At 64.5% G+C, this 45,103-nt stretch carries 37 protein-coding genes and 1 pseudogene; 21 read left to right on the top strand and 17 right to left on the bottom strand.

The window, feature by feature from the left end:
• Positions 1-164: 164 nt before the first annotated feature.
• Positions 165-479 (top strand): HigA family addiction module antitoxin, encoded by a 315-nt coding sequence (locus tag OP497_RS15340; RefSeq protein WP_280549954.1) that lies wholly within the window; start codon positions 165-167, stop codon positions 477-479.
• Positions 480-636: 157 nt separating this feature from the next.
• Here the strand turns inward: OP497_RS15340 and OP497_RS15335 are convergent.
• Positions 637-783 (bottom strand): annotated as a pseudogene (locus tag OP497_RS15335) (dihydrodipicolinate synthase family protein); the annotation flags it as partial.
• A 123-nt stretch (positions 784-906) separates the two neighbouring features.
• On the opposite strand from OP497_RS15335, the gene OP497_RS15330 reads away from it, so the two are divergent.
• Entirely contained in the window at positions 907-1,254 is a 348-nt protein-coding gene (locus OP497_RS15330) for a hypothetical protein (RefSeq protein WP_280549952.1), read from the top strand.
• A 31-nt stretch (positions 1,255-1,285) separates the two neighbouring features.
• On the opposite strand, the gene OP497_RS15325 is transcribed toward OP497_RS15330, so the two are convergent.
• The 3 genes from OP497_RS15325 to OP497_RS15315 all read right to left on the bottom strand — a co-directional run bounded on the left by OP497_RS15325 (position 1,286) and on the right by OP497_RS15315 (position 3,342).
• Entirely contained in the window at positions 1,286-2,545 is a 1,260-nt protein-coding gene (locus OP497_RS15325) for a type II toxin-antitoxin system HipA family toxin (RefSeq protein WP_280549951.1), read from the bottom strand.
• Positions 2,532-2,870, bottom strand: coding sequence for a helix-turn-helix transcriptional regulator (locus OP497_RS15320; RefSeq protein ID WP_280549949.1), 339 nt, complete (start codon positions 2,868-2,870; stop codon positions 2,532-2,534). Before OP497_RS15320 ends, OP497_RS15325 begins: the two co-directional genes overlap by 14 nt.
• A 184-nt stretch (positions 2,871-3,054) precedes the next feature.
• Positions 3,055-3,342: a coiled coil domain-containing protein gene (locus OP497_RS15315; protein WP_280549947.1), complete on the bottom strand. Its 288-nt coding sequence runs from the start codon at positions 3,340-3,342 to the stop codon at positions 3,055-3,057.
• A gap of 256 nt (positions 3,343-3,598) precedes the next feature.
• On the opposite strand from OP497_RS15315, the gene OP497_RS15310 reads away from it, so the two are divergent.
• The 10 genes from OP497_RS15310 to OP497_RS15265 all read left to right on the top strand — a co-directional run bounded on the left by OP497_RS15310 (position 3,599) and on the right by OP497_RS15265 (position 16,529).
• Positions 3,599-4,531: a GAF domain-containing protein gene (locus tag OP497_RS15310; RefSeq protein ID WP_280549945.1), complete on the top strand. Its 933-nt coding sequence runs from the start codon at positions 3,599-3,601 to the stop codon at positions 4,529-4,531.
• Positions 4,532-4,777: 246 nt separating this feature from the next.
• On the top strand, positions 4,778-7,582 hold the full coding sequence (locus OP497_RS15305; RefSeq protein ID WP_280549941.1) for a DEAD/DEAH box helicase family protein: 2,805 nt from the start codon (positions 4,778-4,780) through the stop codon (positions 7,580-7,582).
• Complete coding sequence (locus OP497_RS15300; protein ID WP_280549939.1) at positions 7,582-9,054, top strand: restriction endonuclease subunit S; 1,473 nt, start codon at positions 7,582-7,584, stop codon at positions 9,052-9,054. Before OP497_RS15305 ends, OP497_RS15300 begins: the two co-directional genes overlap by 1 nt.
• Positions 9,051-10,985, top strand: coding sequence for an ATP-binding protein (locus OP497_RS15295; protein ID WP_280549937.1), 1,935 nt, complete (start codon positions 9,051-9,053; stop codon positions 10,983-10,985). Before OP497_RS15300 ends, OP497_RS15295 begins: the two co-directional genes overlap by 4 nt.
• The gene (locus tag OP497_RS15290) at positions 10,982-12,496 is read left to right on the top strand and encodes a class I SAM-dependent DNA methyltransferase (protein WP_280549935.1); all 1,515 of its coding nucleotides are present in this window, start codon (positions 10,982-10,984) and stop codon (positions 12,494-12,496) included. Before OP497_RS15295 ends, OP497_RS15290 begins: the two co-directional genes overlap by 4 nt.
• A gap of 267 nt (positions 12,497-12,763) precedes the next feature.
• Entirely contained in the window at positions 12,764-13,063 is a 300-nt protein-coding gene (locus OP497_RS15285) for a hypothetical protein (RefSeq protein ID WP_280549933.1), read from the top strand.
• A 253-nt stretch (positions 13,064-13,316) separates the two neighbouring features.
• Positions 13,317-13,658, top strand: a complete 342-nt coding sequence (locus OP497_RS15280) for a DUF427 domain-containing protein (protein ID WP_280549931.1) — start codon at positions 13,317-13,319, stop codon at positions 13,656-13,658.
• Positions 13,659-13,899: 241 nt separating this feature from the next.
• On the top strand, positions 13,900-15,261 hold the full coding sequence (locus tag OP497_RS15275; protein ID WP_280549929.1) for a CBASS cGAMP synthase: 1,362 nt from the start codon (positions 13,900-13,902) through the stop codon (positions 15,259-15,261).
• A gap of 2 nt (positions 15,262-15,263) precedes the next feature.
• Positions 15,264-15,920: a hypothetical protein gene (locus OP497_RS15270; protein ID WP_280549927.1), complete on the top strand. Its 657-nt coding sequence runs from the start codon at positions 15,264-15,266 to the stop codon at positions 15,918-15,920.
• Positions 15,921-15,989: 69 nt separating this feature from the next.
• Positions 15,990-16,529, top strand: a complete 540-nt coding sequence (locus OP497_RS15265) for a hypothetical protein (protein WP_280549926.1) — start codon at positions 15,990-15,992, stop codon at positions 16,527-16,529.
• A gap of 180 nt (positions 16,530-16,709) precedes the next feature.
• Here OP497_RS15265 and OP497_RS15260 read toward each other — a convergent pair whose 3' ends face one another.
• The gene (locus tag OP497_RS15260) at positions 16,710-17,282 is read right to left on the bottom strand and encodes a tyrosine-type recombinase/integrase (RefSeq protein ID WP_280549924.1); all 573 of its coding nucleotides are present in this window, start codon (positions 17,280-17,282) and stop codon (positions 16,710-16,712) included.
• A gap of 132 nt (positions 17,283-17,414) precedes the next feature.
• On the opposite strand from OP497_RS15260, the gene OP497_RS15255 reads away from it, so the two are divergent.
• Positions 17,415-17,792 (top strand): hypothetical protein, encoded by a 378-nt coding sequence (locus OP497_RS15255; protein ID WP_280549922.1) that lies wholly within the window; start codon positions 17,415-17,417, stop codon positions 17,790-17,792.
• Between the two features lie 129 nt (positions 17,793-17,921).
• Positions 17,922-18,464 carry a hypothetical protein gene (locus OP497_RS15250; protein WP_280549920.1) on the top strand — a complete coding sequence of 181 codons (543 nt, stop codon included), beginning with the start codon at positions 17,922-17,924 and terminating at the stop codon, positions 18,462-18,464.
• 135 nt (positions 18,465-18,599) lie between these two features.
• Here the strand turns inward: OP497_RS15250 and recD are convergent, their stop codons facing one another.
• From recD to recC, 3 genes are read right to left on the bottom strand one after another with little or no spacing between them, the layout of a single operon-like run.
• Positions 18,600-20,969: an exodeoxyribonuclease V subunit alpha gene (gene recD, locus OP497_RS15245; RefSeq protein WP_280549918.1), complete on the bottom strand. Its 2,370-nt coding sequence runs from the start codon at positions 20,967-20,969 to the stop codon at positions 18,600-18,602.
• A complete protein-coding gene (locus OP497_RS15240) occupies positions 20,962-24,924 on the bottom strand; it encodes a UvrD-helicase domain-containing protein (RefSeq protein WP_280549916.1) in 3,963 nt (1,320 codons plus the stop codon). The genes recD and OP497_RS15240 overlap by 8 nt, the downstream gene beginning before the upstream one ends.
• On the bottom strand, positions 24,921-28,646 hold the full coding sequence (recC, locus tag OP497_RS15235; protein ID WP_280549915.1) for an exodeoxyribonuclease V subunit gamma: 3,726 nt from the start codon (positions 28,644-28,646) through the stop codon (positions 24,921-24,923). Before recC ends, OP497_RS15240 begins: the two co-directional genes overlap by 4 nt.
• Before the next feature lie 141 nt (positions 28,647-28,787).
• On the opposite strand from recC, the gene OP497_RS15230 reads away from it, so the two are divergent.
• Entirely contained in the window at positions 28,788-30,104 is a 1,317-nt protein-coding gene (locus OP497_RS15230; RefSeq protein WP_280549913.1) for a DUF2252 family protein, read from the top strand.
• Complete coding sequence (locus tag OP497_RS15225) at positions 30,101-30,751, top strand: flavin reductase family protein (protein ID WP_280549911.1); 651 nt, start codon at positions 30,101-30,103, stop codon at positions 30,749-30,751. The genes OP497_RS15230 and OP497_RS15225 overlap by 4 nt, the downstream gene beginning before the upstream one ends.
• 214 nt (positions 30,752-30,965) lie before the next feature.
• Here the strand turns inward: OP497_RS15225 and OP497_RS15220 are convergent, their stop codons facing one another.
• The 7 genes from OP497_RS15220 to dctP all read right to left on the bottom strand — a co-directional run bounded on the left by OP497_RS15220 (position 30,966) and on the right by dctP (position 38,156).
• Positions 30,966-31,727 (bottom strand): haloacid dehalogenase type II, encoded by a 762-nt coding sequence (locus OP497_RS15220; protein WP_280549908.1) that lies wholly within the window; start codon positions 31,725-31,727, stop codon positions 30,966-30,968.
• Complete coding sequence (locus tag OP497_RS15215) at positions 31,727-32,326, bottom strand: 2-hydroxychromene-2-carboxylate isomerase (protein ID WP_280549906.1); 600 nt, start codon at positions 32,324-32,326, stop codon at positions 31,727-31,729. Before OP497_RS15215 ends, OP497_RS15220 begins: the two co-directional genes overlap by 1 nt.
• A 9-nt stretch (positions 32,327-32,335) precedes the next feature.
• Positions 32,336-33,853: a malonyl-CoA synthase gene (locus tag OP497_RS15210; RefSeq protein WP_280549904.1), complete on the bottom strand. Its 1,518-nt coding sequence runs from the start codon at positions 33,851-33,853 to the stop codon at positions 32,336-32,338.
• Positions 33,850-35,205 carry a malonyl-CoA decarboxylase gene (locus tag OP497_RS15205; protein ID WP_280549902.1) on the bottom strand — a complete coding sequence of 452 codons (1,356 nt, stop codon included), beginning with the start codon at positions 35,203-35,205 and terminating at the stop codon, positions 33,850-33,852. Before OP497_RS15205 ends, OP497_RS15210 begins: the two co-directional genes overlap by 4 nt.
• Before the next feature lie 13 nt (positions 35,206-35,218).
• Positions 35,219-36,547: a TRAP transporter large permease gene (locus OP497_RS15200; RefSeq protein ID WP_280549900.1), complete on the bottom strand. Its 1,329-nt coding sequence runs from the start codon at positions 36,545-36,547 to the stop codon at positions 35,219-35,221.
• Positions 36,548-37,069, bottom strand: coding sequence for a TRAP transporter small permease (locus OP497_RS15195; RefSeq protein WP_280549899.1), 522 nt, complete (start codon positions 37,067-37,069; stop codon positions 36,548-36,550). It abuts the gene before it with no gap.
• 91 nt (positions 37,070-37,160) lie between these two features.
• A complete protein-coding gene (gene dctP, locus OP497_RS15190) occupies positions 37,161-38,156 on the bottom strand; it encodes a TRAP transporter substrate-binding protein DctP (protein ID WP_280549898.1) in 996 nt (331 codons plus the stop codon).
• A 202-nt stretch (positions 38,157-38,358) separates the two neighbouring features.
• On the opposite strand from dctP, the gene OP497_RS15185 reads away from it, so the two are divergent.
• On the top strand, positions 38,359-39,033 hold the full coding sequence (locus OP497_RS15185) for a GntR family transcriptional regulator (protein ID WP_280549956.1): 675 nt from the start codon (positions 38,359-38,361) through the stop codon (positions 39,031-39,033).
• Between the two features lie 51 nt (positions 39,034-39,084).
• On the opposite strand, the gene OP497_RS15180 is transcribed toward OP497_RS15185, so the two are convergent.
• Together OP497_RS15180 and OP497_RS15175 are read right to left on the bottom strand one after the other, a co-directional pair.
• Positions 39,085-39,591, bottom strand: a complete 507-nt coding sequence (locus OP497_RS15180) for a methylated-DNA--[protein]-cysteine S-methyltransferase (RefSeq protein ID WP_280549897.1) — start codon at positions 39,589-39,591, stop codon at positions 39,085-39,087.
• Positions 39,592-39,691: 100 nt separating this feature from the next.
• Positions 39,692-40,576, bottom strand: a complete 885-nt coding sequence (locus tag OP497_RS15175) for a DMT family transporter (RefSeq protein ID WP_280549895.1) — start codon at positions 40,574-40,576, stop codon at positions 39,692-39,694.
• A gap of 107 nt (positions 40,577-40,683) precedes the next feature.
• On the opposite strand from OP497_RS15175, the gene OP497_RS15170 reads away from it, so the two are divergent.
• The 4 genes from OP497_RS15170 to OP497_RS15155 all read left to right on the top strand — a co-directional run bounded on the left by OP497_RS15170 (position 40,684) and on the right by OP497_RS15155 (position 44,997).
• Complete coding sequence (locus OP497_RS15170) at positions 40,684-41,556, top strand: LysR substrate-binding domain-containing protein (protein WP_280549893.1); 873 nt, start codon at positions 40,684-40,686, stop codon at positions 41,554-41,556.
• A 97-nt stretch (positions 41,557-41,653) separates the two neighbouring features.
• Positions 41,654-43,150: a protein adenylyltransferase SelO gene (locus OP497_RS15165; RefSeq protein WP_280549891.1), complete on the top strand. Its 1,497-nt coding sequence runs from the start codon at positions 41,654-41,656 to the stop codon at positions 43,148-43,150.
• A 300-nt stretch (positions 43,151-43,450) separates the two neighbouring features.
• Entirely contained in the window at positions 43,451-44,308 is an 858-nt protein-coding gene (locus OP497_RS15160) for an ABC transporter substrate-binding protein (protein WP_280549889.1), read from the top strand.
• Between the two features lie 62 nt (positions 44,309-44,370).
• Positions 44,371-44,997, top strand: coding sequence for an amino acid ABC transporter permease (locus tag OP497_RS15155; RefSeq protein ID WP_280549887.1), 627 nt, complete (start codon positions 44,371-44,373; stop codon positions 44,995-44,997).
• The last annotated feature ends 106 nt before the right edge of the window (positions 44,998-45,103 follow it).

Here is a 45,103-nt window from a genome sequence, read left to right as displayed (position 1 = left end):
CGGATGACACCGCTTGCCTACCAGGGGAGGGAGCATAAAAAGGAGCAGGGCCGCGACACCGATTTCTCATCCAGATTGTCGCTGGCTTCTCATACAGATTGACGCGCTACAGTGATGCTTACGATGTCGAAGTCTGCGATTACCACTGACATCAGGAGGTGAAGATGGCCATCGAAAACACGGGCGGTATGCAGCGCAGGCCCACGCATCCCGGTGAAATGTTGCGTGAGGACTTCCTGCCGGATTATGGCTTGACCGTCGCAGGTCTTGCCGAAGCGTTGGGGGTATCACGCCAGTCCATCAATGAACTGCTACGCGAACGTCGAGCGGTCAGCCCCGAGATGGCGCTTAGGCTCGGTCGCCTATTCGGCAACTCGCCGGAGTTCTGGCTGAACGCACAGCGAGCCGTTGACCTCTGGGTAGCTGCCGAGGCCATCAAGGACGATATGGAACGGATCAAGCCGCTCGACGCCGCGTGATATCTTGCATGACGCTCTTTTTCGGCACGATACGATACAGAGCGCTGTAAAGCATCACGCTTCCATCAGGTCACTTGAGCTCCTCCAGCAGCGCGCCAAGCGCCTGTCGCTGCTGCCCCTCCAGCGTCCTCAGGGGCAGCGGCAGGCTGGGCGGTGCATAGGCATAGTTGCCCGTCGAGCCGAGGGCGCCAATGGAATCAACACCCGCGGTGACCAGTCTCTCGACCAGCCGTACGAAGGCCACCTCGTCGATGGCATTCTCGTTCATGGGCGTCATGGGGAAGGCACTCAGGCCGGTGAACATGCGCTGTCTCCTTGTTCTATTCTGGCGGCGGACTTGCTCGGGAGTATGCCACGGCGGAGACTCGGCACAGCGCATCCGAGCTGTGAGCCGGAGGTTTATCGCCAACCCCAGGAGGGTGATTGAATGGTGAGCCAAGCTGACCCCGACCTGGCCCCGCGCCTGCGTGAGCTGCTGATGGGCTTGCCCGACGAAGCCGTGCCGATCACCTACCAGCAGGCCGCCGAGGCGCTGGGCCTCACGCCACCTCGCACCATCCAGCGCGTCGCCCTGGCGCTGGAGGCGCTGATGCGCGAGGACGTCGCCGCCGGCCGCCCGATGGTCGCCACCCTGGTGGTCAGCCGCCGTGACGACCTGCCCCGGCAGGGCTTCTTCGAGCTGGCCGTGGCGCTCGGGCGCTTTTCTGCCGATCCGGCTCAGCACGAGGCGGCTTATCGGGAGGAGCTTGACTGTGTCATGGCGCTTCGCGGGTGAGACGCTCCACCTCGCGAATGGGCGCGCTCACTCATGACGCCGTATAGCCTTCCAGCGCGAACGGATTGAGAAACTGCCTGCCCCACAAGAAGTTGCGATCTACCGTGCTCAGAGCGGCTTCGTCGCACACGGCCTCCCATTGTTCCCGGATCGTGGCAAGTTGGTGGTCGATTATCTCCCTGGCTTGCCCCAAGCTCAGGCCGAGTCGCTCCGCGGCCGCCAGGCAGTGGACGAGCTGGCTGCGCCGCTCCTGGCCACTCATCAGCATAGCCTGGGTGGCTTCGCCACCGGTTCGGGATTGTGGGCAGATGTCATAGGCCGGCGTCAGTCGATACGATTCGCCATCCCAGAAGGCGGCATGATTGCGCGCATGGTCGTCGGTGTTGCCGCAAAGCACGTTGAAGACGATGCGGCCGAACAGCTCGAGCAGCGACTGCTCGGGCTGGTAGAACTCTGCCCGGATGCGATGGCCGAGGTCCTCATAACTGGCATAGCGAGCCGTCATCTCATCCAGGCCCAGCAGGGTGAGGGCCGACAGCACCATCCTTCTGGACCAACCGCCGGGCGCTCTCATCCTGTCGAAGCGCTCCACCAGCAGCACGTCCTTGCCCAGCGATCGGGTCATCTCGACGGGAGCGATATCGAGCCCCACGAGCCTGGCGAGTCGCATGGCAGCGAATTCCGCCTTCACTATGCTGTAGAGGTCAGTGCTGGAAGAAAACTTTGCAACCAGCTTGCGATCCCGATCGTCCAGCAGGGCCTTGGGGCGGGCGCCGCCGATGCTGCTGCCGTGTTGAATGGCTTGCTCCAGGGGGGGGGGGAGCGGCTCCCCTGCTTCCACATACGCCGAGGCCTCCTGCAATGCCGCCAGGGTGGCGTCCTGAGGCTCTCGAGGTCGGTATTCACTGGCGGAGAGCTGGAAATCCAGCGCGCCGATCCTGTCCGATCCGGACTCCAGCAGGTAGACCAGCTCGTTGAACTCGACCTCATCGGCAGCATCGCCCTTCCTGCCCGTTAGCCGATTGATGATGACGCGACGCCCCCAGGCGTCGGGAGCGGCATCGCGCAGGCAGGAGGGCAGTGCGCCGTCTGCTTGCTCCTGGCTACCTGGCTGCAGGGGAAGCTCATGGGGATAAAGACTGATGGCATCTTTCCGCGCGAGATAGCGACGACCATAGGTAAAGCGGTAGTGGTCCTGGTCATCGCGCTCGACGAGACCGGCCACCACGGGGGATGTCTGACCGGGCAACCAGGCCCAGACGTAGGCGCGTCGGCTGCTAGAAGTCATCATCGATGGGCTCTTGTGGCTGACGGCGAGCGCGCTTGGGGAGCAGCGTCAGCCGTTCCCGCTGGGTAGCATGCTCGCGTTTCAGCGTGTCCAGGTCATCGGTGAACAGCAACACGCCGACCAGCGCCGCCGCTTCGAAATAGGTGCCGATGGCCACGCGGGGAGAGCCCTTGGCAACCTGACGAATGGTGACCACGCCGACGCCAACCCGCTCGGCGAGTTCGTCTCGGGTCCACCCCTTGCGCAGCCGCCCCTCCTCGATCATACCGGCGAACAGGCGTAGCGAGAGGGAGGCTTGGGGGCTGAGGGTGACGTGACGTGTTTTCATACCGATAGTATAGTGTCGATTAGTAGCGTTATCGATATTTTAATGCCACTACCCGCCCACTCAACGTCAGGCGCTGGCGATTCCGCAATGAAGTCGCCCTGATGCTGCCAGCGTCAAAGCTCCAACAGGCCTTCGGCGAACGCCTCGACGGGGCCGACGCCGGTCATGAAGGGGGCGTGCCCGGTCACTTGAAGCGTGAGCGGGCCGACTTGATCGCTTCGCTCAGGGAGTCCCAGGCGCGCTCCGCGCCGGCCCGGATGTCGTCCCAGGCGTCGTCGCTGGAGTGGCGCAGCTCCTCGAGCTTCTTGCGCATCTCTTCGCGCTTCGCCTCGAGCCGGTCGATCTCCTCTTCCCGGTCGATGCGTGCATCGGCCTCGGCACTCCGGGCGCGGGCCTTCAGCTTGTCCACCTCGGCCTGCAGCTCATCGAGCTTGGCGCGCAGCTTCTGTTCGTAGGCTTCCCTGTTGCTCATGGGGCGCTCCTTTCCGTTTCCGGTTCATGGAACCTTGAAGATAGCCTGTCCGCGAGCGGACAGGGCGTTTGTTCAAGGGTGGCATACTTGGCATCCCAGCCGCGATCAGCCAAGCTGTCGAGGACTCCTTGACTTACAGGATGCTTACACTGTGTCAGGTCAACCAGCGCGCCCTCCGGATCTGGCCTCGGCCGCCCCTGTCCTGATCGATACCGCGGACTGCCTGGCGGCGCTCAGCCGAGGTGGCAGCACCCTGATGAGGGCGGACCATTGGGCAGAGGGCGTCGACCGGTTACTGGCGGAGATTGGTCCCGTCACCGGGGCGAGCCGTGTCTGGATCTTCCAGCTTCTGGAGGTGCAGTCCGATACCGTGGTCCAGGACTATGTCTTTGAGTGGGCGCCATCGGAGCACTATCGACAGCTCAACCAAAACCGGTTTCGCTTCTTTTCCTCATCGCTCGAGGATCCCGTCTATCGTCGTCTGGTCGAGGAGCGCCAGGCGGGGGTGTCTCATGACTTCTGTATCCCTGTCATGCCACCGGGACCGTTGCGGAGTGATCTCGAGGGCCAGGCGATTCAGTCCATGGCCACGGTGCCCATCTTCGTCAACGGTCATTGGTGGGGCACCCTGGGCATCGATGACTGTGAGCGTCCCGTCAGTTGGCGGGGGCCGGGTCTCGACCTCCTCGAGGCCGCCGGCCAGCTGATCGCGGCGGCCCTTTACCGCTACGAACTGAACCATCGCTCCCGCCAGATCGAACTGTTCCACAAGGTGGCCGACTGTGGCGTCTGGGAAATCAGCCTTCGCAACGGGCGGGTCTGGTGTTCCCAGGCGTTCAAGACGGTACTGGGCTACCCCGAGACGTATCCGCGGGTGCCCTTGCGACGCCTGCTCGCTCGTCTACACCCCGACGATCGCGCTGCGTTGCGGACTTGCTTGAGGGCCCTTTGGCGCGTCGCCGCGGAACCCTTCCTGGTGGAAAGGATGGAAGACGAGCCGCCGCTGAGAGTAACGATGTCGGTCAGCCTCGGGGTCGCCCGCCAGGGCGACGACGCTAGCCAGGCGCCGAACCAGCTGATGGCCCAGGCCGACCAGGCGCTCTATGCCGCAAAGCACGCCGGCCGCAACTGCGCGCTTTTGTATCGCGAGGCGACCGAGCCCGGCGCTGTGAATCTCGATGCCGAATAGACCCGACTGCTTCGGGGGGACCGATCGCCTCCGAGCCAGAGCTGACCCCTCGATCCAACCGCTTATGGGACCCATTATCCTTTGGTGCTAGGCTGAATCGAACAATATAACCACGCAGCCCATACGCAAAGGACGACCCCATGGCGACGGACTCTGCCGACTCCCCCCATTATCCCATCTCGCATTCTCGACAGGGGCAGGCGGTTATCGGACCGCCTGGCAGCGATTGCCATGGTGGGATACCCCATGGGTAACAATCAGAATCCCGAACAGCGCGCCCGCGATCGCATCGATGACCAGCTCCGGTCTTCCGGCTGGCTCGTACAGAGCCTGGCAGAGCTGAATCCGTCGGCGGCGCGGGGTGTGGCAGTGCGGGAGTATCCCACTGACACTGGACCCATGGACTATCTCCTGCTGGTGGACGGCGTGCCGGTGGGCCTGATCGAAGCCAAGCGCGAGGAGGAAGGCCATCGCATCAGCAAGGTGGAGGAGCAGTCGGCCCGCTATGCCGAGGCCGAGCTGAAGCATATCGGCAAGGTGGATCTGCGCTTCGTCTATGAAGCCACCGGCGAGATCACTCGTTTCACCGACCGCCACGATCCGGCGCCCCGCGCCCGCGAAGTGTTCCAGTTCCATCGCCCGGAGACCCTGGCAGAGTGGCGCTCGCAGACCGCCCCCTTCCGGGCCCGGCTTCAGGCGCTGCCGGTGCTGCAGCCGGACGGCCTGCGCGACTGCCAGTTCCGCGCCATCGGCAACCTGGAAACCTCGCTGAAGGAAAACCGCCTCAGGGCGTTGATCCAGATGGCCACTGGCGCGGGCAAGACCTTTACCGCCATCACCAGCATCTACCGCCTGCTCAAGCACGCCGGCGCCAAGCGCGTGCTGTTCCTGGTGGACACCCGCAACCTGGGCGTACAGGCGGAGAACGAGTTCCACCAGTATCTGCCCCAGGACGACAACCGCAAGTTCTCCGAGCTCTACACCGTCCAGCGCCTGCGCTCGCCCCATGTGCCCCGCGACGGCCAGGTCTGCATCAGCACCATCCAGCGGCTCTACTCCATCCTCAAGGGTGAGCCATTGCCCGAAGAGGCCGAAGACGAACCGGCCGGGCTCGATGCCCTGCGCAAGGAACCGTTGCCGGTGGTGTACAACGCCAAGGTGCCGCCGGAGTTCTTCGATGTCATCGTCATCGACGAGTGCCACCGCTCCATCTACAACCTCTGGCGGCAGGTGATCGAGTATTTCGACAGTTTCCTGGTGGGGCTCACCGCCACGCCGGACAACCGGACCTACGGCTTCTTCCACCAGAACGTGGTCAGCGAATACCCGCTGGAGCAATCCGTGGTGGACGGCGTGAACGTCGATCACTTCATCTGGCGCATCGATACCCGGCTGACCCGCGAAGGCGCGAAGATCGAGGCGGAGGAGACCGTCGAACACCGCGACCGCCTGACTCGCGAACAGCGCTGGTCGCAACTCGACGAGGATCTGGAATATGCGGGCAGCCAGCTCGACCGCAGTGTGGTCAACCCCAACCAGATCCGCACCGTCATCCGCGCCTTCCGCGACGCCCTGCCGCGGATGTTCCCGCAGCGTCGCCTGTCGGAAGGCGAGGGCGGCCCCGGCATCAACGCTGGCGGCATCGAGGTGCCCAAGACCCTGATCTTCGCCAAGACAGACAGCCACGCCGACGACATCATCAGCATCGTCCGCGAGGAGTTCGCCGCCGGCAACGACTTCTGCAAGAAGATCACCTACCGCATCGACGAGGACCCCCAGGGCCTGCTCAACAGCTTCCGCAACGACTACCACCCGCGCATCGCCGTCACCGTGGACATGATCGCCACCGGCACCGACGTGAAGCCCCTCGAGTGCCTGCTGTTCATGCGCGACGTAAAGAGCCGCAACTACTACATGCAGATGGTCGGCCGCGGCACCCGCAGCCTGGACGCCGACGGCCTGCGCCAGGTCAACCGCTCCGCCAGTGGCCCGAAGGAACACTTCGTGCTGGTCGACGCCGTGGGGGTGAGCGAGTCGAAAAAGATGGAAACCGGCACCCTGGAGCGCAAGCCCAGCGTGCCCATGAAGGCGCTCATGCAGGGCGTGACCATGGGCGTGCGCGACCCGGACACCCTGACCAGTCTGGCCGGCCGCCTGGCCCGCTTCAGCAAGCGACTCGACGACGAGCAGCACCAGAACGTGCGCAGGATCACCGGCGGCCCGGACCTCAACACCATCGCCGCCGAATTGCTGGCCACCGACGACCCGGACGCCCTGCGCCGCGCCGCCCGCGAGGCCCACCAGCTGCCCGAATCCGCCGAACCCAGCCCGGCGCAGATCGAGACGGTGCGCGAGCAGCGAGCCAAGGCCGCCACCGCCGCCATCACCGGCCCGCTGACCACCTACCTCGAAGAGGTCCGCCAGCGCCAGGAGCAGCTGGTGGATGAGATCAACCCGGACGAGGTCACCACCAGCGACTGGGAGACCGACGCCGACACCCACCGCGAGAACCTGCGCCAGGCATTTCGCGAGTGGCTGGAGGCCCACCGGGACGACATCGACGCCCTGACCATTTACTATCACCAGCCGCACCGGCGCCGCGAGATCACCGCCCGGGCCATTCGCGAGCTGCGCGACGCGCTCAAGCGCGAGAAGCCGCAGCTCGCCCCGGCCCGGGTGTGGGACGCCTACGCCCGCCTGGATCAGGTGCCAGCGCGCCGGCCGGAATCGGAACTGGCGCAGATCATCGCCCTGGTGCGCCGGGTCAGCGGCTGGGACGACAAGCTCACGCCCTACGCCGACACCGTGCGCGCCAACTTCAAGCGCTGGGTCTTCGGCCGGCACTCCGGCAACCAGCCCAAATTCAACGAGGCACAGATGGCCTGGCTCGAAAAGATCCGCGACCACATCACCGCCAGCTTCCACATCGGCGTGGAAGACCTGGACTACGCCCCCTTCGACGCCGAAGGCGGCCGCGGGCGCATGTGGCAACTGTTCGGCGAAGATATGGAGAGCGTGTTGGATCAGATAAATGACGAGATGGCGGCGTGATGTTTGATTGTAAGCGAGCATCAAATTGGGTGCGTTGTAAACTAGGAGATGCGCTCTCATTCGAGTATGGAAAAGCGCTGAAAAAGGAAAATCGTAATGAAGCTGGTCCCTTTAATGTCTACGGCTCAAGCGGAATAGTTGGAAAGCATGACGAACCATTAGTCGATGGCCCTGCCGTTGTCGTCGGTCGAAAGGGCTCCGTTGGGTCTGTCTTTTATTCTGAGAGTGGCTTTTGGCCAATCGATACAACGTATTATGTGAACCCGCCTGAATATTTTGACGCGAAATTCGTAGCTCACTATCTTGGTTTTTTGCGCCTTTCAGAGCTGGACACATCAACAGCAGTCCCAGGCTTAAATCGTGACGATGCCTATAGGGTGCAAGTCGGGATTCCTCCTATCAACGAACAACGCCGCATCGTCGCCAAAGTCGAAGAGCTCTTCTCCGAGCTGGACAAGGGCGTGGAAAGCCTGAAAACCGCCCGCGCCCAGCTCAAGACCTACCGCCAGTCCCTGCTCAAGGCCGCCTTCGAAGGTCGCCTCACCGAGCAGTGGCGCCGCGACAACGCCGACCAACTCGAAACCGCCGATCAGCTTCTCCAGCGTATTCGCGAAGAACGCGAAGCCCGCTACCAGAAGCAGCTGGAGGATTGGAAAGCCGCCGTGGCTGAGTGGGAGATGAGTGGGCAGTTAGGTAGAAAACCAAGAAAACCGAGAGCTAACAAAATGGTCGGAATTGACCTTGGAGACTCTCTGGAGAACGTTGATGGCTGGCTGTGGAAACCGCTTGAAGAAATTTCGGGGATCATTGTTGATGGTGCTCACAAGACACCACGATATGTTGATGCTGGTATTCCATTTATATCAGCTAAGGACATCAAAGACCTCCGGGTAGATTTCTCTGGAACTCGATTCATATCGCAAGAGGAGCATGAGGCTCTTATAAGAAGATGCCATCCATCTGAAGGTGATGTTCTTGTTACAAAAAGTGGCACTATTGGGCGTGTGGCTGTGGTGGAAACCGATGAGCAATTTTCTCTTTTTGAGAGTGTAGCCTTAGTGCCGGTTCCAAAGTGTATGGATTCAAGGTTCGTGGCCTATGCATGTTATTTTTATATCAACAATGGCTATGCTGAAAAGAAACAAAAAGGAGTAGCTGTTCGTCATCTTCACTTAGAAGACCTTCGTCAGCTTCCAATTCCTGTGCCACCGATTCAAGAACAGGAACGCTTGGTTCGAGTCATTGAGGTCCATATAACGTCCACACGGGAAGTTGAGAAGGGTATTGAGCGAGAACTGGTTCGCGCTGAGCATCTCCACCAATCCATCCTCAAACGCGCCTTCGAAGGCAAGCTCGTCCCCCAGGACCCCGACGACGAACCCGCAGGCGTGCTGCTGGAACGCATCCGCCAGGAACAGGCGGATACGCCCAAGCCCGGGCGGCGCAGGCGCAAGGCCGAGGCCTCGGCATGAATACGTTCACGGCCCGTGCGCTGCTCGACCAGCTCCGGCAGCTCGATGAGTCCGATCGCATCGAGGCCAAGCGGGCCTCGGCCATCGGCAAGTCGGTCATGGAGACGGTCTGCGCCCTGGCCAATGAGCCGGGGCTGGGCGGTGGCTGGTTGCTGCTGGGGGTGGAAAAGGCATCAAGCCAGCCGGGTGACTACCGGGTGGTGGGCATCGAGGACCCCGACAAGCTTCTCGGTGACCTGCATTCGCAGTGCGCCAATGCCTTCAATGTGCCGGTGCGGATTCAGGCTCGGGCAGAGGCGCTGGAGGAGGGCACGGTCATCGTGGTGGAGGTGTCGGAGGCCGATCCGGCGTCCCGTCCCATCCACTTCGCCAACAAGCCCCTGCCGCGCTCGGCGTGGCGCCGTGGTCCCAGCGGCGACTACCGCTGCAACCAGGACGACCTGGCGGCGCTGTATCTGGGGCGGGCCGGCCAGAGCTTTGACGCCTCGGTCGTCTCCGGCGCCAGCCTGGAAGACCTGGACGCGGACGCCATCGAGCACTACCGCGATGCCCGCCGCGCGGTGAATCCGGCGGCAGAAGAGCTGACCTTTTCCGACCCGGAGTTGCTGGAGGCGCTGGGCGCCGTGGTCCGCAAGTCGGGCCAGCTGCACCCGACGGTGGCCGGCGTGCTGCTGTTCGGCCGCCGGGGGGCCCTGCGCCGGCTGTTCCCCGCCAACCGCGTGGACTACATCCGCATTCCCGGCAAGGAGTGGATCGAGGACCCCCACGAGCGTTTCACCACCCTGGACCTGCGCGATACGCTGCCCCGGCTGATACAACGGGCCACCGCGGCGGTGCTGGATGACCTGCCGCGGGCCTTTCAGCTGCCGGAGGGCGAGATCCGGCGGGACGAGAAGACGGTGCTGCCGGACAAGGTGGTCCGGGAGGCGGTGGTGAACGCGGTGATGCATCGCAACTACCAGCGTCAGCAGCCCGTCCAGCTGCTGCGCTACAGCAACCGGCTGGAAGTGCAGAACCCGGGCTACTCCCTCAAGGCACTGGAGAATCTGGGCGAGCCTGGCTCGCAATGGCGTAACCCGGTGATCGCCTCGGTGCTGCACGAGATGGGGCTGGCGGAGACCAAGGGCAGCGGCATCCGCGTCATGCGCCGGCTGATGGAAGAGGCCGGGCTTTCGCCACCCAGCTTCGATTCGGACCGTCACCACGACCAGTTCGCCGCCACCTACCTGTTCCACCACTTCCTGAGCGAGGCGGATATTGCCTGGCTGGGGCAGTTCCGGCACCTGGGGCTGGGTGAGGACGAACAGCGCGCGCTGATCTTCCTCCGCGAGACCGGCCGGGTCACCAACTCCGATTATCGCGACCTGAACCGAGTCGATACCCTGGCCGCCAGTCAACGTCTGGCGCACTTGCGGGATCTGGGGCTCGTCGCGCAGGTGCCGCGAGGGCCGGCGACGTACTACGTGCCGGGCGATAGGCTGGGTGTCACGGCCGATACAGCTGATGACGAGGGGTTATTTGCTGGCTTATCTAGGGAGTCTGAACCCTTATCACAGGAGTCCGAGCCCTTATCGCAGGAGTCCGGAGGCTTATCGCAGGAGTCTGAGCCCTTATCGCAGGAGTCCGGAGGCTTATCGCAGGAGTCCCGCGAGCAACTCTTGGCCGAATTACCCCAGGCCCTTCGAACCGAACTGGAACGAATCGGCCAACGTAGCCGCGATCCGAAACAGATACCACGTCTCATCAAGACGCTGTGCGCCCTCAGGCCTTACGGAGCTCGTGACCTGGCCGTACTCATGAAGCGTCGGCAGGACTATCTGCTTCGGCGACACGTTGCCCCGCTGCTCGCTGAGGGTGCCCTGAGATACCGCTATCCCGATGAACCCAACCGCCCGGATCAGGCTTACATTGCCACCGAGGAGCCATCATGAACGCCGAAAGCCTGGTTTCCAAAGTCTGGAACTTCTGTCACATGCTCCGCGACGACGGCGTGAGCTATGGCGACTACCTGGAACAGCTCACCTACCTGATCTTTCTCAAGATGGCGGACGAATACAGCAGCCCGCCCTGGCATCGGGATGTGGGTATCCCCGAGCGATACAACTGGCAAAGTCTCAAGGCCCGCAAGGGGGCGGAGCTCGAGGGGCATTACATCGAGCTGCTGCGCCAGCTGGGCCGGGAGCGGGGCATGCTCGGCCAGATCTTCACCAAGGCCCAGAACAAGATCCAGGACCCGGCCAAGCTGGCGCGGCTGATCGAGCTGATCGACGCCGAGACCTGGGTGATGCTGGATGCCGAGGTCAAGGGCGACATGTACGAGGGCCTGCTGGAGCGTAACGCCCAGGACACCAAGTCCGGCGCCGGCCAGTACTTCACCCCGCGACCGCTGATCCGCGCCATGGTGGAGTGCGTGCGCCCGCAACCGGCCAGGACGATCTGCGACCCGGCCTGCGGCACCGGCGGCTTCTTCCTCGCTGCCTACGATTACATCAAGGATCACCACATGGCGGAGATGACCGCGGAGGAGAAGCAGGCGCTCAAGCACCACACCTTCTACGGCAACGAGATCGTCCCCGGCGCGCGGCGCATGTGCCTGATGAACCTCTTCCTGCACAACATCGGCGACATCAGCGATGACCCCACCATATCGCCCACCGACGCGCTGCTGGCGGAGAATCCCAGGCGGCACGACTATGTGCTGGCCAATCCGCCCTTCGGCAAGAAGAGCACGCTTACCATCACCAACGAGGCCGGTGAGCAGGAGCGCGAGGAGTTCGAGTACAACCGTCAGGACTTCTGGGCCACTACCTCCAACAAGCAGCTCAACTTCGTCCAGCACATCAGGACGCTGCTGAAGGAAAACGGCCAGGCCGCCGTGGTGGTGCCGGACAACGTGCTGTTCGAAGGCGGGGCGGGGGAGACGGTGCGCCGCAAGCTGATGGAAACCACCGAACTACACACCATCCTGCGCCTGCCCACGGGCATCTTCTACGCTCATGGCGTGAAGGCCAACGTGCTGTTCTTCGATGGCCGCCCCGGCCGCGCCGAACCCTGGACGGATGCGGTCTGGCTCTATGACTACCGCACCAACATCCATCACACGCTGAAGAAGAAGCCGCTGCGCGACGAACACCTGCGCGAGTTCGTCGAGTGCTACAAGCCGGGCGAACGTCACCTGCGCGAAGAGACCTGGAGCGAGGACAACCCCGAAGGCCGCTGGCGCCGCTACCGCCGGGAAGAGATCTTCCAGCGCGACAAGACCAGCCTCGACATCTTCTGGCTGCGCGACAAGTCCCTGGGCGATCTGGACAACCTGCCCGAGCCCGACGACATTGCCGAAGAGATCATCGAAAACCTGGAATCCGGCCTGGAAAGCTTCAGGAGCGTGTTATCGGCGCTGCAGTCTGACACTGATGTGGCGCCGATCCAGCAGACCAACTGACCGGTCAGCCAAGCGCTGCTTGACGTTGTGGAAGCGGTGCGCCAGGGAGCGACGCCAGCCGTGAGCCACCGGGAATTTGGGATTCCCATCCCGACCCGTTCAAGACACCAGGTGCAGGCGCCTGGCCAGTGGTTGCTGACCATCGCTTGCTGAACCGCCGGCCAGGCAAGATACGGGACCCAGTAACGCCATCGGATGGCCTCGGCGGCGATTTTTCTTCACAGAGCCCTCCAGCGAGGGGCCGCGTAACCCACAGGGCGATGGTGTATGAACCCCAAGGGGCCGCCTGGCGTGGCTGGCTCGATCGTATTGGCCTTGCTGGCCGCTGGGGCGATGTTTTGTGGCGTGGATGCCATTCTGTCGGATTCGGTCACCACACCGGCGAAATTCGGAGGCGACCACCGTGTGCACGGCACGGATACCGTCTTGATCGGTGTGGGCTGGATCCTGATGGGTTCGGCTATCGCCGCCCGAATTCTGGTTGGCAGGGGAGGCGGACACGCCGGTGTTGTGGTGTCGGTCGCTCTTGCTGTCATCGGCGGCCTGTTCTGGATAGCCGTGGTGTAGGCGACTCGCTGGGCTGCAGTGCCCTTCATCGCCATGTACCCGCGCCGATCCGCAGCGGCTTGCCATCGTCGGGCACCAGCCATACTTCGCCGGCCACGCCGACGTTCAGCGTCAGCGGAGATTCGGCGAGGATACCCCGCGACCACGGCGGCGGGTATGACCAATGACGAAGACGCACTTGCCACGAATCGAGTGACAGCTTCCCCCATGTTCCCTAAGCTGGTTGAGACGCCAACCAGCAAGGGAGCTGTCAATGGCCGACCACACTGCACCCCGCATCAGCTTGCAGCCGCATACCCGACGGGTGCGCATTCTTGATGGCGACACCATGATCGCCGATACCCACAACGCTATCGAACTGCGCGAACCTGGCTATCCGCCGAGGCAGTACCTACCCCGCGATGATGTGCGCATGGACCTGCTGACGCCCTCCGAGACCGTCACTCACTGCCCGTTCAAAGGCGATACCAGTTACTTCTCGTTTGATGAGCACAAGGATGTGGCGTGGAGTTATGAACAGCCCACTCAGGAGATGCAGGCGATTGCCGGCCGGCTGGCGTTTGACGCCGACAAGGCGACGGAGATTGTAGAGTGAAGTCAGATATCGACCCAAAGCGGTCATGCGGGAAAGGCAGCAGGCACGATGTTTGGTGTTATACTACCGAATTATAATTTGTTCCTAAGGTGTTCAATAGGATGAGATGTGCTCGATCGCGCAGCAAAACATTGTTGAACGCGCACGCGCACTCAAATGGAATATAAAACAAGCTATATCATGCTATATAGTACAATGTTAACTGGCCGGCGCGTGGATGTAAGCGTATGGAGTCAAATTTATGGGCTTAAGTGCCAAGCTGTTTTTTGACAATAATGAAAATGAAACACTGTTTACACGTATATCGTTGACGCCTGAGCAGTTAGAAGACGCTAGGGCGAAGAAAGATAAACTGCTTGAGTTGATTAAGCCTGAGCTTGCCGCATCGCTGGAGGTTCCAGTAAAACACTGGCTCCAAGGGTCGTATAAAAATCATACGCTTATAAGGCCTATGCAAAAAGGTGATGAATTTGATATTGATGTTGGAGTATATTTTTTATGTAACGCAGAAGATGAGGGGTTATCTGCTTTAGAAGTAAAGCAGCTTAATAAAAATATTCTTGAGTGGTATTCTTCAAATAGACCAGAAGCTAAGGTCGGAGAAAGCAGAACGAGTTGTGAGCGATTGATTTACCTTTCATCTTTCCACATTGATATACCTATTTATTATTACGATTCTGAAACCGATACTTGTAAGCTCGCAGTTGAGTCGGACGAGTGGGTTGATAGCGATCCCAAAGCTCTTCAAGACTGGTTTAATAAAAAAGTCTCAAGTCTTACGCCGAAATCTCTGGCTCAGCTTAGAAGGATAATTAAGTATCTAAAAGCATGGACACTAATTAAGGGGAAAGAAGATGGTATTAGAATTCCCTCAATCGCAATTACGGTACTAGTAGCAGAGCAATATGTTGAAGAGGATGATGACGATGATGCCTTCATTCAAACCGCTGTAAATTGTGCGGCTTATATCATCTCGAACGACACCTTGGACAACCCTTGTAACGGTGGGGAGTTGTTTGAGTTTGAAGATAATAAATATGAAAAAATAAAAAGTAGAGCAATAGCATTAAAGAATTCCTGCGAATTTATCGGTAATTCAGAGGATAGCCTTCAGCAATACGTTCTGTGGGGTGCAACATTTGAGCACATGTTCCCTCCCTTTGCTGAAAGGATTGACGAAGTGTCAAAGAAAACAAACCTTCCCGCAATAACAGTGCCACCTAAGATTAATGTTCGTCACCTCGGAAAAAATGGAAAGCTACTTTCTAGTAAAGTGACAGATGAGATAAGGGTTTTTCGTGATGAAGAACTTTATTTTTCAATTGACAATAAGTCAGATTATAGTGAAACTGTCGAGGTTCATTGGATCGTTCGTAATCAAGATGCAGAAGCAAAAAGGGTCAATGATCTTGGTCACACTTCGGTACTTTCAGTAAGCGATGAGCGATACGAGGATTGTAGCTATAGCGGCACACATTATATGGAATGCCTGATTCTGGATAAGAACAACATAAAGGGTATGGGGGTAGTGAAGGTTCGCATCACTGGTTTTTCTCGTCCTTTGAGAAATCCGCCGAAGAAAAAGTATTACAAAGGTAGATAGATATGTGGAGAGTATTTCCGAAGATTGGACTGTTAAAGGCATTGCTCGCAATATTTTCAGCCTTATTTCTATCGGCTTTGATCTTATTATTGGGCCCTGAAGATGGCGCAATTTCCTGGGATAGCTTTGGGGATGCCTTTAAGCTGGCGACACCGATAACGCTAATATTTGTCGGGATTATTTTTGTTATCGGGAGGTGGGGATGGCTAGTTTTTTGGAAGTCTCCATTTCTTGGGGATGTTTTACATAAATCTGTATGTCCAAATCTCAACGGAAAGTGGCTCGGCGAGGTTTACTCAAACTACACTGACGAAAGTGGAAACAAAACCGTAAAGGAAGTTGAGCTAGCCATTAAGGCAGATCTATTTGGATTTAAATTGGCCTTGAGATCTTTGGATGGTTATCAAGGAAGTAAGGTAATACAAAGTGAACTCTATCGAGATCCTCGCACCGGAACTTTCTATTTGAGTTATATTTTTGAGGCCTCGGTTCCGTATCCAGAAGAAACAGATGATAGACTCTTTGAGGGGGCGGCCAAGCTTGAGATAATAATTAATGAGGAAGATACAGTTTTAAAAGGAACGTATTGGACAAACAGGGCGTGGCAGCGAGGGATGAACACGGCCGGACTAATTACAATGAAGCAAAAAAATAGTTAACCAATGGCTGCTGGCGACTGCATTACGCTTTGCTCCATGTAGCCCCAGAGCCAGACGTTAGGTTTCACGATGACATTTCTCGAGTTTTTCGCCAGTATCATCGGCTCATTGGCTTGGCCCGTCGCGACAGTTGTCTTTGTCGTTTTGCTCAAAAAGCCAGTGACAGAGTTGGTTCCACTTTTGCGGAAGCTGAAGTACAAAGAATTAGAGCTCGAGTTTGCGGAAGGTTTGAATGAACTGAAACCTCCCGCTGAACAGTTACAGGTTCAGGGTTCAAAAGGCTCGGGAAGCGAGCTTGAGAGGCTTGCGGAAGTCTCGCCCCGTGCCGCGATTATCGAAGCCTGGCTCCAGGTTGAAGCTGAAGCTGCGAGAGTGGCAGCTTCATTTTGGACCGGCTCGAATCGTGAAGTATTTAGAAATTACGCCAAACTTGGGGACTACCTTGAGCAATGCAAGGTCCTAAATTCACGTCAGGCGCAGAATTTTCGAAAGCTTCGCGAGTTAAGAAATAAGGCTGCGCATTACGAAAAGCTTGAGATCGACCAGAAAGCAGCATCGGTATACGTTCATGCGGCGGTTGAACTCGTTGAGCATCTGAGGGCGCAGTGAAAGTGCAACCTAACCACCGGTTCCAGTCGACGCACAAAAGCGCAACGCCCTTCTCGTTCTATCTAGATGCGGGTGCGGCGCTTTGTGCACGCCTGAGCCGAAATACTATACATCAGCAAGTCTCAAAGACCGCTTCTGGCCAAATAACGACGACCAAAAACTAGGTCGTCGTTTTTTTTCCTATACTTCCGTTTGCTCTGCCATTTCTAATGCATCATCAACCTCAATGCCAAGATATCGAACAGTGCTCTCAAGCTTCGTATGGCCCAATAATAGCTGAACAGCCCTCAGATTTTTTGTTCGGCGGTAGATTAGAGTTGCCTTAGTTCTTCGCAGCGTGTGCGTGCCATATGCTGATGGGTCCAGCCCGATCGAGGTTACCCAGTCTTTAACAATCCGGGCGTACTGTCGCGTAGACAGGTGATCTATCCTGCTCGAACGGCTTGGAAATAAGTAGTCCTCGTTTCGAAGCTTGGCACGTAGAATCCATGTTTTTAGAGCATTGTGAGTTTGATCGGTTATCTCAAACTGTACCGGTCTCTTCGTCTTCTTCTGCATTATAGTGGCTCTTGACGATATATGGTCACCATGGGTCACATCTCGGACACGCAAAGCCACCAAGTCTCGTACCTTCTCAGCAAGCTGCAGCCGGACACGAATGGCCCAGATGTCTTTGATGCGAAAAGGTGTTTTCTGACCAACCAGCTTGCCTTTGTTCCATGGTTCGCGGGTACTGGTTTCTGAAGCGTTCATGGCATGGACCTCCACGGATGGAATGTATAGGATGGTCCATAACATGCTCAATGTGTGATGGATTCAGCATTTGACCCAAAGCAGCCATGCCGGCAAAGGCAGTATGCTCGTTCATCCTTGTTAGGGTTCATCATGACCGATGAAATCGAGTTCCTTAAAAATGAAGTCGCTAGGCTAAGGACTGAACAGGTCATAGAGGATGACCCAATAAAAAGGCTGAGCCTCGAAAAGAAAATCGCCGAAGCCCGCGCAATTATTGAAAGGTTCGACACAAACGAACCAACGGTCAGGAATGAAACACGACGTTTCAAGCCAGAAAACGACCAAAAGAATTCAAGCAGAGGCGCTTCCCAAAAACCAGAAGCCAAACCTCCTGAAAGTGCGGGGCAGACAAAGTCTGTCGTGACCAACCGCATGTCCCTTATCAAAATCGCCGAGGGTGTCATTGCAGGCGTTCTAGTTCTTGTTGTTGCTTGGGTGGTTGCGCACTATTTCGGGATTACGCTATGAAAACCCTAACAAGGCAATCAAATTCGTTCCGGCCTTCGGCCTCCACCGGACGCCCTTGTCAGGGCGCCGTTTATTGCTGGTGTTAGCCGTCAGATCAGGTTTGTCGCATGCCACTTAAGAGCTGAGCAGATGATTGAATCAATTTATTGGCGTCAAGAGCTGCGAGCAGAGTTGGCGTGGCTCAAGAGGCATCGTAGATACCGTAGGTGGTCGGAGAAGCAGCTTGTACTGTATGAGCGCCGCCTGATGTTGGTAGCGTTTCAGGTCCGTTCCTTACTTGAGCGTTCGAAGGTGAACGATCGTGCTCGTAACGTACGGGCGCCGGTAATCCGGTACAAGAAGATCGGGACTAAGTCTTTCACATATGTTGGCCCGGGATTCCCGGAAGACCGATTCGATATCGCGAATCCTGAGCCGTCGGAACTTGGCGTGGTTGATGTTTGCAACCAGCTTATCCATTATTACTGGATGAAAACCTGGTCTGAGGGTACGGCCTTCAAAGGTATACTTATCTTCTCCGATTTTATGCGCCACAAGTGGGCTTATGAGTTCTTGATCGAGGACCTCATAAGCCTCTTTCGCGTCTTTGCCAATGACTCATCGGCAGTAACTGAATTGAGCTTTCATTGGAACGAGAAGAGGCAAGACTATGTGGCTCGCTATGCGCGTTGAGCCGGCGGCTAACAATTCGTCTAAGCCGACGCCGCTTCGCAGCGCGGCTTAACTCAGTCGTTATATCAGCATGATCGCAAGGTCTGCTTCTGGCCGAATGCTGACACTGGGGGCTGTAGAGGCAATGGCAGCCTTTTATACCTTCCCCAACCCACTCACCCGCATCACGCGTCGCTCTACTGCATCCAGCAGCTGGCCGCGGCCGGTCTCGACCAGGGTGAGCCAGTGCTTGGCGCGGGTAATGCCGGTGTAGACCAGCTCCCGCGTGAGGATCGGGTTGGGGGCGTCGGGGAGCAGCAGGGCGGTGTGGGTGAACTCCGAGCCCTGGGACTTGTGCACCGTCATGGCGTAGACCGTCTCTACCGCCTGCAGTCGGCTGGGCAGCACCCACTTGATATCGCCGCTGCCGTCCCCGGCGGGGAAGGCCACGCGCAGCGCCGGGCCGCGTTTTGCGCCATCGCTGCAGCTTGCCGGTTGCGGCAGCGCCAGGGTGATGCCGATATCGCCGTTCATCAGCCCTAGGCTGTAGTCGTTGCTTGTCACCAGCACCGGGCGGCCGGAGTACCAGAGCCGGCGGCCGTCGCCGGTGTCGATCAGTCCTTCCTTCTCCAGCGCGACGCGGATGCGCTCGTTGAGCCCCTCCACGCCCCAGGGGCCGCGGCGCAGGGCGCAGAGCAGCTGGAACTTGCCGTGGGCGGCCAGCACCGTGCGGGCCCAGTCGTCCAGGGCCTCGCGGTCGATCTCGCCATCCGCGCCTGCCTGCGGCGCGGCGTGCTTCATGGCTTCCAGGTTCTGCATTACCTCTAAATAGTGGCGATAGCCCACTGGCGGCGGCAGGGGCCGGCCGCGCAGCGTGCGGCCCTCGCCGCGGCTCTTTCCTCGATCAGGGAAGCCCGCAGCGTGGCCCGAGACCACCAGCCGCTCCAGCTTCCGGTCGTGGTCGGTCTCGAGCTTCAGGTGCGAGAGGTCGGCATAGCCGTGGGCCAGCACGCCGCGGATGGCGGTGCGCTTCTGCTTCCCCGGAGCGTCCTGGTTCACGGCGCCGGCCAGCTGGCCGATGCCGCTCTCGGCATCGAAGCGGTGGCTCACGCGCAGCATGGCGATGGCCTGGTCCAGCGGGGCACCCCCGGCGTCGAGCATCTCCGCGGGCAGCGCCTGGCCGGTGGCCTCGGCGAGCCAGTCGGCGGTGTCGGGCGTGTAGTGGCCGCCCTTGGCGCGCGCGCACAGGTCGCCCAGCACGGAACCGGCCTCTACGGAGGCGAGCTGGTCCTTGTCGCCCAGCAGCACCAGTCGCCCACGGGGCGGCAGGGCGTCGAGCAGGGCGGCCATCATCTCCACGTCGACCATGGAGGCCTCGTCCACCACCAGCACGTCCAGCGGCAGCGGGTGGCGGGCGTTGTGGCGGAAGTGGCGGGTATCGGGGCGGGAACCCAAAAGCCGGTGGAGGGTGGTGACCTCCGTGGGGATGGCGGATCTGAGCCTGCTGACACCGCCATCGCCCAATAAATTGGGCTCCCACAATGGGTTGCTGCCCTCATCCTTCTCTAAGGCAGCCAGCAGGGGGGCCAGGCCATCCAGCTGCAGTGAGCTGACCTGCCCGGCGATGGATTCGTTGAGGCGCGCGGCGGCCTTGCCGGTGGGGGCGGCCAGGCGGATGCGCAGCGCTCGCTGGCCCTCGCCCAGCGCCAGGGTCTGCAGCAGGGCGAGCAGCTTGACCACGGTGGTGGTCTTGCCGGTGCCGGGGCCGCCGGTGATCACCGCGAAGGGCGAGCGGGCGGCCAGGGCGCAGGCGGCCTTCTGCCAGTCCAGCCGGGTGCTGGAGGGGAAGAGGGCATCGAGGGCCTGGGAGAGAGCCTCGAGGTTCATGCTTAAATCAGGGCGCCTGGCGGCGCCATCGCGCAGCAGAGCCGGAACGCCGGACCGTGAGCTCCCACAAGGGCTTGCGTCAGTTTCTGAGATATCATCCGGGCGCCGATCGGCGCCATCGCGAGGTGTCGGGGTCTCCACTCTGGCGGCGATATGCTGCTGGATCGAGCGCTCGTGGTGCCAGTAGCGGCGCAGGTAGAGCCGGGTGCCGTCAAGCACCAGCGGGGTGTTGCCGGGGCCGTGGCCGACGACCAGCGGGTGAGTGAGCGCTTGCTGCCAATCGGCCAGCGCCAGCTCGCCGAGCAGCTGGCTGGGCCGCGGCGGCGGGTCCTCCAGGCTGTCGCCTTCCGGCGGCAGCGAGAGCGCCAGGTCCGGCTCGGCCAGGGTAAGTTCGAGATCCAGGCAGACATGGCCACGGCCTAGCTGATGGCTGGCCAGCGCCGCGGCCAGCAGCAGCGGGGCGGAGGCGTCCGGCACCTCGCGGGCCAGGAAGGCGGCAAAGGCGCGGTCCAGGGCGCGCAGCCAGCCGCGGGTCACCCAGCGGTCGAGCAGGGCGAACAGCGCCTCGCTGTCGTGCAGGGCCTCGGCGGTGGCGGCCTCGTTGGGGGTGGCCTCGTCGGTGTGCGGGTGGTCACTCATGGCTGGGCTCCTTTGTCGTGACGTGCTGGGCGTCGCGGAACAGGGCGTCCAGTGCTTCGATCAGTTGGCGTGGCGGGCGCTCGCGGTGCACACCGCGGGAAGGTGCGTGCTGGCCGCGCAGGAAGACGTAGAGCGCCCCACCCAGGTGGCGGTCGATGTCGTAGTCCGGCAGCCGCGATTTGAGCAGGCGGTGCAGGGCCAGCAGGTAGAGGCAGTACTGCAGGTCGTAGCGCTTCTCGCGGACCGCATCAACCATGGCCGCCTCGGAATAGGCCGCGTCGTCGCGGCCCAGGTGGTTGGACTTCCAGTCGAGCACGTAGAAGCGCCCCTCGTGCTCCACCACCAGGTCGATGAAACCCTTGAGCATGCCGTTGAGCCGGTCGTGCTCCAGCGCTGGGCGGGCGGCGCCGCCCAGGGTGTGAGCGCTCACCAGGGCGTCCAGGCGAGCGGTGTCGACCTGGTGGGCGGCAAACCAGAACTCCAGCTCGACCTGATAGTGAGCGCTCTCCAACCGGTCGAGGTGCAGCGGTGCGACCGGCCCGTCGGGAGCGCTCGGCACCGGCAATTCGCTTGTCAGCAGCCCGCGCAGCCAGGCCTGCAGCGCGGGGATGCGCTCGCGCCAGCCGCGCAGGTTGGCGCGCCGCGCCAGGGTGTCGTCCAGGCGCTCGGGGTCGGCGGCCAGCCGCGCGAAGCCCTCATGCCCGGCCCACTCCAGCAGGCCGTGCAGGAAGGTGCCCGCCGCCGGGCCGCGGGGGAAGCGGTGGAGCGAGCCGCCACTCGCCTGCTGGACAGGCTGGGCCGGGTCCTGGGGCTCGTCGCGCATCTCCCGCGCAGTGGCCTCCAGAGCGGTTTCGGGCTCTTCTCTCAATAGCGGGGTCAGGAGCGCGGTCTCGGGCTCTTCCATGGAGAGCGCCGTTTCGGGCGGCTCCTCCCCCTCACCGATGCGCTCGACGCCCAGCCGCAGTGCCGAGTAGCTGGCGATCCACCAGTGCTCCCGGGCGCGGCGGGTGGGGGTGAGTGCCTCGCGCAGGGCCTCGTCGTGGGCCTTGATGGGCACCATCAGGTCATCGGGCTCGGGCGCCGGCTCCACCGTCAGCTCCGTTTCCTCAGCCCCCTTGGCGAGGGGGAAGAGGGCATCCAGCAAGCCGTCTGGCGAGAGCGGCGCACCGGCGGTGAGCACCTGGCCGATGGCGCTGCGCTCCAGCCCCTTGAGCGGGGCGATGCCCAGCCAGGTGGCATGGCGGGCGCGGGTCAGGGCCACGTAGAGCTTGCGCAGGTCCTCGCCGAGGCGCTCGTCGTCGGCGCGGGCCAGCACCGTCTCGTCCGCCTCCAGCGAGAGGTGGCGCCGGCCCGCCTCGTCGTGCCAGGTGAGCGGCAGGTCGCTGGCCTTCTTCTCGCGGAAGGCGCAGATGAAGGGCAGGAAGACCAGCGGGTACTCGAGCCCCTTGGACTTGTGGATGGTGATCACCTGCACCAGGTCGGCGTCGCTCTCCAGGTGCAGGCGGTGGGTGTCGGCCTGTGCCGGGGGCTGGGCGCGCGCCTCGCTGAGATGGCGCAGCAGGGCGTGCTCGCCGTCGAGCTCGGCGCTGGCCTGCTGCAGCAGCTCGCCCAGGTGGAGCAGGTCGGTGAGGTGCCTTTCTCCGTGGATGAATGGCTGCGCGGGCGCATCACTGCGTTGCGCGGTGCTCGAAAGCTCGCCTAACCCCTCGTTATGTCTCGCTTCCTGTGCTCCGTGCGCCTTGTGCTGCATCCCGCTCGCCGATTCGTCCCTCCTTGCAAGCAGCCGGGTGGGCACGGCGAAGTCGGCGAGCAGCCGATGCAGCATGGGCAGCACCCCCTGGCGCTGCCACTGGCGGTGGTAAGCCCGGAACTGCAGCACGCGCTCCTCCCAGGCCAGCTCGTCGTGCTGCAGGGCGTCGAGATCGTGGAGGCCCATCCCGAGGCTGGGCATGGCGAGCGCGGCGTGCAGGCGCCGCTCGCTGTCGGGCTCGGCGCAGGCGGCCAGCCACACCTCCAGCTCCAGGGCCGCCGGGGTCTCGAACACCCCCTCCTTGTCGGAGAGGTAGACGCTCTTGATGCCGCGCTCGAGCAGCGCGCCGCGGATCGCCCTGGCCTCGTTCGCGTTGTTGACCAGCACGGCAAGGTCCGAGGGCTTGAGTGCTCGAAAAGGCTCGTCCGGCTCGCTGAAGCCGGTGCGCCCGGCCTGGCCCTCGCGCAGCAGTTCGGCCATGTGGCTGGCGCAGCGCGCGGCCATCGCCTTGAAGTAGGCGCCCTTGCTCATCCCGTCGTCAGCGTCGTCGCTCTCCGCCGGCAGGTGCCAGAGCGTCATGGCCGGCAGCGGTTCGCCGTCGCGGGTCAGGGAATCCTTCCTGCCCTTGGCCGCCACCGGGAAGAACGGTACTGGATTGTCGCCTTCGGCCGAGCGGAACAGGAAGGCGCCGCGGCCGGCGGGGTGAGACTCGGCGAAGCGGAACACCCGGTTGACGGCCTCCACCATGGCGGTGGCCGAGCGGAAGTTGGTGCCTAGGGTGACGTGGCGACCCGCGGTGTCGCGTCGCGCCTGCAGGTAGGTGTGGATGTCGGCGCCGCGGAAGGCGTAGATCGCCTGCTTGGGATCGCCGATCAGCAGCACGGCGCTGGGCTCCCCGGGATCCGGCGCCTGGGCCAGCCGGTAGACGTGGTCGAAGAGCCGGTACTGCACTGGATCGGTGTCCTGAAACTCGTCCACCAGGGCTACCGGGAACTGGCGGCGCACGTGGGCCGCCAGCGCCTTGCCGGCGGGGCCCTCGAAGGCGCGGTCGAGACGCTCGAGCAGGTCGTCGGGGCCGAGCTCGGCGCGGCGTTGTTGCATGCGCTCGCGGCGCTCGCTCATCCAGTGCACGGCGTGGGCCAGCAGGTCGGCGTGGGCGTCGGGCAGGGCCTCGAGGCGTGTCGGCAGCTCGGCCAGGGCGTGCAGGGCCGGGTGGTCCAGCGGCTCGCCCGTCTTCCAGATCTCGGCGATGCCCGCGGGTGTCAGACGGTGCCAGGCAGCGGCCTTGCGATCCAGGTCCGGCCAATCCATGTCGGTTGTGGCCCACTCGCGCAGCTTGTCCAGCCAGTTGCTGCGATGGTCCTTGCGCATCTTGCTGCCATTGAACGCCTTGGCTTGCTGACCTTCATCGAACAGCCTGGCGAGTTCATCCACCCAGGCGGGCCAGGGCGCCTTGAGCTCGCCCAGCACCTGCTCGCGCTCGCCCTGCATGGCGGCCAGGGCACTGGCGGGAGGCGGGGCATCGGGCAGCAGGTCGGCGTCGCCCTGCAGGCGGCGCACGTCCTCGGCCAGGGCATCGGGGGTTTCCCAGTAGTGGGTGACCACCGCCAGGGCCTCGGCGTCCAGGGCGTAGTAGAAACTGCGCCAGTAGTCCCGGGCGACCTCGAGCTCGAGCTCCGACTGGTCGAGGTTCATCTCCAGCGAGAAGAGGCTGCCGCTCTCGAAGGCGTGCTCGCGCAGCATGCGGTGGCACCAGGCGTGGATGGTGGAGACCGCGGCCTCGTCCATCCACTCGGCGGCGAGCTGCAGGCGGCGCGCGCAGGCGGGCCAGCGCTCGCGGGGGTAGCTATCGCGCAGGGCCAGCAGCGGGTCGAATGGGGGACAGACCCCCATTTCTGCGAAATGGGGGTCTGTCCCCGATTGAAACGCATCCGCAGCCTCCACCAGCCGGGCGCGGATGCGGTCGCGCAGCTCCCGGGTGGCGGCGTTGGTGAAGGTCACCACCAGGATCTCCGGCGGGGTGAGGGCGCGGGGGAAGCTCTCGGCGTCGGCCTCGTCCCGCGGGCCCAGCACCAGGCGCACGTAGAGCAGGGCGATGGTGAAGGTCTTGCCGGTGCCGGCGCTGGCCTCGATCAGCCGGCTGCCGGTGAGCGGCAGGTGGATCGGGTCCAGGGTCGGGGGCGTCTTCTGGTCCTGCGTGCTCATGCCTGGCCTCCCTTGCCCTTGCCGCTATTTCCCTTCTTCTCCTTCGGCTTGCGTACCGCCTGTAATAGCGGGGCGTAGAGCCGCTCGGCCAGCTCGGCGAAGCCAATGGTGCCGGCTGCGGGGTCAGACCCCATTGGCGACAGCTTGGCATCCAGCATGGCCTCGAGCTCCGGCCACTGGCGCATCAGGTAGGGGTCGCGGCCGCGCTCGCCGTGGTCGTTGTGGTAGCCGCTACCGTGGAAGGCGGTGTCGGCGGCCTTCCAGGCCTTGTCGTCCTCCTCGCTGGCCCGGTCGGCGAGGCAGCGGGCCATGGCCTGGGGCGTGCCGCCCTTCTCCAGCCAGGCGAAGGCGGTGTCCCGGGCCAGCGGCAGGGGGGTGGCCATGCCGAGCTGCCAGGCCGCGGCAATGTCGGCCAGGTGAGCGCGGGCCTGCTCGGCGGGGAGCGGGGCGAGGGTGCCACCGCCGGCGCGGGAGAGCAGACGCGTGGTCATGGGCCCCTCCAGCTGACCCGCCAGGTGGGCCACCCAGGGGGTAAGCCAGTGCCGCCACTGGTACTTGCTCTTCTTGACCAGGCTGCTGGTGGTGAGCAGCACCCGGCAGCGCTCCATGGCGTCGTTGACGCGCAGCTCGCCCAGCCAGTCCTCCAGCGCCAGACCCTCGCCCAGCGCTTCTTGCAGGTCCAGCGAGACACCGAGCGGCTCGTCCAGGGCGTGGGGCCATTCACCGAGCACCTGGCGATAGTCGGCGAAGAGGGTGTCCATGGGCTCGACGAGCTTGTCACGCATCTGCTCGGCGAAGCCGCCTATGGCCAGGCGCCCCTGGCGCTCGAGGCGTTCCAGGGTGGCCAGCATGGTGGGCTCATGGGGCTCGCCGGCCTCCACCGCCGCGCGGCTCGCCTCGATCAGCGCATGCTGGAGCTGCCAGTGGTCGAGGCCGTCGAGTGTAAAGGGCTCGTGGTCGAGCCGCTCCATGGCCTCGATCTCCAGGAAGACCTTGAGCCGGGTGGTATAGAAGGCCTGTACCGGCGCCTTGAGGAAGTTGCCCAGCTGGGCCAGGGTCAGCGGGCTTTCCTGCCGGAACGGGGGCAGCGGCCCCGCTTTGGCCGGCGCGGGCTTGAAGTCGGGTCGGTGCAGCTCGCGCCACTCGTGGGCAAAGGTAGCCAGGCGGGAGCCCTCTCCACCGGTGCCCGATGCCGCACCACGAAAGTACTCGATGCTGAAGGGCTGCAGTGGGTGCTCGGTGGTCAGCGCCGCCAGCAGCGCCTTGCCGTCGGTATCGTCTGCCTTTCCGGCCAGCCGCCAGCCGCGGGCCAGGTGGTCACGCAGCTGGCCGAGCAGCACCGAGGGCGGTTGCTCGCTGTTGTCGATGATGCTGCGCCCCACCCAGCTGATGCTCAGCCGGTCGCGGGCCGAGAGCAGCGCCTCGAGGAAGAGGTAGCGGTCGTCCTCGCGGCGTGAGCGGTCGCCAGGCCGGTAGTCCTGGGCCATCAGGTCGATGTCCAGTGGCCGCTGCACCCTGGGGTAGTCGGCGTCGTTCATGCCCAGCAGGCAGACGTGGCGGAAGGGGATGGCGCGCATCGGCATTAGCGTGGCGATGTTCACCGCGCCGGCCAGGAAGCGCTGGGAGAGGCTCGCCTCGTCCACCTGGGCGAGCCAGTGCTCGCGCACCACCGAGAGCGGCAGGGGCTCGATGAGTTCGGCCTCCTCGGCGCTCTCCTGCCAGGCGTCGAGGGCCTGCTCGAGCCGGGTCATCGCCATCAGGTCCTGGTCGGACTCGGCCAGGAAACAGGCCTCCAGCAGGTCGCGCAGCCGCTCGCCCCAGGTAGCCACGTCACAGGGCTCGGCCAGGGTCTGCCACTGGGCCGCCAGGGTGTCGACCAGGCTGACCAGGGGGCCGGCCAGGGCCGCCTCCAGCCCGCCGATGTCGTCGTAGGGTTCGATGCCCTGCCAGTGGCCCTCGGCGGCGTCGCCCACCGCATAGCCGAGCAGCAGCCGGCGCAGGCCGAAGGCCCAGGTGTTGGCGGTAAGGCCTTCCGGCAGGTCGAGGCTCTGGCGTTGGCGGGCATCGAGCCCCCAGCGGATGCCGGCGCCCTCGATCCAGCGGCGCAATGTGGGCAGGCCACCCTCCGGGATGGCGAAGCGCGCGCGGATGGCCGGCACCTCCAGCAGGTCGAGCAGGTCGCTCACCGAGAGGCGCAGCTCCGGCAGGCGCAGCAGCTGTTCCAGGGCGATCAGCAGCGGCAGGCGGTGGCGGCTGGCCTGGTCGGAGAGGGTGAAGGGGATATGGCGCGGGTCGTCGGGGTCGAGGCGGCCGAACACCGCCTGGACCGCGGCGGCGTACTGGTCGACGTCGGGCACCATCACCAGGATGTCGCGGGGCTTGAGGGTCGGGTCCTCGCTGAAGGCGGCGAGCAGCTGGTCGTGGAGGATCTCCACCTCGCGCAGGGCGCTATGGGCGACCTGGAAGCGCAGCGAGCGGTCGCGGGCCGGGTCCACGGCGGGCCAGGCCTCGCGGGTCTCGGCGAGCGGGCGCAGCTCGAGGATATCGTCCTGCAGCTGGCGCAGCAGGCTGGGCTCGGCGTTGTTGTGGAGAGGGGAGTCGAAGAGGTCGATGCGCAGCGCCTCGCCCTCGAAGAGGCCCCGGTAGGCCTGCTGCTCGTCGAACTCGTCGAGCAGGCGCAGGTAGTCGCGGCCCTGTTTGCCCCAGGCGGCCAGCAGCGGCTGGGCGTGGAGGTGCAGCTCGGTCTCGGCGAGGTCCGCCGGCATGCCGGGACGGCGTTGCTGGCGCTTCCTCTCGGCCCGTAGCAAGTCCTTGTGCTCGATGATATCCGCCCAGTAGTGGCGGCAGGGGTTGTGCACACAGAGCAGCACCTGGCTGACCCGGGCCATGGCGGCCAGCGCCTCCAGGGTCTGGGCGGGCAACGAGGAGATGCCGAAGACGATGACCCGGCGCGGCAGGCCTGCCGGCCGGCGCTGTTCAAAGGACAGCTGAGGGCTCTCAAAGGACAGCTGAGGGCTCTCAAAGGACAGCTGAGGGCTCTCGCTCGTCAGCGCCTGGCACGCCTCGAGGAAGCGCTCGTGCACCGCCGCGCGGCTGGAGGCCAGGCCGGATTCACCGATGTCGTCACGCAGCGCCCGCCACAGCTCGGCCTGCCAGCGCTGCTCCTCGGCCAGCGGCCGGGCCTCGCCGCGGGCGGTGAGGATCACGTCCTCGCCCGCCGCCCAGGCCGCTAGCCAGTCGGCGCGGTAGACCTGGTACTGGTCGAGGAGGTCGGCCAGGCGCTCGGCCAGCTGGTGGCGCTTGCGCAGGTCGCTATCATCCGCGAGGAAGCGCGCCAGGGGCGCAAAGGTGGGGGCGTCGAGCAGGGCGGGCAACAGGCGCATCAGGCGCCATATCAGCCGCGGCTTGTCGAAGGGCGAGACCGGCGGCACCTGCTCCTCTCCCAGCACAGCCCGGTAGGCCTGCCACAGGAAGCGCGCCGGCAGGGTGACGTCGAGTGCTGCGGCGATGCCGGCACCGCCTTGGGCGCGGTCCTCGGCGAGCGCGAGCTTGAGCCACTGGCTGATGCCGTTGCTCTGCACCAGGATCGTCTCGTTCTCCAGCGGCCCCAGCGGGTGGCGGCGCATCCACTCCACCGCCAGGCCGCGCAGGGCCTCCAGGCGGTTGCCATGGATCACCATAAAGCCGGGTTTGAGCTCGGGGCCCTGAAGATCTAGGGGCATGGCGCGGTTCCTTCGCTGGGTGCCGGAGCGGTGCCCTTCATGGTGCCACATTCGTGGAGCATGGGTTGCCTTGCGTCCTTGCCACTTTCCCGGGGGCCTGATTGACTGGCCTTCGCACCCGCTAACGAATGGAATCCAGGCATGTCCCAACCGCTGACCCGCCACAATCGCGCCCGCCAGGTCCTCGACGAGATCACCGCGGCCAATGCCCCGCTCTCCGACCAGGTCCGGGCGGCCAAGTACGCCAAGCTCGCCGAGTCGCCCTATCGCTTCTTTCGCGGCACCAACCATCTCTATTGGTGGGACGTCTGGCACGACTGGCGCTTCGCGCTGTTCGGCGGCCTGCCGGAGACCCAGACCTGGCTGCAGGGCGATGCCCACGCCTACAACTTCGGCGCCTACGGTCATCACGACGACGCCGTGCGCTACGGCATGGACGACTTCGACGACGCCATGATCGGCGACTACCAGTATGACCTGTGGCGCCTGGCCATCAGCCTGGTACTGGATGCCCGGGAGAATACCGGTCTGTCGGGCAAGGGGATTCGCAAGGCGCTGGAGGCGCTGGTCACCAGCTACCACGACGAGCTGGCCCGTCACGTGGAGGGTGAGGTGCCCGGCGCGGTGACCCTGGCCACCGCCAAGGGGCCGCTCGAGCCCTTCATGAAGAAGGTGGGCAGGAAGAAGAGCCGGGCGAAGATGCTCGAGAAATGGACCGTGCTGAGCGACGACGGCCGGCGTTTCGCCGAGCGCCCCGAGAAGCTGGCGGCCATGCCGGCGCACCTGGCCAGCCAGCTGCGCAAGGCGGTCGAGGAGGAGTACCGCCAGACCCTGGGCGGTGCCCGGCGTGAGGCCGAGGCGGGGCACTTCCGCGTCAAGGACATGGCCCAGCGCCTCGATGCCGGCACCGGCTCGCTGGGCCTGGAGCGCTACTATGTGTTGATCGAGGGCGGGCAGGACCACGAGCACGACGACGTCATCCTCGACGTCAAGCAGCAGACCGCGCCGGAGGGCTGGCGGCTGATGGACAGCGCCGAGAAGCGCGCCTGGCGCCGCGCCTTTCCCCACGAGGGAATGCGGCACGCGGCCGCCTTCGTGGCCATCGCCGAGCATCCCGACCCCTACCTGGGCTGGCTGCACCTGGGTGATACCGTGTTCTCGGTGCGCGAGCGCTCGCCCTACAAGGAGGACTTCCCGACCCACAAGCTCGACGGCGCCAAGCCTTACCGCCAGCTGGTCACGCAGTGGGGGCGCATCCTGGCCCGGGAACACCTGCGCGGCGCCCATGCCCTGAGCCCCGACGATCCCGGACGCTTCGCCCGCGCTGTCGGTACCTGTGTCGAGGGGCGGGGCGAGCGCTGCGTGGACATGGTGACCACCCTGGCGCTCAGCTATGCCGACTGCGTGCGCCAGGACTATCGTACCTTCATGGAGTGGAACGAGGAGACGCCGTCATGAGCGACTACCTGCTGGAGGAACACGCCCTGAGCCCGGGCAAGATCTACCGCCTGCTCTCGGGCAGCATCTGCCCGCGCCCCATCGCCTGGGTCTCGACCCGGGACGCGGCGGGCAATACCAACCTGGCGCCCTTCTCGTTCTTCAACGTGGTGAGCGTCAACCCGCCGGTGCTGGGCTTCTCGCCGCTGCTCGACGGCGACGCCAGTCCCAAGGACACCATCCGCAACCTCGACGAGGTGGGCGAGTGCGTGGTGCATATCAGCGGCGAGGGACTGGTCGAGGAGATGAACGCCACCAGCGCGGGGCTGGCGCGCGGCGAGGACGAGTTCACCCTGGCGGCGCTGGAGAAGGCCGAGATACCCGGTGTCTCGGTGCCGCGGGTGGCCTCGGCGCCGGTGGCCTTCGGCTGCCGGCTGCGCGAGATCATCCGCTTCGGCGACCAGCCGCTGGCCGGCAACCTGGTGCTGGCCGAGGTGGTGTCGATCCACGTCGATGACGCCCTCTGGGACGGCCGCCACGTCAGTACCGAGGGGCTCAGGCCGATCGGGCGCATGGCCGGCAACGACTACGCCCGCTGCACCGACCTCTTCGAGGTGGAGCGCCCCGCCTCGGGCAGCGCCATGAGCCGCCAGCAGCGCGGCGGCTGAAGCCCTTCCACGCGGCCCGGCTGACCGGCCCCCCCAGGGGGTCATAGTCAAGGGTCATGGTCAAGGTTCATCTTACAAGGCAATCGCACGTCGATAATGAGTCTCAAGCAACGAGCGATACCACCATGTGGGAGCTCAGTTTACTGAGCGATTGGCGCCGCCAGGCGCCCGGCGTATCGCGATGTATCGCGCAGCAAGCTGTGCTCCTGCGACATCACCGCTTCTTACGCATGGGCAGGGCTCCCATCAGGCCGAGTCGGTCGGCCAGATCGTGGAAGTTGTCGGCCACCAGGTCGAAGACCGGATCCACCGAGAGGTCGGGGGTGGCGTCGGGGCCGTGCTCCAGGGGGCGCTTGACGAAGGCGGTGCGAAAGCCCTCACGGTGGGCGGCCTGGAGGTCGTCCTGGTGGGCGGCGACCATCAGGATGCGTTCAGGCGGCTGGTCGAGCAGGCGGGCGGCCATCTGGTAGACCTCGGGGTCGCGCTTGTAGTGGCCGGCGAGCTCCGCCGAGAGCACGCAGTCCCAGGGCAGGCCGGCGCGCTTTGCCATGTTCACCAGCAGCGACATATTGCCGTTGGAGAGGGTGGCCAGCACGTAGCGCTCGCGCAGCCGGGCCAGGCCGGCCACGCTGTCCGGCCAGGGGTCCAGGCGGTGCCAGACCCGGTTGAACCTCTCGCGCTCGGCCTCGTCGAGGGCATCACTGATGCCGAACGCGTCCAGCAGGCGGTCCAGCGTCATGCGGTGCAGCGCATCGAGGCGCGTCCAGGGCAGCTCGCCGCGGCGCACCCGATCCATGGCCGGCGCGTAGCCGCCGCGCCAGGCATCGGCGAAGGCCGCCCAGTCCACCGCCAGGCCCAGGCGCTCGCCCAGCGCCTCGCCTTCGCGGATGACGCTGCTGCGCCAGTCCACCACGGTACCGAAGACATCGAAGGTCAGGGCCCTGACATCGGCCAGGGCGGCAGGCGGTTGTGGCATCATCTGCTCTTCAGGGCCTCTTCGAGCAGTTCCAGGCGGTCCTGTCCCCAGAAGGGCTCGCCCTCGAGCAGGTACCAGGGCGCCCCGAAGCAGCCATCGGCAAGCGCCGCCTGGCAGGCTTCGTCCAGGCGCCGCTGGCCCGCCTCGCTCTCGGCGTCCTCCAGCAGGGCCGTGCCGTCCAGCCCGCAGGCCTCGGCGATCTCGCGCAGGGTGCCGGGGTCGGCGATGTCCCGCTCTTCGACCCAGCAGGCCCGCATCAGTGCCAGCGACAGGTCGGCGATGTCATGCCCCTGGGCCTTGGCCGTCAGCGCCAGCCGCGCCGCCGGGCGGTCATCCGTCGGGAAGTGCGCCGGCTCCAGGTTGAGGGGAATGCCCAACCGCTGTGGCCAGCGCCTGAGCTCGGCCATGCGGTAGGCCTGGCGCTCGGGGGCGCGCTTGGCCAGCGGCATCCCGCCGGTCCTGGGGAAGATCGCCCCGAGGGTGATCGGCACGTAGTCGATGCGGGCCCCGTGGTGGGCGGCGATTTCGCCGAGGCGCGCGTGGCCCAGGTAGCTCCACGGCGAGACGTGGGTGTAGTAGTAACGGATCGTGGTCGGCATGGGCGCCCCTCAGCGGTAGGTGTCCGGGTACTGGTCGCGCAGCTGGTTCTTCTGCACCTTGCCCATGGTGTTGCGCGGCAGGCTGTCGGCGAAGAAGACCCGCTTGGGCTGCTTGTACTTGGCCAGCTGGCCCTGCAGGTGGTCGAGCACCCGCGCCTCGTCGAGGCTTGCCCCCGGCTCGGGCACCACCACGGCGGTGACACCCTCGCCCAGGTCGGGGTGGGGCAGGCCGATCACCGCGGACTCGTGGACGCCCTCGAGCTCATCGATCACCTGCTCGACCTCCTTGGGATAGACATTGTAGCCGCCGGAGATCACCAGGTCCTTGTCGCGGCCGACGATGTGCACGTAGCCGCGCTCGTCGACCATCGCCAGGTCGCCGGTGACGAAGAAGCCGTCCTCGAGGAGCTCCTCGCGGGTCTTGTCGGGCATCCGCCAGTAGCCGACGAAGACATTGGGCCCGCGGATCTCCAGCATGCCGATCTTGCCCTTCGGCATCGGCTCATGGGTCTCGCGGTCGGTGATGCGGTACTCCACGCCAGGCAGCGGCATGCCCACGGTGCCGGCGCGGCGCTCGCCGTCGTAGGGGTTGGAGAGGTTCATGTTGGTCTCGGTCATGCCGTAGCGCTCGAGGATGGCATGGCCGGTCTTCTGCTCGAACTCGCGGTGGGTCTCGGCGGTCAGCGGCGCCGAGCCGGAGACGAACAGGCGCATCTTGGCGGTGACCGCCGGGGTCAGGCGCGCGTCGGCCGTAAGCCGGGTGTAGAAGGTCGGCACGCCCATCAGCACCGTGCCGCGGGGCATCTCCTCGAAGATCACGTCGGCGTCGAACTTCGGCAGGAAGAGCATGCTGGAACCGGCCATCAGGGTGACGTTGCAGGCCACGAAGAGGCCGTGGGTGTGGAAGATCGGCAGGGCATGGATCAGCCGGTCTTCCTCGCTGAAGTGCCAGGCCTCGACCAGGGTGGCGGCATTGGAGCCCAGGTTGCGGTGGGTGAGCATGGCGCCCTTGGAACGCCCGGTGGTGCCCGAAGTGTAGAGGATCGCCGCCAGGTCGTTGTCGTCGCGCTCGACGATGTCGTCATGGGGCGTGGCCTTCTCGGCCGCCTCCATCAGGCTGCCGTCGGCCGCCGTACCCAGGGTGGCGACCTGCGGGCAGCCGGTGTCGGCAGCGATGCTGCGCGCATTCTCGGCATCCCCCGGCCGGCAGACGAACAGCGCCGGCTCGGCATCGGTGAGGAAGTAGTGGATCTCCTCCCCGGTGTAGCCGGTGTTGAGCGGCAGGTAGACCCCGCCCACGCGCAGGGTGGCCAGGTAGAGCAGGATTGCCTCGGGGCTCTTGTCGACCTGCACCGCCACCCGGTCGCCTGGCGTCACGCCCAGCTCGACCAGGGCGCCGGCCAGGCGCGCGGTGGTGGCCAGGGCCTCGGCGTGGCGGTAGCCGCGGCCCTGGCGGGTGGTGATGAAGTCGGCGTCGCCGCGCTCGCGCATGCGCCGGGCGAAGGTGGCGAAGAGGTTCTGGTTCATTGGGCGGTTTCTCCCTTGGCCAGCTTCCTGGCCTTGCGGACGAGGTCCTTGACCTCGCTCGACCGGGCCACGGTGGCGTTGGCGGTGTAGTTCTCGTGATTGCGCTCGATGTCGTCGAGCACGTAGAGGTAGTTGACCATCAGGCCGGCGGCCTGCTTGAGGCCCTTGGCCGAGACGTCGCCCAGCCAGTTGATGCGGTGCAGCTCGGCGCCGTTGCCCAGGTGGAAGCGGGCCACCGGGTTGAGCGGCAGGCCGCGGGCGTTCTTCTCGTCGACCAGGTAGCGGGCGGCCAGCGGCTTGACCACCGCCTTGAGGCGCTCGGCGCTTTCGGCGTCGCGGTGCCAGTCGGGGTCTTCCAACTCGGCGAGGCTCTTGCGCACTGCCTCAGGCAGGGCCTCGTCGTCGCGCCGTTCGGCCAGCCACTGGGCGAAGTCGGGCACTGGCGAGAGGGTGACGAAGTGCCTGAGCTGGGGCAGCGCCTGCTTGAGCTCCTGAACGACCTGCTTGATCAGGAAGTTACCGAAGGAGATGCCACGCAGGCCGGTCTGGCAGTTGCTGATGCCGAAGAAGGCGGCGGTGTCGGCGAGTTCGGGGTCTTCGATGCCGGTATCCTCGCCGGCCAGGATCGGCTGGATGCGGGCCGGCAGCCCCTTGTGCAGGGCCACCTCCACGAAGATCAGCGGGTCGTCACCGATCGCCGGGTGGAAGAAGGCGAAGCAGCGCCGGTCGCGGGCGTCCAGTCGGCGGCGCAGGTCGTCCCAGTCGCGGATCTCGTGCACTGCCTCGTAGCGGATGATCTTTTCCAGGATCGAGGCCGGGGTGTCCCAGTCGATGCGTTTGAGCATCAAAAAGCCGCGGTTGAACCAGGAGCCGAACAGGTGGGCGAAGTCGGCGTCGATGGCCGAGAGCTCGGGGTGCTCGCGTAGCAGGCCGAGCAGGTCCTCGCGCATGCGCACCAGCTCGACGGTGCCGCCGCTGGTCAGGTTGAGGCGGCGGATCAGCTCCTGGCGGCGCGGCTCGCAGGCCTCGAACAGCACTTCCAGGCTGGCGTTGTCGCGCTGCTCGGCATAACGCGCGTAGGCTGCGTCGATCTGTGCCGGCTCGGCGGCGAAGTCGCTGGCCAGCCGTTCGAAGAAGCGCAGTCGCTCGGCCGGCGCGAGGCGCTGGTACATGCCCAGGGCACGGCTGGCCAGGGCGATGCTCGAGGCCTCGCCGTCACTCTCCAGCAGGCGCTGGCAGGCCTCCACCAGGCGGCGGTGGTCCGGCGGCGTCCCGTCTCCCTGGCGGCGGCGCAGCAGCGCGTCGCGCTGGGTGATCGACTGAAACATCTCCTGCAGGAAGGTCATGTTCATGGCGGCGACTCCTTCAGCCCATGATCAGGTCGGGCAGCCACAAGGCGATACCCGGGAACAGGCACAGCAGCAGGATGCCCAGCACCATGCACAGCGCATAGGGCAGGCTGCCGAGCAGGATGTCCTTGAGGGCGATATCCGGGGCGATTCCCTTGATGATGAAAAGGTTGAGTCCTACTGGCGGGGTAATCAGGCCGATCTCCAGGTTGATGGTCAGTATCACGGCGAACCAGTAGGGATCGAAGTTCGCGGACAGGATGATCGGCATCAGGATCGGGGCGGTCATCACGATCACCGCCACCGGCGGCAGGAAGAAGCCGGCGACCAGCAGGAAGAGGTTGATCACCCCCATCAGCACCCAGCGGTTGACCTCCAGGTCGGCGATGGCGCCGGCCACGGTCTGGGTGATGAACAGCGAGGAGAGCGCATAGGCGAAGATCTCCGCGCAGGCGATGATCAGCATGATCATCACGCTCTCGCGCAGGGCGTCGCGGAAGATTACCTTGAGCGGTTTCACCTGCCACATGCGGTAGACGATGATGGCCAACGCCAGGCACAGGAAGGCGCCGGCACCCGCTGCCTCGGAGGGCGTGGCGACGCCGCCGTAGAGGGCGAAGAGGATGCCGGTAACCACCACCAGGAAGGGCAGCACGCGCACCAGGGCCTTCATGTTGCCCTCGACGTTCTCCTTCACCTGATTCGCTGCAGCGGTCAACGCGCTCGGGGTGTCATAGCCGCCGGCCAGCTTGCAGGCGATCAGCGTCCAGACCATGAACAGCACGGCCAGCATCAGCCCGGGGATGGCGCCGGCGATGAACAGGCGGCCGATGGAGGTCTCGGTGGAGATGCCATAGACGATCATGGTCACCGAGGGCGGGATCAGGATGCCCAGGGTGCCGCCCGCGGCGATGCAGCCCGCGGCCACGCCGTCGGGATAGCCGCGCTTGCGCATCTCGGGGATGCCGAGCTTGCCGATCGCCGCGCTGGTGGCCGGCGAGGAGCCCGAGAGGGCGGCGAAGATCGAGCAGGCGCCGATGTTGGAGATGGCCAGGCCCCCGGGCACCTTGCCGAGCCACAGGTCCAGCGAGCGGTAGAGGTCGCGGCCGGTGGGCGAGGAGGCAACGGCCGCCCCCATCAGGATGAACATGGGGATGGCGACGAAGCCGAAGGAAGCGAGGTTGCCGAAGAAGGTCTCGCCGAAGTAGGTCAGCTCGCTGATGCCCTGGTTGAGCACCAGTGCGGTCAGCGAGACGCCACCCAGGGCAAAGGCGATCGGGGTCCCGATGGCCATCAGCACGAACAGCGCCACGATGATGAAGATTCCGCTGGTTACCGGGTCCATTCAGGTCTCTCCGCGAAGGATTTCTGCGACATATTGCAGCGACAGCAGGCTGATGCCGACGGCCATGGGCAGCAGGGCGGGCCACAGCGGTGGGTTCCACACTGAGCCGGTGGTCCAGCCGCCATGCAGGGCCTCGAAGACATACAGCCAGGCGGAGTAGGCCAGCGCGATGCAGAAGGCCAGGCCGACCAGCGAGGCGACGAGATTCATCAACTTCCGGGCCAGGCCGCCCAGGGCGTCGGGCAGGACCGTCACTGCCACGTGGCCGCCAGTCAGCAGCACGTAGGGCGCGCCGAGCAACATGGCGCCGGTGATAGCGAAGATGGCGAACTCGGTCTGCCAGGTGGTGCTCTCGCCCAGCACGTAGCGCATGAAGATCATGTGGCAGACGACCAGCACGCCCCCCAGCAGCAGGGCGCCGGCGAGGACGGCGGTGGCGCACGAGATGCCGTCCATCAGGCGTATGTAGAGGCCGATCACGCCACGCCTCGGCGCGATCGTGCGGCGTTGTGTGTCCATCATGCGTGTTCCGGTATCGAGGAGAGGAGGGCTGCCCCCGTCGGGGCAGCCGTGGAAGGAAGGGCCGGGGGACCTGGCCGGCCCGTGGTCTCGTTCACTCGACGGCCAGGGCCGCGTCGATCAGTGCCTGCCCGTTGGGTACGTTCTCGGCGAAGGTCTTGTAGGAGCTCTGCTTGGCGATATCCAGCCAGGCCTGATAGTCCTCCGGCGACATCTGCACCACCTCGACGCCGTTCTCCTTGTAGACATCCACCAGCTTCTGGTCGAGCGCCGCGGCTTCCTGGGCGAAGAAGGCCTCGGCCTTCTCGCCGGCCGCGGTCAGGGCCTGCTGCTGCTCCTCGGTGAGCTCGTCCCAGCTCTGTTCGGAGATCAGGATCGGCTCGTACATGAACCACAGCGCGTTCTCGCCGGGGGCAGTCAGACAGCTGACCTGCTCGTAGATGCGGTAGGAGACGAAGGAGCCGGAAGAGGTGTTGGCCCCGTCGAGCACCCCGGTCTGCATCGCGGTGTAGATCTCCGATGAGGGCATCGACGTGATCGAGGCGCCGGCAGTCGCCAGCATCTCGTCGAAGGCCGGACCGGCGGCACGCATGGTCTGGCCTTTGACGGTGTCCGGTGAGGTGATGCAGCGCATGTCAGAGGCGAAGCCGCCGGCCAGCCAGGCATCGGCCAGCACGCGGGCACCGGCCTCATTGATGACCTTCTTGATCATGCCCATGAACTCGGAGTCGTTGAGGCGCTGCGCGCGCTCGTGGTTGCGCACCAGGCCCGGCATCAGGGTGGCCGAGAACTCCGGGTGGCGGCCGCTGGCATAGTCGAGCGGCAGGGAGGTCATGTCGAGGCGGCCCCTGACCAGCGCGCCCCACTGCTCCTTGGCCTTGAACAGCGACTGGCCGGGATAGACCTGGATCTTCAGGTCGACGTCGGCGGCCTCGACCTCCTTGGCTATCATCTGGACCATCTTGTCACGCACGTCACCCTGGCCGCCCGGGAACTGGTGGGAGGCGCGCAGCACGGTCTCGGCGCTGGCGGAGGAGGCGAAGGCGAGGGTCAGCGCGGCGGCGGCCACGGGTGTGAACTTGGCATTCATGGTTGGCATCTCCTGGGACTCTTGTTGTTGTGAAATGAGCCTGTGTAGTTGTTGTGAAGCATCCATCAGCTATGCTGATGTATACTTCAATAGCCCTCAGGGCATACCAGTGTCAATTGTCTGGAGTTAGACAAAAGTGGGGTAGGGGCCCGATGTGCCATCGTCGAGGCGCGCCAGACCGGCAGGGGGAGAATCCGTGAACATCAAGCGATCCAATGCCCAGCGACTCCGGGATGCCCTGGAGGATGACATCATCAACGGCCGCCGGGCGCCTGGCGAACGTCTCGATCCCGAGGCCCTGTGCCGGGAGTTCGATGTGTCCCGTACGCCGGTGCGGGAGGCCATCCAGCAGCTAGTGGCGAGTGGTCTCGTGACGGTGGTGCCGAAGAAGGGCACCTTCGTGTCCCGGGTGGGCCTGGATCAGCTGATCGAGATGTTCGAGGTGATGGCGGAGCTCGAGGGCATGTGTGGGCGCCTTGCCGCGCGGCGCATCTCCGAGCAGGAGCTCACCGCCCTGCGTGCGGCGATGGAGCGCTGCGAGGCGGCGGCCAGGGACGGCGACACCGACGAGTACTACTACGAGAACGAGGGCTTCCACCACGCCATCTATGTGGCCAGCCACAACGGCTTTCTGGCCGAGGAGGCGCGCCAGCTCAAGCAGCGCCTCAAGCCCTATCGCCGCCTGCAGCTGCAGGTCCGCCAGCGCATGGGGCGATCCCTGGATGAGCACCGCGAGATCCTCGCGGTCATCGAGGGCGGTGATGCCGCGTCGGCGGAGCGACTGATGCGCGACCACGTGCTGATTCAGGGTGAACGCTTCAGCGACTTCGTCGCCAGCGTGCGTCGTTTCGAGGCCTGCCAGGAAGTCACCGCCTGAGCCGCCCGGCCGGGCGGACGTCTTACGGCGTTTCGAGCGGGCCGGTCCCCGTCAGGTGAGCTCCAGCGGGACCTCGCCCGCCTCGAAGGCGAGCAGCCACTGCTTGCGGCCGATGCCGCCGGCATAGCCGGTCAATCCACCGTCGCTGCCGATCACCCGGTGGCAGGGCACCACGATGGCTAGCGGGTTGCGTCCATTGGCGGCGCCCACCGCTCGCTGGCCGCCCTTGCAGCGCAGCTGCTCGGCGATCTCGGCGTAGTTGCGGGTCTCGCCGAAGGGGATGGTGGCGAGTGCTGCCCAGACCCGCTGCTGGAAGTCGGTGCCCGTCGGCGAGAGCGGCAGGTCGAAGTCGTGGCGGGCGCCGGCGAAGTAGTCGGCCAGCTGCTCCCGGGCGCGCTCGGTCAGCGCGTTCGGCCGTGCGGCGGCGTCCGCCTTCTCCACGAACTCGATTCCGGTAATGCCGCGGGCACTGGCGTGGATGCGGATTAGGCCCAGGGCGTCGCGGCCGGGCGGGTGATAGTAATCCAGGTAACGGTCGGGAGAGATATCGCGGCTCATCGTCTGGTCTCCAGGGTAGCGGGTGGAAGCCCTGTCACGGGCAGGGCTCCCGGAACGACTTTACCCCTGAGTGTATCGCAATGCGCAGCGCTGTCAGCGGTCAGCGTGAGGCGGTCATGCTGCCGGCGAACACCAGCACCGCCGCCACCGGCAGCCGCCAGTCCGGGGCGGTGACCCCGGCCAGCACCAGGAACAGGGTGGCGAGCACCGGCACGGCATGGGCCAGGTTGCCCAGCCGCCCCGCCTGCGGGTCGCCCAGGGCGTGGTCCCAGGCGAGCATGGCGATGCCGTAGGGGCCCAGGCCCAGGGCCACGGTGGCCAGCAACGCCGGGGGCGAGGGCAGCTCGCTCATTCCCTCCAGCACCAGGCTGGCGACGCCGGTCATGACGCTGGCAACGAGCAGCAGGTGCGGCATGCGCTCGCCGAGCCGATAGCCCGGGACCTGGCAGGCCAGCGAGTAGAGCGCCCAGCACAGCGCCGCCGCCAGCGCCAGCAGGTAGCCACCCCAGGCGCCGGAGAACCCGCTCGCCAGGGCCTGGGGCGCGACCAGCAGGGCGGCCCCCGAGAACGCCAGCAGGGCGCCACTGAGCGTGGCCAGGGGCAAGCGCCCCTGCAAGAGCCAGCGGCTCGCCAGCAGGAAGAGCACCGGCCAGGTGTAGATGATCAGCGCGGCCTCGGTGGGGGGCGCCAGGGAAAAGCTGGCGGAGCAGGCGCCCACCGCCCCGGCCACCAGCATCGGCACCCCGACATGGACCACCACGCCATGGGCCCTGGAGAGCGTCGCGCCGCGGCGCTGGCGGCCGTGCGCCATGGGCAGGGTGCCCAGGGCCCCGGCCAGCAGCGCCAGGGCCGAGAGGCGCAGCGGCGGCAGCTCTCCCGCCTGGGCGACCAGCAGCGGCACCAGCGCCCAGAGCACCACCGCCAGCCCGGCGGCGCCGGTGCCATGCCAGGAGAAGCGCGTGAGTCGGGATGTCTGACTGTGCATGGTGATGAACTCCTTGCCCGATGGGTGACGAGGGCATGCTAGGCGGTCCACAATCATCACGATAACGATCATTGTTGATCTCATTCATCAAGATTGGTGATGTATCGATGCGTGCTCCGACCCTCGATCTTGGCCTGCTGCGTACCCTGGTGGCCGTCGCCGATACCGGCAGCGTCACCGCTGCCGCGCGGCGCCTGGCCTATACCCAGTCCACTGTCAGCATGCAGCTGCAGCGCCTCGAGAGCGCGCTGGGCGTCGCCCTGCACGAGCGGGAGGGCCGCCGCCTGCGCTTCACTGCCGAGGGAGATCGCCTGCTGGGCCATGCCCGTCGGCTGCTGGCGCTCAATGACGAGGCGCTGGCCGACATGCGGGCGCGGCGCGTCACCGGCGAGCTGAACCTGGGGATTCCCGAGGATTACGCCAGCCTGCTCACTTCGGTGTTCTCCTGGTTCCACCAGCTCTACCCCGAGGTGCGCCTGCAGGTGATCTGCGGCACCAGCGCCCACCTGATGGAGCGGGTGCGCGCGGATGAGCTGGACCTGGCGCTGGTCACCCGCCAGCGAAATTCCCCGGGCGGCGAGATGATCCGCCGCGAGCCACTGGCCTGGGCGGTGGGGCTGCAGCACCAGCCCCCACTGTCCGACCCGCTGCCTCTGGGGCTCTACTCGCCCGGTGCCGACCTCTTCCGCGAGGTGGCCGAGCAGGCGCTGGCCGCCGCCGGGCGTGACTGGCGGGTGGCCTACATGAGCCAGTCCATGGTTGGTCTCGGCCCTGTGGTGCAGGCGGGGCTGGCCATCGTGGTGGTGACCCGCAGCATGCTGACGCCGCAGCTGCGTGCCCTGGACGAGTCGAGCGGCCTGCCGCCACTACCCGCCGTGGAGCTAGCCCTGCACCGCGCCGCGCGGCGACCCACCGAGCCGGCCCGGCGCCTGGCCGAGCTGATCCGCGAGCAGCTCTCGCCGGCCGACCCCCTCGCCTGAGGCCGAGAAGAGGGTGACAGGTCGAAAGCCGCAATCCCGAGCGTTATACTCGGGTATTCATCCCCAGGCCGGGCCTCGGCCGTCGATCGGAGTCGCCATGTTTCCCGAGTTCACCCTGCGCTACGCCCGCCTGCCCGAGCACTTCTTCCTGCGCTTCGACCCCCTCCCGGTGAAGGCCCCGCGGCTGGTGGCCTTCAACCGGCCGCTGGCCGAGCAGCTGGGCTTCGACCTGGATGCCTTCGACGAGGCCCTTGATCAAGGGCAGGCCGCCGAGTGGTTCTCCGGCAACGCCGTACCGCAAGGCGCCGATCCGCTGGCCCAGGCCTATGCCGGCCACCAGTTCGGCCACTTCAACCCGCGCCTCGGCGACGGCCGCGCGGTGCTGCTTGGCGAGGTGGTCGACCGCGAGGGGCGGCTGCGCGATATCCAGCTCAAGGGCGCCGGGATGACCCCCTTCTCGCGCGGTGCCGACGGTCGTGCACCCCTGGGCCCGGTGCTGCGCGAGTACCTGGTCAGCGAGGCGATGCATGTGCTGGGGGTGCCCACCACCCGCGCCCTGGCCGCGGTAACCACCGGCGAGCGCGTGTTCCGGCGCGTGCCGGAGCCCGGTGCCGTGCTGACCCGCATCGCCTCCAGCCACCTGCGGGTGGGCACCTTCCAGTACTTCGCCGCCCGCGATGACCTGGAGGCCGTGCGCACCCTGGCCGACATGGCCATCGAGCGTCACTTTCCACAACTGCTGGGCCCTGAGCTCGCCGAGGGGGACGAGGCCGAGCGCTACCTGGGGTTGCTGGAGGCGGTGCAGGCGCGCCAGGCGGCGCTGGTGGCGAAGTGGATGGGGCTGGGCTTCATTCACGGGGTGATGAACACCGACAACTGCAGCATCGCCGGCGAGACCATCGACTACGGCCCCTGCGCCTTCATGGAGGCCTATGACCCGGCCACGGTGTTCAGCTCCATTGACGAGGGCGGCCGCTACGCCTATCGCAACCAGCCGTGGATCGCCCAGTGGAACCTGGCGCGCCTGGCCGAGACGCTGGTTCCGCTGATCGATGCCGACCAGCAGCAGGCCATCGACAAGGCCACCGCGGTGATCAAGGCCTTCGAGGGGCAGTATGAAACCGAGTGGCTGGCGGTAATGCGCGAGAAGCTGGGGCTGGAGAAGGCAGAGGAGGGCGACCGCGCCCTGGTTGATGCCTTCCTCGAGGCCCTGCAGGCCGGTCGCGCGGACTTCACCCTGGCCTTCCGCGGCCTGAGCGAGGCGGTCGAGGCAGACGCCCCCGTGCTGCTCGAGCGGTTCGAGAACGACGAGGGCCTGCGCGCCTGGCTACCCCGCTGGCGCGAGCGGCTGGCCCGTGAGGACGTCGGCAAGGAGGCGATCGCCACGCGGCTGCGCTCGGTCAACCCGTTCTATATCCCGCGCAATCACAAGGTGGAGGAGGCCCTGGCCGCCGCCGCCGAGGGCGACTTCGCGCCCTTCGAGACCCTGCGCGAGGTGCTGGCCGATCCCTTCACCGAGCAGCCCGGTCGCGAAGCGTTCGCTTGGCCGGCGCCGTCCAGCGCGGCCGTGTTCCGCACCTTCTGCGGGACCTGAGTCGGCATCCGTACATAAGCGGCACGTCTACCAGTCGGATCCGTTCATGAAGCCCAGATACATTTCAGTTTCCTGCATGCTGCAGTTCTATCCGGGGCTGGTATTCGATGAGCGGGTACTGAAAGGATCCATGCTGCATGCCGGCGGCCCGCGTCGGCGATCACTCCGTGGACGTGGCTCGAGCAGACTTCATGCAGTAGTTTCGTGGAGATGAGGACCTTTGGTGATTTGACAGTCTTGAAACGACGCACTCATATTGACATGGCGGAATAACAAAACTCACCAACACGCGAGAATATCATGAAAGGATTAAAAGCATCGCTCCTGCCTGCCGCCCTCATGGGGACCATGGTCATCGGCAGCGGGCTGGCTACGGCCGCCTACGCACAGGACCCCTACACGGTTGGTGTGGAGGCTTCCTTCCCGCCCTGGGCCTATGTGGAGGGGGGAGAATTCAAGGGCATCGCCATCGATGCCATGGAGGCGATCGCCGAGGAGATCGGCATCGAAATCGAGTTCCAGGACATGCCGTTCCCGTCGCTGATTCCGGCACTGGCGGCGGAGAAGATCGATATCCTTGCTACCGGCCTCACCGTCACCGAACAGCGTAGCAAAAATATCGATTTCACTATTCCCTGGTGGGAAACCAACGATGTGGTACTGGTGCCAGAAGGCTCCGATCTCAACGTCTTCACCGCCGTATGCTGCGGGGCCAGCATTGGCGTTCAGGGTGGTTCTTCCCAGCAGGCCTGGATGGAAGAGAACGTGGTGAATTCCAGCGATATCGACGTCGAGCTGGCCAAATACGACAATTACGTCACCGCGGTGGACGACATGGCCATCGGCCGTATCTCCTCGGTCATCGTCGATGATACCTCCGCCCAGGAGTACATCAATGCTGGTAAGCCGGTGAAGATGGCGGGCAAGATCTTTATCCGTGCGCCCCTGGCGCTGGCGGTATCCAAGGATGATCCCCAGGAGATCCTCGGCGACCTGAACCAGGGCATCCTGGCCATCTACGAGTCCGGCGAGTGGGGCGAGATCGTCGACGAGTACATTCCCGGTGTCACCGTCCCTCCGATCCCGGGACACATGCCGAATTTCGTCGACACCTACCAGAAGCCGGTGGCCGGTCTCCCCGAGCTAGGTAACGAATAAGTCGCTGAGACGTCGGGTGCCTTCCCGGCCGGGAAGGCGCCCGCCACGTTAGGGAAGTCGGCATGGATATCTACGACGTACTACTTCGCGATTTTCCCTTCCTGTTGAAGGGGCTGGGGGTGGCCATCGTGCTGTTGGCCGCCCTACTGACGATCGGCTTTGTGCTGGGCATGGCTATCTGCCTGGTGCAGCTCTATGGCCCTAAGACACGGCTAGTACAGTGGCCGCTGGTGCTCTACGAGCGGGTCTTCAGGGGCGTTCCGATCATCATCATGCTGTTCATCTTCTTCTATGGCATGTCGGGTGTTATCGACATCTCGGCCTTCGGTGCCGCGATACTGACCATGGGGCTTCGCTCGGCAGCTTACCAGTCGCAGATATTCCGCAGCGCCTTTCAGTCAGTGCCAGCCGGGCAGATGATGGCCTCCCGGGCTATGGGCATGTCCAAGATCAAGGCGATCCGCTACATCCTCTTTCCCCAGGCGGCGCGGCATGCCATCGGCCCCTGGACCAACGAGTTTTCCTCGGAGATCAAGGAGACCTCTCTGGCCTATGTCATCGGGGTGGTCGAGCTGACCCGCCAGGCGCATTACATTATCACCAGCACCCAGGGCAACGTGTTGACAGTGTTTGCCGTGGTGGCGCTGTTGTATTTCATCCTCAATCGGACAGGCAATAGCCTTTCCTGATTACTCATGTTGATCAGCCACCATTCCGCCAGCTTGTCCTATACTGAGGTTATATCCAGTAGAGGAGGTGACGTCATGGCACGCAACCCGATCCAGTTTCAGCCCG

The organism is Halomonas sp. 11-S5 (genome assembly GCF_029889825.1).
Lineage (GTDB): Bacteria > Pseudomonadota > Gammaproteobacteria > Pseudomonadales > Halomonadaceae > Halomonas.
The sequence above is the reverse complement of the archived record's forward strand: the minus strand, read 5'-3'. Positions and strand labels throughout refer to the sequence as shown.

What these genes read in the sequence shown, in the direction of transcription:
- OP497_RS15340 (WP_280549954.1), top strand. Translation starts at nt 165, where the DNA reads ATGGCCATCGAAAACACGGGCGGTATGCAGCGCAGGCCCACGCATCCC.
- OP497_RS15330 (WP_280549952.1), top strand. Translation starts at nt 907, where the DNA reads ATGGTGAGCCAAGCTGACCCCGACCTGGCCCCGCGCCTGCGTGAGCTG.
- OP497_RS15325 (WP_280549951.1), bottom strand. Translation starts at nt 2,545, where the DNA reads ATGATGACTTCTAGCAGCCGACGCGCCTACGTCTGGGCCTGGTTGCCC.
- OP497_RS15320 (WP_280549949.1), bottom strand. Translation starts at nt 2,870, where the DNA reads ATGAAAACACGTCACGTCACCCTCAGCCCCCAAGCCTCCCTCTCGCTA.
- OP497_RS15315 (WP_280549947.1), bottom strand. Translation starts at nt 3,342, where the DNA reads ATGAGCAACAGGGAAGCCTACGAACAGAAGCTGCGCGCCAAGCTCGAT.
- OP497_RS15310 (WP_280549945.1), top strand. Translation starts at nt 3,599, where the DNA reads ATGAGGGCGGACCATTGGGCAGAGGGCGTCGACCGGTTACTGGCGGAG.
- OP497_RS15305 (WP_280549941.1), top strand. Translation starts at nt 4,778, where the DNA reads ATGGGTAACAATCAGAATCCCGAACAGCGCGCCCGCGATCGCATCGAT.
- OP497_RS15300 (WP_280549939.1), top strand. Translation starts at nt 7,582, where the DNA reads ATGTTTGATTGTAAGCGAGCATCAAATTGGGTGCGTTGTAAACTAGGA.
- OP497_RS15295 (WP_280549937.1), top strand. Translation starts at nt 9,051, where the DNA reads ATGAATACGTTCACGGCCCGTGCGCTGCTCGACCAGCTCCGGCAGCTC.
- OP497_RS15290 (WP_280549935.1), top strand. Translation starts at nt 10,982, where the DNA reads ATGAACGCCGAAAGCCTGGTTTCCAAAGTCTGGAACTTCTGTCACATG.
- OP497_RS15285 (WP_280549933.1), top strand. Translation starts at nt 12,764, where the DNA reads ATGAACCCCAAGGGGCCGCCTGGCGTGGCTGGCTCGATCGTATTGGCC.
- OP497_RS15280 (WP_280549931.1), top strand. Translation starts at nt 13,317, where the DNA reads ATGGCCGACCACACTGCACCCCGCATCAGCTTGCAGCCGCATACCCGA.
- OP497_RS15275 (WP_280549929.1), top strand. Translation starts at nt 13,900, where the DNA reads ATGGGCTTAAGTGCCAAGCTGTTTTTTGACAATAATGAAAATGAAACA.
- OP497_RS15270 (WP_280549927.1), top strand. Translation starts at nt 15,264, where the DNA reads ATGTGGAGAGTATTTCCGAAGATTGGACTGTTAAAGGCATTGCTCGCA.
- OP497_RS15265 (WP_280549926.1), top strand. Translation starts at nt 15,990, where the DNA reads ATGACATTTCTCGAGTTTTTCGCCAGTATCATCGGCTCATTGGCTTGG.
- OP497_RS15260 (WP_280549924.1), bottom strand. Translation starts at nt 17,282, where the DNA reads ATGAACGCTTCAGAAACCAGTACCCGCGAACCATGGAACAAAGGCAAG.
- OP497_RS15255 (WP_280549922.1), top strand. Translation starts at nt 17,415, where the DNA reads ATGACCGATGAAATCGAGTTCCTTAAAAATGAAGTCGCTAGGCTAAGG.
- OP497_RS15250 (WP_280549920.1), top strand. Translation starts at nt 17,922, where the DNA reads ATGATTGAATCAATTTATTGGCGTCAAGAGCTGCGAGCAGAGTTGGCG.
- recD (WP_280549918.1), bottom strand. Translation starts at nt 20,969, where the DNA reads ATGAGTGACCACCCGCACACCGACGAGGCCACCCCCAACGAGGCCGCC.
- OP497_RS15240 (WP_280549916.1), bottom strand. Translation starts at nt 24,924, where the DNA reads ATGAGCACGCAGGACCAGAAGACGCCCCCGACCCTGGACCCGATCCAC.
- recC (WP_280549915.1), bottom strand. Translation starts at nt 28,646, where the DNA reads ATGCCCCTAGATCTTCAGGGCCCCGAGCTCAAACCCGGCTTTATGGTG.
- OP497_RS15230 (WP_280549913.1), top strand. Translation starts at nt 28,788, where the DNA reads ATGTCCCAACCGCTGACCCGCCACAATCGCGCCCGCCAGGTCCTCGAC.
- OP497_RS15225 (WP_280549911.1), top strand. Translation starts at nt 30,101, where the DNA reads ATGAGCGACTACCTGCTGGAGGAACACGCCCTGAGCCCGGGCAAGATC.
- OP497_RS15220 (WP_280549908.1), bottom strand. Translation starts at nt 31,727, where the DNA reads ATGCCACAACCGCCTGCCGCCCTGGCCGATGTCAGGGCCCTGACCTTC.
- OP497_RS15215 (WP_280549906.1), bottom strand. Translation starts at nt 32,326, where the DNA reads ATGCCGACCACGATCCGTTACTACTACACCCACGTCTCGCCGTGGAGC.
- OP497_RS15210 (WP_280549904.1), bottom strand. Translation starts at nt 33,853, where the DNA reads ATGAACCAGAACCTCTTCGCCACCTTCGCCCGGCGCATGCGCGAGCGC.
- OP497_RS15205 (WP_280549902.1), bottom strand. Translation starts at nt 35,205, where the DNA reads ATGAACATGACCTTCCTGCAGGAGATGTTTCAGTCGATCACCCAGCGC.
- OP497_RS15200 (WP_280549900.1), bottom strand. Translation starts at nt 36,547, where the DNA reads ATGGACCCGGTAACCAGCGGAATCTTCATCATCGTGGCGCTGTTCGTG.
- OP497_RS15195 (WP_280549899.1), bottom strand. Translation starts at nt 37,069, where the DNA reads ATGATGGACACACAACGCCGCACGATCGCGCCGAGGCGTGGCGTGATC.
- dctP (WP_280549898.1), bottom strand. Translation starts at nt 38,156, where the DNA reads ATGAATGCCAAGTTCACACCCGTGGCCGCCGCCGCGCTGACCCTCGCC.
- OP497_RS15180 (WP_280549897.1), bottom strand. Translation starts at nt 39,591, where the DNA reads ATGAGCCGCGATATCTCTCCCGACCGTTACCTGGATTACTATCACCCG.
- OP497_RS15175 (WP_280549895.1), bottom strand. Translation starts at nt 40,576, where the DNA reads ATGCACAGTCAGACATCCCGACTCACGCGCTTCTCCTGGCATGGCACC.
- OP497_RS15170 (WP_280549893.1), top strand. Translation starts at nt 40,684, where the DNA reads ATGCGTGCTCCGACCCTCGATCTTGGCCTGCTGCGTACCCTGGTGGCC.
- OP497_RS15165 (WP_280549891.1), top strand. Translation starts at nt 41,654, where the DNA reads ATGTTTCCCGAGTTCACCCTGCGCTACGCCCGCCTGCCCGAGCACTTC.
- OP497_RS15160 (WP_280549889.1), top strand. Translation starts at nt 43,451, where the DNA reads ATGAAAGGATTAAAAGCATCGCTCCTGCCTGCCGCCCTCATGGGGACC.
- OP497_RS15155 (WP_280549887.1), top strand. Translation starts at nt 44,371, where the DNA reads ATGGATATCTACGACGTACTACTTCGCGATTTTCCCTTCCTGTTGAAG.